Source organism: Sphingomonas parapaucimobilis NBRC 15100, assembly GCF_000787715.1.
Lineage (GTDB): Bacteria > Pseudomonadota > Alphaproteobacteria > Sphingomonadales > Sphingomonadaceae > Sphingomonas > Sphingomonas parapaucimobilis.
This window is the reverse complement of record NZ_BBPI01000073.1, coordinates 57,401-102,373: the sequence shown is the minus strand read 5'-3', so window position 1 is coordinate 102,373 and position 44,973 is coordinate 57,401. Positions and strand designations below refer to the sequence as shown.

General features: G+C 67.0%; 38 protein-coding genes and 2 tRNA genes (1 of these 40 running past the window's edge). 20 read left to right on the top strand and 20 right to left on the bottom strand.

What is annotated here, in order from left to right; all coding sequences use genetic code 11:
* Positions 1-111: 111 nt before the first annotated feature.
* Together SP5_RS14120 and leuA are read right to left on the bottom strand one after the other, a co-directional pair.
* Positions 112-912: a hypothetical protein gene (locus SP5_RS14120; protein ID WP_157013746.1), complete on the bottom strand. Its 801-nt coding sequence runs from the start codon at positions 910-912 to the stop codon at positions 112-114.
* A 123-nt stretch (positions 913-1,035) separates the two neighbouring features.
* The gene (gene leuA, locus SP5_RS14115) at positions 1,036-2,694 is read right to left on the bottom strand and encodes a 2-isopropylmalate synthase (RefSeq protein ID WP_042489901.1); all 1,659 of its coding nucleotides are present in this window, start codon (positions 2,692-2,694) and stop codon (positions 1,036-1,038) included.
* A 292-nt stretch (positions 2,695-2,986) separates the two neighbouring features.
* Between leuA and SP5_RS14110 the strand changes: the two genes are divergently transcribed.
* Positions 2,987-3,388 carry a BLUF domain-containing protein gene (locus SP5_RS14110; protein ID WP_042489899.1) on the top strand — a complete coding sequence of 134 codons (402 nt, stop codon included), beginning with the start codon at positions 2,987-2,989 and terminating at the stop codon, positions 3,386-3,388.
* Between the two features lie 52 nt (positions 3,389-3,440).
* Here SP5_RS14110 and SP5_RS14105 read toward each other — a convergent pair whose 3' ends face one another.
* The 5 genes from SP5_RS14105 to miaA all read right to left on the bottom strand — a co-directional run bounded on the left by SP5_RS14105 (position 3,441) and on the right by miaA (position 8,857).
* Positions 3,441-4,043: a YceI family protein gene (locus tag SP5_RS14105; RefSeq protein ID WP_042489897.1), complete on the bottom strand. Its 603-nt coding sequence runs from the start codon at positions 4,041-4,043 to the stop codon at positions 3,441-3,443.
* 314 nt (positions 4,044-4,357) lie between these two features.
* Complete coding sequence (gene ilvC, locus SP5_RS14100) at positions 4,358-5,377, bottom strand: ketol-acid reductoisomerase (RefSeq protein WP_042489895.1); 1,020 nt, start codon at positions 5,375-5,377, stop codon at positions 4,358-4,360.
* 62 nt (positions 5,378-5,439) lie between these two features.
* Entirely contained in the window at positions 5,440-5,955 is a 516-nt protein-coding gene (ilvN, locus tag SP5_RS14095) for an acetolactate synthase small subunit (protein WP_042489893.1), read from the bottom strand.
* 138 nt (positions 5,956-6,093) lie between these two features.
* Positions 6,094-7,839, bottom strand: coding sequence for an acetolactate synthase 3 large subunit (locus SP5_RS14090; RefSeq protein WP_042489891.1), 1,746 nt, complete (start codon positions 7,837-7,839; stop codon positions 6,094-6,096).
* 85 nt (positions 7,840-7,924) lie between these two features.
* Entirely contained in the window at positions 7,925-8,857 is a 933-nt protein-coding gene (gene miaA / locus SP5_RS14085; protein ID WP_042489889.1) for a tRNA (adenosine(37)-N6)-dimethylallyltransferase MiaA, read from the bottom strand.
* Between miaA and serB the strand changes: the two genes are divergently transcribed.
* Positions 8,856-9,740, top strand: a complete 885-nt coding sequence (gene serB / locus SP5_RS14080; protein WP_042489888.1) for a phosphoserine phosphatase SerB — start codon at positions 8,856-8,858, stop codon at positions 9,738-9,740. The two genes, miaA and serB, sit on opposite strands and share 2 nt — an antisense overlap.
* Before the next feature lie 140 nt (positions 9,741-9,880).
* Here the strand turns inward: serB and SP5_RS14075 are convergent, their stop codons facing one another.
* Positions 9,881-11,005: an SPOR domain-containing protein gene (locus SP5_RS14075; RefSeq protein WP_245613503.1), complete on the bottom strand. Its 1,125-nt coding sequence runs from the start codon at positions 11,003-11,005 to the stop codon at positions 9,881-9,883.
* A 175-nt stretch (positions 11,006-11,180) separates the two neighbouring features.
* On the opposite strand from SP5_RS14075, the gene SP5_RS14070 reads away from it, so the two are divergent.
* Positions 11,181-12,512: a tetratricopeptide repeat protein gene (locus SP5_RS14070; protein WP_052811561.1), complete on the top strand. Its 1,332-nt coding sequence runs from the start codon at positions 11,181-11,183 to the stop codon at positions 12,510-12,512.
* A 2-nt stretch (positions 12,513-12,514) separates the two neighbouring features.
* Here SP5_RS14070 and SP5_RS14065 read toward each other — a convergent pair whose 3' ends face one another.
* Positions 12,515-13,702, bottom strand: a complete 1,188-nt coding sequence (locus SP5_RS14065) for a BaiN/RdsA family NAD(P)/FAD-dependent oxidoreductase (RefSeq protein WP_042489887.1) — start codon at positions 13,700-13,702, stop codon at positions 12,515-12,517.
* 224 nt (positions 13,703-13,926) lie between these two features.
* Positions 13,927-14,382 carry a GreA/GreB family elongation factor gene (locus SP5_RS14060; protein WP_042489885.1) on the bottom strand — a complete coding sequence of 152 codons (456 nt, stop codon included), beginning with the start codon at positions 14,380-14,382 and terminating at the stop codon, positions 13,927-13,929.
* Positions 14,383-14,592: 210 nt separating this feature from the next.
* Here SP5_RS14060 and SP5_RS14055 point away from each other — a divergent pair, with 210 nt between their 5' ends.
* On the top strand, positions 14,593-16,335 hold the full coding sequence (locus SP5_RS14055; RefSeq protein ID WP_042489883.1) for a DEAD/DEAH box helicase: 1,743 nt from the start codon (positions 14,593-14,595) through the stop codon (positions 16,333-16,335).
* 201 nt (positions 16,336-16,536) lie between these two features.
* On the opposite strand, the gene SP5_RS14050 is transcribed toward SP5_RS14055, so the two are convergent.
* From SP5_RS14050 to SP5_RS14035, 4 genes are all read right to left on the bottom strand, one after another.
* Entirely contained in the window at positions 16,537-17,754 is a 1,218-nt protein-coding gene (locus SP5_RS14050) for a dihydroorotase (RefSeq protein ID WP_042489881.1), read from the bottom strand.
* Positions 17,751-18,734, bottom strand: coding sequence for an aspartate carbamoyltransferase catalytic subunit (locus tag SP5_RS14045; RefSeq protein ID WP_042489880.1), 984 nt, complete (start codon positions 18,732-18,734; stop codon positions 17,751-17,753). Before SP5_RS14045 ends, SP5_RS14050 begins: the two co-directional genes overlap by 4 nt.
* Before the next feature lie 75 nt (positions 18,735-18,809).
* Positions 18,810-19,274: a Holliday junction resolvase RuvX gene (gene ruvX, locus SP5_RS14040; RefSeq protein ID WP_167334721.1), complete on the bottom strand. Its 465-nt coding sequence runs from the start codon at positions 19,272-19,274 to the stop codon at positions 18,810-18,812.
* Positions 19,271-20,377: a DUF3089 domain-containing protein gene (locus SP5_RS14035; protein ID WP_042489878.1), complete on the bottom strand. Its 1,107-nt coding sequence runs from the start codon at positions 20,375-20,377 to the stop codon at positions 19,271-19,273. Before SP5_RS14035 ends, ruvX begins: the two co-directional genes overlap by 4 nt.
* Positions 20,378-20,515: 138 nt before the next feature.
* On the opposite strand from SP5_RS14035, the gene gatC reads away from it, so the two are divergent.
* The 4 genes from gatC to gatB are packed head-to-tail and all read left to right on the top strand — an operon-like array spanning position 20,516 to position 24,172.
* A complete protein-coding gene (gene gatC, locus SP5_RS14030) occupies positions 20,516-20,803 on the top strand; it encodes an Asp-tRNA(Asn)/Glu-tRNA(Gln) amidotransferase subunit GatC (protein WP_037568622.1) in 288 nt (95 codons plus the stop codon).
* On the top strand, positions 20,803-22,284 hold the full coding sequence (gene gatA, locus SP5_RS14025) for an Asp-tRNA(Asn)/Glu-tRNA(Gln) amidotransferase subunit GatA (protein WP_042489876.1): 1,482 nt from the start codon (positions 20,803-20,805) through the stop codon (positions 22,282-22,284). The genes gatC and gatA overlap by 1 nt, the downstream gene beginning before the upstream one ends.
* Positions 22,278-22,694 carry a hypothetical protein gene (locus SP5_RS14020; protein ID WP_174435549.1) on the top strand — a complete coding sequence of 139 codons (417 nt, stop codon included), beginning with the start codon at positions 22,278-22,280 and terminating at the stop codon, positions 22,692-22,694. The genes gatA and SP5_RS14020 overlap by 7 nt, the downstream gene beginning before the upstream one ends.
* The gene (gatB, locus tag SP5_RS14015; protein WP_042489874.1) at positions 22,691-24,172 is read left to right on the top strand and encodes an Asp-tRNA(Asn)/Glu-tRNA(Gln) amidotransferase subunit GatB; all 1,482 of its coding nucleotides are present in this window, start codon (positions 22,691-22,693) and stop codon (positions 24,170-24,172) included. Before SP5_RS14020 ends, gatB begins: the two co-directional genes overlap by 4 nt.
* A 312-nt stretch (positions 24,173-24,484) precedes the next feature.
* Here the strand turns inward: gatB and SP5_RS14010 are convergent, their stop codons facing one another.
* The gene (locus tag SP5_RS14010; RefSeq protein ID WP_042489873.1) at positions 24,485-24,727 is read right to left on the bottom strand and encodes a hypothetical protein; all 243 of its coding nucleotides are present in this window, start codon (positions 24,725-24,727) and stop codon (positions 24,485-24,487) included.
* Positions 24,728-24,739: 12 nt separating this feature from the next.
* Entirely contained in the window at positions 24,740-24,898 is a 159-nt protein-coding gene (locus SP5_RS19545) for a hypothetical protein (RefSeq protein WP_167334720.1), read from the bottom strand.
* Between the two features lie 124 nt (positions 24,899-25,022).
* Here SP5_RS19545 and SP5_RS14005 point away from each other — a divergent pair.
* Together SP5_RS14005 and tig are read left to right on the top strand one after the other, a co-directional pair.
* A tRNA-Leu gene (locus SP5_RS14005) sits at positions 25,023-25,107 on the top strand.
* Between the two features lie 59 nt (positions 25,108-25,166).
* A complete protein-coding gene (gene tig / locus SP5_RS14000) occupies positions 25,167-26,813 on the top strand; it encodes a trigger factor (protein ID WP_042489871.1) in 1,647 nt (548 codons plus the stop codon).
* Between the two features lie 221 nt (positions 26,814-27,034).
* Here tig and SP5_RS13995 read toward each other — a convergent pair whose 3' ends face one another.
* Positions 27,035-28,393 (bottom strand): hypothetical protein, encoded by a 1,359-nt coding sequence (locus SP5_RS13995; RefSeq protein WP_042489869.1) that lies wholly within the window; start codon positions 28,391-28,393, stop codon positions 27,035-27,037.
* Positions 28,394-28,561: 168 nt separating this feature from the next.
* Between SP5_RS13995 and SP5_RS13990 the strand changes: the two genes are divergently transcribed.
* The 6 genes from SP5_RS13990 (at position 28,562) to SP5_RS13965 (ending at position 34,543) form a co-directional block, all read left to right on the top strand.
* Positions 28,562-29,509 carry a glycosyltransferase family 2 protein gene (locus tag SP5_RS13990; RefSeq protein ID WP_439645620.1) on the top strand — a complete coding sequence of 316 codons (948 nt, stop codon included), beginning with the start codon at positions 28,562-28,564 and terminating at the stop codon, positions 29,507-29,509.
* Positions 29,510-29,632: 123 nt separating this feature from the next.
* Complete coding sequence (gene clpP / locus SP5_RS13985) at positions 29,633-30,322, top strand: ATP-dependent Clp endopeptidase proteolytic subunit ClpP (RefSeq protein WP_042489867.1); 690 nt, start codon at positions 29,633-29,635, stop codon at positions 30,320-30,322.
* A gap of 112 nt (positions 30,323-30,434) precedes the next feature.
* Positions 30,435-31,706: an ATP-dependent Clp protease ATP-binding subunit ClpX gene (clpX, locus tag SP5_RS13980; protein WP_042489865.1), complete on the top strand. Its 1,272-nt coding sequence runs from the start codon at positions 30,435-30,437 to the stop codon at positions 31,704-31,706.
* A 74-nt stretch (positions 31,707-31,780) separates the two neighbouring features.
* Positions 31,781-32,371, top strand: coding sequence for a GNAT family N-acetyltransferase (locus SP5_RS13975; RefSeq protein WP_042489918.1), 591 nt, complete (start codon positions 31,781-31,783; stop codon positions 32,369-32,371).
* Between the two features lie 177 nt (positions 32,372-32,548).
* Positions 32,549-33,247, top strand: coding sequence for a RibD family protein (locus SP5_RS13970; protein WP_042489862.1), 699 nt, complete (start codon positions 32,549-32,551; stop codon positions 33,245-33,247).
* 168 nt (positions 33,248-33,415) lie between these two features.
* Positions 33,416-34,543 carry a calcium:cation antiporter gene (locus tag SP5_RS13965; protein WP_042489860.1) on the top strand — a complete coding sequence of 376 codons (1,128 nt, stop codon included), beginning with the start codon at positions 33,416-33,418 and terminating at the stop codon, positions 34,541-34,543.
* 159 nt (positions 34,544-34,702) lie between these two features.
* Here SP5_RS13965 and SP5_RS13960 read toward each other — a convergent pair whose 3' ends face one another.
* Positions 34,703-36,457, bottom strand: coding sequence for a M1 family metallopeptidase (locus tag SP5_RS13960; protein ID WP_245613502.1), 1,755 nt, complete (start codon positions 36,455-36,457; stop codon positions 34,703-34,705).
* Between the two features lie 136 nt (positions 36,458-36,593).
* Between SP5_RS13960 and lon the strand changes: the two genes are divergently transcribed.
* The 3 genes from lon (at position 36,594) to SP5_RS13945 (ending at position 39,653) form a co-directional block, all read left to right on the top strand.
* Positions 36,594-39,020: an endopeptidase La gene (gene lon / locus SP5_RS13955; RefSeq protein ID WP_042489858.1), complete on the top strand. Its 2,427-nt coding sequence runs from the start codon at positions 36,594-36,596 to the stop codon at positions 39,018-39,020.
* Between the two features lie 225 nt (positions 39,021-39,245).
* Positions 39,246-39,518: an HU family DNA-binding protein gene (locus SP5_RS13950; RefSeq protein WP_042489856.1), complete on the top strand. Its 273-nt coding sequence runs from the start codon at positions 39,246-39,248 to the stop codon at positions 39,516-39,518.
* Positions 39,519-39,578: 60 nt separating this feature from the next.
* A tRNA-Val gene (locus SP5_RS13945) sits at positions 39,579-39,653 on the top strand.
* A 635-nt stretch (positions 39,654-40,288) separates the two neighbouring features.
* On the opposite strand, the gene SP5_RS13940 is transcribed toward SP5_RS13945, so the two are convergent.
* Complete coding sequence (locus SP5_RS13940) at positions 40,289-43,459, bottom strand: efflux RND transporter permease subunit (RefSeq protein WP_042489854.1); 3,171 nt, start codon at positions 43,457-43,459, stop codon at positions 40,289-40,291.
* Positions 43,456-44,712 (bottom strand): TolC family protein, encoded by a 1,257-nt coding sequence (locus tag SP5_RS13935; protein ID WP_042489852.1) that lies wholly within the window; start codon positions 44,710-44,712, stop codon positions 43,456-43,458. The genes SP5_RS13940 and SP5_RS13935 overlap by 4 nt, the downstream gene beginning before the upstream one ends.
* Positions 44,713-44,901: 189 nt before the next feature.
* On the opposite strand from SP5_RS13935, the gene SP5_RS13930 reads away from it, so the two are divergent.
* Positions 44,902-44,973 carry the 5' portion of a response regulator transcription factor gene (locus SP5_RS13930; protein ID WP_042489849.1) on the top strand. The gene runs 606 nt beyond the window's last position, so the window shows 72 of its 678 coding nt (coding positions 1-72); it begins with the start codon at positions 44,902-44,904; its stop codon lies beyond the right edge, outside the window.

Genomic DNA, 44,973 nt, shown 5'->3' with positions numbered 1-44,973 from the left:
AGAGGCCCCACCCCAACCCCTCCCCTGAAGGGGAGGGGCTTACGCTGATTCCATGTGACGTCATCCCGCTCTGGGGGAGGGGGCCGCAGGGATGTCGATCCACCCGACGCGTCAACCACCGCCCCTGGTGGTGAAGTCGATCCGTATACGGACCCATTCGCCGATCATCTCCTTGCCGTTGACGCGTGGTGCCCGGACGCGGAACTGCCAGGCGGCCTCGCGCATCGAGCGGGCCAGCCCGGAGCCGACGGGCGACTCGCCCAGGATCTGGCAATTCTCGACGCGGTAGCCGGGGATGGTGCGGCACGCGATCAACGCCCAGCCGCCATCGGGGGCGGGGCCGCGCAGATAGCCGTTCAACTCGGCATTGCTCGGGCGGCGCGGGAACCATTCCGCATTGTAAAGCCGCCGACCGCCCGGCCCCTCACCGGGGCCATAGGCCGATGCGCTGTCCTCGCCCCGGTCGTCGCCCTTGCTCGACCCGACACCCTTGCCTTCGCCCTTGGGCAGGGCGGCGATATCGCCTGCGTCGAACAAAGACTTGTCCCCCCATTGCCACGGCGTCGGCGCGGAGGTGTCGGCCTTCTTCTCGGGCTGCGGGACAGGGGTGTCGGCACGCTTCTCCGAGACCGGGGCCTTGGAACCGCCTGCCGCAGCGGGCTTGCGCGTCGCCGTGCGGGTCTTGGGCACCGGCGCGCCCGACTCCTTGTCATCCGGTGACACGGAGAAGGTGTTGAGGACCGAGGATTTCTCCGGGTCGATCGGCTTGGGCGCCAGATGGAACAGCAGCCATGCCAGCAACAGGTGCGCCAGCACGGTGAGCGTGATCGAGGCCCCCCGTTCGCGGAGTTTCTCACGGTAGCGCTCGGGGATGAACGACCAGCGCGAGGACGGAGGGACGACCGCGCTCATGATGGACATATCATCGGCCGGGACACCCCTCCGTCAGACCTTCGGTCTGCCACCTCCCCTTGCAGGGGAGGAAGGAACGACGCTCTCATGGCGCGTCGTCTTAGCCGAGAAGGACGGGGCGCATCAGGCCCGGTTGGCGGCGGAGAGCACCGCCCGGACGCTGGCGGTGGCGATGTCGGTGTCCAGCCCCACGCCGAACACGACCCGCCCATCCGGGGTCCGCGCCTCGACATAGGCGGCGGCCTGCGCGTCCGCGCCGTGACCGATGGCGTGTTCGTTATAGTCGATGACTTCCAGGTTCGGACCCGTGGTGTCGGCGAGTGCCGCGATCACGCTGGAGATCAGGCCGTTGCCGCGACCCGAGATCGACCGTTCCTCGCCATCCACCTGCACGCGGCCGATAAAGGTCCGCTGGCCGGTCGACCCGCTTTCCTCATAGTCGCGCAGCACGAAACGGTCGCCCTCGCGCGGCAGATAGGTCGCCTCGAACCCGCCCCAGATATCGGCGGCGTTCAGCTCGCGGCTGGTCGCGTCGGCCATCGCCTGGACATGGCGGCTGAAATCGGCCTGGAGCCGCTTAGGCAGCTTCAGCCCCTTGTCCTGCTCGATCACCCAGGCGACGCCACCCTTGCCCGACTGCGAGTTGACGCGGATGACCGCTTCGTAGCTGCGGCCCAGGTCGGCGGGATCGATGGGGAGGTAGGGGACTTCCCACAGATCGTCGTTGCGCTGGCCCTGGGCGGCGAAGCCCTTCTTGATCGCGTCCTGATGGCTGCCCGAAAAGGCGGTGAAGACCAGATCGCCCGCATAGGGGGTGCGAGGATGGACGGGCAGGTTGGTGCAGTAATTGACCGTGTTCACCACCTCGTCGATGTCCGACAGGTCGAGCTTGGGGTCGACGCCTTGGGTGTACATGTTGAGCGCGACGGTCACGAGATCGCAATTGCCGGTCCGCTCGCCATTGCCGAGCAGACAGCCCTCGACCCGGTCGGCGCCCGCCATCACGCCCAGCTCCGCCGCCGCGACGCCGGTGCCGCGATCATTATGCGTGTGGAGCGAGATGACCACCGAATCGCGATTGGGGATGTTGCGTCCGAACCATTCGATCTGGTCGGCATAGACGTTGGGCGTCGCGCACTCGACGGTCGCGGGCAGGTTCAGGATCAGCGGATGGTCGGGCGTCGGCTTCAGCACGTCCATCACGGCGGCGCAGACCTCGACCGAGAAATCCAGTTCGGCGGTCGAGAAGGTTTCCGGGCTATATTCGAAGAACCAGTCGGTGTTCGGGCGCTTGGCGGCTTCGTCGCGCAGGATCTTGGCACCCTCGACGGCGATATTGCGGACCTCGTCACGGGTCATGCCGAAGACGATCTTGCGCCAGGCCGGGCTGACCGCATTGTAGAGATGGACGATTGCGGTGCGCGCGCCCTCCAGGCTCTCGAAGCTGCGTTCGATCAGGTCGCGGCGCGACTGGGTGAGGACCTGGATCGTCACGTCGTCGGGGATGCGGTCGTTCTGGATCAGGCCGGAGATGAAGTCGAACTCGGTCGCGCCCGCGCTAGGAAAGCCGACCTCGATCTCCTTCAGCCCGACCTTCACGAGCAGGTCGAACATCCGCGTCTTCTTTTCCGCGTCCATCGGGTCGATCAGCGCCTGGTTGCCGTCGCGCAGATCGGTCGACAGCCAGCGCGGCGCCTTCGTGATCGTGCGGTTCGGCCATTGCCGGTCGGGCAGGGCGATGGTGGGGAAGGGGCGGTATTTGGTCGAAGGGTCGCGCAACATGATCGGGTCTTCCAACATTCTCGGCCGCGTCAGGCCAGGGGCGCGGCGGGTACGGAACTATCGGTTCATTCAGCCCTTAGGGAAGTCGCGCATGGCCACGCCGATCCTCCCCTAAGGGCGGATAAGTCGAAGCGAACGGAGCAGCAGCGCGGCGATCATGATGGAGCGGTTCATGCCGCGTCGGGGCGGGCTTGTCCATATCCCGCCGCACCGTGTGAACGCTTTGTTAAAGCGCCACCCGCCATCGACGGCGGCGAAGACCGGCAGGTGTGCCGGGCAGCGGGATACACCGATGTTGCGTCAACTCGTCTATATCAGCAGCGTGAAGGGGCTGGCGGTGGCCATCGACCCCGAGACGATCCTGATCGCATCGCGCCGCAACAATGCGCAGGCGGGCATTACGGGGCTGCTCTATTTCGACGGGCGGCGCTTCCTCCAGGCGCTGGAGGGTGAGGCCGAGGCGGTCGAGCGCCTGTATCGCCATATCGCGGCGGACCCGCGGCATCACGCGCTGGTCGTCCTGTCGGATCGCCATGTCGAGGCGCGCGAGTTCGGTGACTGGGCGATGGGCTATGCGATCAAGGGCGAGGACAAGGCCGCATTGATCGAGCGGATCGCCAGGCTGGCGGCGTTGGCCGCGCCGGAGGTTCGTGCGACGTTCGAGAGTTTCGCCGGGTTGAAGCGACTGTTCTGATCCGACCCCGGCCGCCCCTGGAATCGGGCGGCCGGGGTCGGGCAATGACCGCTTACTGCGCGGTGAAGGCGGCGTTGATCGTCAGGTCGACTTCGTCACCGACGACCGGGACATAGGCACCAACGCCGAAGTCCGAACGCTTGATCTTGGACGTGGCACGGAAGCCGATGTTCAGCTTCTTCGACATCGGATTGGTGCCCGCGCCGAAGAAGGTCGCGTTCAGCGTGACCGGCTTGGTCTGGTCCTTGATGGTCAGGTTGCCGGTGATGACCGCCTTGGTCCCCATCACCTTCACGCCCGTCGAGACGAAGCGCGCGGTCGGATAGGTCGCGGCATCGAAGAAGTCCTTCGACTTCAGGTGGTTCGCGAACGGCGCGGCGGTGACCGACAGGTCGTTGATCTTGAAGGTGACGTCGACCTTGGCGGCCTGTGGGCGGGCCGGGTCGATGGTCAGCGTGCCTTCCGACGCGCCGAACTGTCCCTCCAGCATCGAGAAGCCCATATGGTTCAGCGACCAGGTGACCTGGGTATGGGCGGGGTCGACGGCGTAGGTGCCCGCGACGACGCGCGAGGCGACCGGAGCACCCGGCTGGGTCTGGGCGATGGCGGGGGCGGCGAGGACGAGCGCCAGAGCGGCGGGGATGGCGAAACGCATGGGTAAACTCCCTGTTGGACGTTGGCCTTTGTGGGCCGTGCGGTGAACGCACGTCAAAGGCCAAGGTCGCAACGATGCGTTTCCGGGTTGGAGTGGGGTGGTGGGCTCTGCGAGGCTCCGTTGCCCTCCCTCATCCCCTCCCGCTTGCGGGAGGGGAGCGGTACGGGGCTGCCGTTACGCGCCACCGAAACCTATCAGCGGATGGAAAGGTCGGTCTGGGAACATGCCGTAGCTTCTAGGCACGCCCCTCCCGCAAGCGGGAGGGGATGGGGGAGGGTCACGGTGTCTCACCGAGCCCACCCCCCAGACGAAGATCAGTTCTTCGCCTTGTCCACCAGCTTGTTCGCGCCGATCCACGGCATCATCGCGCGCAGTTCGCTGCCGACCTGTTCGATCGGGTGGCGCTTGGCGGCGATACGGCTGGCCTTCAGCTCGGGCTGGCCGGCGCGGTTGTCGAGCACGAAGTCCTTCACAAAGCGGCCCGACTGGATGTCGGCGAGGACGCGCTTCATTTCCTTCTTCGTCTCTTCGGTGATGATGCGCGGGCCGGTCTTGATGTCGCCGTACTCGGCGGTGTTCGAGATCGAGTAGCGCATGTTGGCGATGCCGCCCTCATACATCAGGTCGACGATCAGCTTCAGCTCGTGAAGGCACTCGAAATAGGCCATTTCGGGGGCATAGCCCGCCTCGACCAGCGTTTCGAAGCCCGCCTGGACCAGCGCGGTCGCGCCGCCGCACAGCACGGCCTGCTCGCCGAACAGATCGGTCTCGCACTCTTCGCGGAAGTTGGTCTCGATGATGCCCGAGCGACCGCCGCCGACGCCGCTGGCATAGGCCAGCGCCACGTCATGTGCGTTGCCGCTGGCGTCCTGATGGATCGCGATCAGGCAGGGCACGCCGCCGCCGCGCACATATTCGCTGCGCACGGTGTGACCGGGGCCCTTGGGGGCGATCATGATGACGTCGATGTCCGCGGGCGGCTCGATCAGGCCGAAATGCACGTTCAGGCCGTGGGCGAAGGCGAGCGCGGCGCCGGGCTTCATATTGCCCTTCAGGTCGGCGTCATAGATCGCGGCCTGATGCTCGTCGGGGGCCAGGATCATCAGGATGTCGGCCCAGGCGGCCGCTTCCTTGTTCGACAGGACCTTGAAGCCCGCCGCTTCCGCCTTGGCGGCCGAGGCCGAGCCGGGACGCAGCGCAATCGCGACATTCTTGACGCCCGAATCGCGCAGGTTCTGCGCATGGGCATGACCCTGCGAGCCGTAACCCAGGATGGCGATGTTCTTTTCGGAGATCAGGTTCAGATCGGCGTCGCGATCGTAATACACACGCATTGGACTTCCCTTTCAAAATGGTTGGGCCGCTCAGGGCCTCGGATCGTTGAAAATGGGGTGGCTCAGGCCGCTTCTGCGCCGCGCGAGATGGCGGCGATGCCGGTGCGGGCGACCTCGACCAGGCCGACTTCGCCCATCAGTTCGACGAACTTGTCGATCTTGGCGATGCCGCCCGTGACCTCGAACACGAAGCTGCCGATCGTCGCATCGACCACGCGGGCACGGTAGACCTCGGCCAGACGCAGCGCCTCGATCCGGCGGTCGCCGGTGCCCGATACCTTCACCAGCGCCAGTTCGCGCTCGACATGGTCGCCCAGCACGGTCAGGTCGGTGACCTTGTGCACGGGGACCAGCCGATCGAGCTGGGCGATGATCTGCTCCATCACCGGCGGCGAGGCGCTAGTGACGATGGTGATGCGGCTGACGGCCTTGTCGGCGGTGATCTCCGACACGGTCAGGCTTTCGATATTATAGCCGCGCGCGGTGAACAGCCCCGCGATCCGCGCGAGAATGCCCGGTTCGTTGTCGACGATCACCGCCAGCGTGTGGCGTTCCACCTGTTCGGTCTTGATGTGCATCGGTCTTCTTTCTGCGCACCCGTGATGACGGGCCATATATCCTCTCCCCTCCCGCAAGCGGGAGGGGCCGGGGGAGGGAAGGCGAGGGAGGGAAAAGCCCTCCCCTAACCCCTCCCGCCTGCGGGAGGGGAATGGTCGTCAAACCAGCGCCTTGGCCTCGTCGTCCATGGTGCCCGATACCTCATTGGCCTGCAGGATCATGTCGGTGTGCGCCGCGCCCGACGGGATCATCGGGAAGCAGTTGGCGAGCTTGGCCACGCGGCAGTCGACGATCACCGGTCCGTCATGGTCGAGCATCGCGGCGATGCCGTCCTCCAGCTGATCGCGATGCTCGATCAATATGCCCTTCCAGCCATAGGCCTCACCCAGCTTCACGAAGTCGGGCAGCGAGTCCGAATAGCTTTCGGCATAGCGGCTTTCATAGGTCAGTTCCTGCCACTGGCGGACCATGCCCATATATTCGTTGTTCAGGATGAAGATCTTGACCGGCAGGCGATATTGCGTCGCCGTCGCCAGCTCCTGGATGTTCATCTGGATCGAGGCTTCACCGGCAATGTCGATCACCAGCGCGCCCGGATTGCCCAGCTGCGCCCCAATCGCGGCGGGCAAGCCGTAACCCATGGTGCCGAGGCCACCGCTCGTCAGCCACTTGTTGGGCTTCTCGAAACCGAAATGCTGCGCGGCCCACATCTGGTGCTGGCCGACCTCGGTGGTGATGATCGGCTGGCGCGCCTTGGTCGCGTCGTACAGCGCGCGGATCGCGCGTTGCGGCATGATCGCGTCGCCCGCCTCGGGGAAGGACAGGCAGCCCACCGCACGCCAGCCCGCGATGCGGCGCTGCCACTCGGTCGTGTCGGGCTTGGGATGCTGGCGCGACTTCCAGATGCGCACCGCATCCTCCAGCGCGTGGCCGACATCGGCGATGATGGCCAGGTCGACGCGGACATTCTTGTTCACGCTCGACCGGTCGATATCGACATGGACCTTGCGGCTGTTCGGGCTGAACGCATCCAGGCGGCCGGTCACGCGGTCGTCGAAGCGGCTACCCAGCGCGACCACGAGGTCGGCCTGGTTCATCGCCATATTGGCTTCATAGGTGCCGTGCATCCCCAGCATCCCCAGCCATTGCGGATCGCTGGCCGGGAAGGCGCCCAGGCCCATCAGGGTCGAGGTGACGGGCGCGCCGGTGATGCGGGCCAGTTCGCGCAGCAGCTGCGACGCGGCCGGACCCGAATTGATGATGCCGCCGCCGGTATAGAGAATCGGACGCTCGGCGGCCGCCAGCATGTCGACCAGCTGCTCGATCTGGCTCTGGTCGGCCTTCACCTGCGGGCGATAGGTCTTGTGACGGATCGGACCCGGCTTCTGATAGCGGGCGGTGGCGACCTGCACGTCCTTGGGGATGTCGATCACGACCGGACCGGGGCGGCCCTGGGTCGCGATGTGGAACGCCTCATGCACCACCTCGCCCAGACGCGCGGGGTCCTTCACCAGATAATTGTGCTTGGAACAGTGGCGCGTGATGCCGACGGTGTCGGCTTCCTGGAACGCGTCGGTGCCGATCAGCGCGGTCGGCACCTGGCCGGTGATGACCACCATCGGGATCGAATCGAGCAGCGCGTCGGTGATGCCGGTGACCGCATTGGTCGCGCCGGGGCCGGAGGTAACGAGCACCACGCCGGGCTTGCCGGTCGAGCGGGCATAGCCCTCCGCCGCATGGGTCGCCGCCTGTTCGTGGCGGACGAGAATGTGGCGGATGCGCTTCGATCGGAACATGGCGTCGTAGATCGGCAGCACCGCACCACCCGGATAGCCGAAGACGACCTCCACGCCGAGATCGCACAGCGCCTCGACCAGGATATCGGCTCCGCTTTTCTCGGTCATCGTCTTCGTCCTTCTGCGTCCGTGCCCGCTGACGGGGCGTGTCGGGAAAGGCGCGGCTACAAGTTTAAAAAGTGCGCGTCAACCGTCAATTGCGCAATAAAGTTTCTATTATGCTGCGACGCACATCGGGAGCTGTGTCGGAAATCATGGTCCAGTCGGGGCCGGGCTGGTGACGGAACCAGGTAAATTGCCTTTTGGCGTAACGCCTTGTCGCGAGCGCGCCCGCCGCCTCCGCCGCGGCGCGGGTCATGCGGCCGTCGAGCAGCGCGGCGGCCTCGGGCACGCCGATCGCGCGACGGATGGGGGCGTCTGCAGGCAGGTCTGGGCGGGCGAGGAGCGCGGCGGCTTCGTCCAGTCCTTCGTCCAGCATCTCGCCGAAACGCCGGTCGATCCGCGCGTTCAGCCAGTCGCGATCGGGCAGCAGGATGACGGCGGACAGAGCGATCCGGTCGCCGATGCCGCCCTCTTTATGCGCCTGCCAGTCATGCAGCGGGCGGCCGGTGGAGCGCACCACCTCCAGCGCGCGGGCGACGCGGGTGGTGTCGGCGGGATTGAGCCGCGTGGCGGCGGCGGGATCCTCGCGCGACAGGGCGGCATGGGCTTCGGCCACGGGGAGCGCGCGGACTTCCGCGCGAATATCGGGGTCGATCTCGGGCACCGGCGCGATGCCGTCGAGCAGGGTTCGCATATAAAGGCCGGTGCCGCCGACCAGGATCGGCAGCGATCCCGCCGTAACGCTGTCGTCGATCGCCTTGCGCGCCTCCGCCGCCCAGCGCGCCGCCGAATAGCCGGTGTCTGCCCCGTCGACATGGCCGAACAGCCGGTGCGGGGCCTGGGCTTCTTCGGCAGGAGAGGGCCGGGCGGTCAGGATCGACAGGTCCCGGTACACCTGCGCCGAATCGGCATTGATGATCGTGCCGCCGGTCGCCTTCGCCAGATCGAGCGCCAATGCGGACTTGCCGCTGGCGGTCGGCCCTGCGATGAGCGCGACCCTGGATCGGTCAGAGGAGTTCGCCATGTTCATCGCCACGCTGATAGCAGCCAAGGGCCGGCTGGCCGATGCCGATTTGTCGGCCGCGCAGGAGAAACTGGCGGCGGCGGGCTGTACCTCCTCGGCAACACGCTGGATCGACGCGGGCGTGGCGGCGGACATCGACTTTACCGGCGATCCGCTGGCCGCGCGCGAGGCGTTGGAAGGCCGGTTCGACACGACCGATGTGGTCGTGCAACCTGCCGCCAACCGTCACAAGCGCTTGCTGGTCGCCGACATGGATTCGACCATGATCACCGTAGAGTGCATCGACGAACTGGCCGATTATGCCGGGATCAAGGAGCAGGTCGCCGACGTCACCGAACGTGCGATGCGGGGCGAACTCGACTTCGCCGCCGCGCTCGACGCGCGGGTCGCGCTGTTGGAAGGGTTGGACGAGAGCGTCATCGAACAATGCCTGGCGGAACGTGTCACGCTGATGGCGGGCGCCCGCGCGCTGGTCCGCACGATGAAGGCGCGCGGTGGTCATGCGATCCTGGTGTCCGGCGGCTTCACCCGCTTCGCCGAGCCGGTCGCGGCCGAGATCGGCTTCGACCACGCCATCGCCAATTACCTCGAGATCGCGCATGGCAAGCTGACCGGCACGGTGCGCAAGCCCATCGTCGGGTCGGACACCAAGGAAAAGACGCTGCTCGCCGCGCTCGACGAACTGGGCATCGGTGCAGGTGAAAGCATGGCGGTGGGCGACGGGGCCAATGACCTGGCGATGATCCGCCGGGCCGGTCTGGGCGTCGCCTATCGCGCCAAGCCGATCGTCGCGGGCGCGGCGGCGGCGCGTATCGACCATGGCGACCTGACCGCGCTGCTCTATGCGCAGGGCATCCCGAGTGCGGAGTGGGTGGTCGGTTAAAAGGCCGTCCAACTATTCCTCCCCTTGCAGGGGAGGTGGCGCGCGCAGCGCGTCGGAGGGGTGTCCCCCTCTCGATAGCGCGACACCCCTCCGTCAGGCCTTCGGCCTGCCACCTCCCCTGCAAAGGGAGGAACGGAAATTTACGGCGCGACGACCACGCAGGGCTGGCCGGATCGGCGGCACGCGGCTTGCGCCGCGCCGCGATTGGCATAGCCGCCCGCCTGAAGCCGGGTGACGCCGCCCGCCGTCACGAAATAGGGCTGCGCACCGCCAAGGCGTCCGCGCACCTCCCGCCACAGGGCATCCGCATTGCCGCGATCGCGGAAGGCTCCCAGCTGGATGCGCCATGGCCCGCTGGTCGTGCGAGCCGGTGTCGGCCTGGCGGGGCGCGGCGCAGTGGTCCGCGCGGGCGTCGGTGCAACGGGCTTGCGCCGGTCGATCAGGTCGGACGCTTCCTCGCGGACCGGCGGCGTCTGGCTGGCAGACGCGCCGGGTGCCGGATAGCTGGCGCCATAGCCGGGCGTCGCCGGGCGTGACGGTGTGATCGGCACCGGCTGCACCGCCGGGCGCGTCTGCACGGCGGTACGGGCCGGGGTGTCGGCTACTTTGACCGGGGTCGGTTCGCTACCCACCGTCACCCGCTTCGCCCCGCTGGCCACAGGGGCGGGCAGGGCGGTCAGGCGGGCGCGATATTGCTGGGCCAGTTCGACGCCGTGCTGGCGGTCGGGCGGGGTGATATACTGGTCCATCTGCGCCAGCGTCTGAGAGGCGGCCTGCAACCCTGCCTGCGACGCCAGCGTCATCAGCGCATAGGCGCGCGGATAGTCGCGGGGCACGCCGTCACCGTTGAACAACATCGTGCCGAGCACCAGTTGCGCCCGCGGTTCGCCATGGGCGACCGACTTTTCCAGCCAGGGCGCGGCCTCGGTCTTCCTGCCCGCCTGGAACAGCGCGAGGCCGTAATTGTCGGCGGCCTGGACATGCCCCTGGACGGCGGCCTTGCGGAACCAGCTTTCGGCAAGCGCAGGGTCGAGCGGTACGCCGCGACCCAGCTTATATGCCTGGGCGAGATTGAACTGCGCATCGGCATCGCCCGCCACGGCGGGGCCGCGCCATTCCTCGACCGCCTTGCGATAATCGCCCTGCGCCCAGGCATCGACCCCGGCCTTCACGTCTGGCACGGCCAGCGCAGGCGTCGTGCTCAGGAAAACGGCCAGAAGAGCGGCGGGCGCGACCATGCCGCCGATCGCGAATCTGCGCATCATCCTTCGTCCTTCCGCCCTTGTTGCAGGCCATCCATGCCCCGCTGCCGGGCACGGGTAAAGCGCTCAATGAAGGGGTTAACCGTTCCTTATAGGCTGGGGGCCTAGCGTGGGGGCCGATCGGGGAAGCGGGTCATGCGCGGGGCGTATCGACCGCCTTCCCCCTGGGCCGAACCGGATGACCAAGATGACCACGTTCCGCACTCTCCTGTCCTGCAGCGTCGGCGTGTTGATCCTGGGGGGCTGCACTGCCGCCAGCCCGCGCACGGCGCGACTGAACGCGGAGGCCGGCCCGGCGCGGGCGAATGCCGCGCTCGCCGACCAGACCCGCCGGGTGCTGGCGCAGCGTGACGGCGACGCCGCGGTGGCGCTGGCCGAACGGCTGGTCGCGGCCGAACCCAGGGATGCGGGCTATCGTTCGCTCCTGGGGCAAAGCTATCTCCAGGCGGGGCGCTTCGCCTCGGCGCGGCAGGCCTTTACCGATGCCTTGCAGCTCGATCCCGCCGATGGGCGGGCCGCGCTGAACCTGGCGCTGGCGATGATCGCGGGCGGCAATGGGGCGGGTGCGCAGACGCTGCTCGACCGGCACGCCGCCGCCATTCCGACCGCCGACCTGGGGCTGGCGCTGGCGCTGGCCGGGGCGCCGGGCGAGGGCGTCCGCCTGCTGACCGCCGCCACGCGGGAGCCGGGGGCGAGCGTCAAGGCGCGCCAGAATCTGGCGCTGGCGCTGGCGCTGTCGGGGCAGTGGGACATGGCCCGGATGGCGGCGTCCGCCGACATGGCCCCGGCGGATGTCGAGGGGCGGATGCGCGAATGGGCGGACTTCGCCCATGCCAGCCCGGCCGACATGGTGTCGTCCCTGCTGGGTGTGCAGCCGTCGGTCGACACCGGCCAGCCGATCATGCTGGCGCTGAACGCGGCCCCCTCGGCGGCGGTGGTGCAGGACATGGTCCAGGCGCTGCCCCAGCCGGTCGTCGCGGCATCCGCACCCGCTGAACCGGCGGCGGCGCGCATCGTCTTCGCCGCGCAGCAGGAAATCGTCCAGCCGCTGCCCATGACCGCCCAGCGGACTGCGCGAACTGCGCCGTCGAGCCTGTTGCTGGCCCGGCGTGATGACGAACCGCAGCCCAGCGTTCGGCGCATCGCGGCAGGCCCCGTCACGGCACCCGCCCTGCTCCGCCAAGCCGAGGAACGGCGCGTTGTCACGCGGCGTCGCGGCGACTGGAATGTCCAGATCGGCGCCTTCGGCAAGGCGGACGGCGCGCAAAAGGCGTGGGACCAACTGACCCGCCGTTTCGACGGCCTGTCGGGCTATGTCCCGCAGAGCGGCACCGTGCGCCTGTCGGGCGAGCGGCTCTACCGCCTGTCGGTCGGCGGGCTCAGCCGTGTCGAGGCCGACTCACTCTGTCATCGTTATCGTGCGGCGGGGGGTGCTTGTTTCGTCCGGCGTCAGGGCGATGACCATATGGCGCAATGGGCGCGGCCGGGGATCGGCATCGCCTCGCTCTGACATCAGACGGCTTCGCCTGCCGCGCGGCCGCTCGCCCAGGCCCATTGGAAGTTATAGCCGCCCAGCCAGCCGGTGACGTCCACCGCCTCGCCAACGAAGTGCAGCCCCGGCACCGCCTTGGCCTCCATGGTGCGCGAGGACAGCCCGGCGGTGGAGACACCGCCGACCGTCACCTCGGCCTTGGCATAGCCTTCGCTGCCATTGGGGTGGAAGGTCCAGTCGGCCAACCGTCCCTGCGCCGCCGCCAGCAGCTTGTCGGTCGCCGCGCCCAGTTCGGCGGGGAGCGCCAGCCGTTCCGCCAGCGTCTCCGCCAGCCGGTCGGGCAGGTGTTGGCCAAGCGCCCGGCGTGGACTGGTGCGCGGGGCGCTGCGCTTCAGGGCGACCAGCCAGTCGGGCGCGCAATCGGGCAGGAAGTCGATACCGATCGCCTCGCCATGCCGCCAATAGGACGACACCTGCAGGATCGCCGGGCCGGACAGGCCGCGATGGGTGAACAGCGCCGCCTCGCGAAAGCGCGTCTTGCCCGCGCGCGCAACGACTTCGGATGCCACGCCCGACAGCGAGCGGAACAGCGTCTCCTCACCGCCCAGCGTCAGGGGGACGAGGGCAGGGCGCGGCTCGACCACCTTCAGCCCGAACTGGCGGGCGAGGTCATAGGCATAGCCGGTCGCACCCATTTTGGGGATGCTCGGCCCGCCGGTCGCGACGATCAGGCGGGGGGCGGTGAAGGCCCGGCCGCCGCGCGTCACCCGGAATTGCGTGCCGTCATGCGCGACCGCCTCGACCGGCTGGCCGAGCGCGATATCGACCACGCCGCCGGACCGCGCGGCCCGGTCGCCTTCATCGAGCAGCATCGCCACGATCTGCCGCGCCGAGCCGTCGCAGAACAGCTGACCCAGCGTCTTTTCGTGCCAGGCGATGCCATGCGCCTCGACCAGTTCCAGAAAGTCGGCTGGCGTATAGCGGCCCAGCGCCGATTTGGCGAAGTGCGGGTTCGCCGACAGGAAGCGGTCGGGCACGGTGCCAATATTGGTGAAATTGCACCGTCCGCCGCCCGAGATCAGGATCTTCTTGCCCGGCGCATCGGCATGGTCGACGACCAGCACCCGCCGCCCCCGCTGTCCGGCGGTGGCAGCAGCCATAAGCCCCGCCGCGCCCGCGCCGAGGATGATCGCGTCATAGTGTTGCATGGTGGGGGTTTAGGGGGATTTGGTGGACGGGGATAGGGTGGGCAATTGGGCTTGCCGTAGATACTTGGCACGCCCCTCCCGCAGGCGGGAGGGGATGGGGGAGGGCTTCGCCGCGAGCGACGGTCTCTGCGAGGCGCCTTTCCCTCCCCCGGCCCCTCCCGCCAGCGGGAGGGGAGGAAGAAGGGTGCTCTCCTGCCTCGAGAGAAGGAGGAAGAAGGAAGGCTTTACTCGACCTCCATCACCTCCACCGCATCGGCTTTCCCCCCGAACGCCACCGTCTCCCCCGCCATCGCGCCCATCAGGGCGCGGGCCAGCGGGGCGGCATAGGCGATACGGTCGTGCGTGGGATCGGCTTCGTCATGGCCGACGATGGTCAGCGTCTTCGTTTGCCCGTTGAGGCGGATGGTCACCGTGCTGCCGATCCCGACCTCATCCTCGGCGGGGGCAGGGGCCAGCTCCGCCGTGGCGGCTCGGGTGTTCCAGTAACGCAGTTCGCGCTGGAGCCGGGTCCGTTCCTCGTCATCGGTCGCGGCGGCGACGGCGGCTTCGACCTCCGCTACCTTCGCACGGGTCAGCTCCAACCCACGCGGCGTGACCATATTGGGGCCGGGCGGGATCGGCAGCTCGAACTTGGGTTCGAGATGTTCCTCATCGGATTCGCGGCGAAAGGCGACACTCATCGGGGATCAACGCGCAAGGTCATGGCACGGCTCCATGGCGGGCCGTTCGCTTCACCGCAAGCACGGCTTGAGTTTCTCGCCAATTGGTGTAAAGGGCCACGCTTTCACGGAACGCAAACAATCACCCGTGCCGCATGGGTGTATCCGCCAACCGAGAGGGATGGGTCCCTTGGTTCGGCGGTACGCGCTCCTTTTTCTGTTGGAGTCCCCATGCCTTTTTCTGCTTTGCCGCCGGTATTGTCGGCTGCCCTTTCCGCGCGTGGCTATACCGCGCCGACCCCCGTCCAGGCTGCCGTTATCGAGGATGACGCCCAGGGCCGCGACCTGATCGTGTCCGCCCAGACCGGTTCGGGCAAGACCGTCGCCTTCGGCCTCGCCATGGCGAGCGAGCTGCTGAACGGTGGCGATCACCTGCCCCAGCCGGGCGCGCCGATGGCGCTGGTCATCGCACCGACGCGCGAACTGGCGCTACAGGTCAGCCGCGAGCTGGAATGGCTCTATGCCGGGGCGCGTGCCCGTATCGCCACCTGCGTCGGCGGCATGGACGCCTCGCGCGAGCGTCGCGCGCTCAGCCACGGCACCCACATCGTCGTCGGTACGCCGGGCCGTCTGCGCGACCATCTGGAGCGCGGTGCGCTCGACCTGTCGTCGCTGAAGTTCGTCGTCCTCGACGAGGCGGACGAGATGCTCGACATGGGTTTCCGCGAGGACCTGGAGCAGATCCTCGACGGCACGCCGTCCGAGCGTCGCACGCTCCTGTTCTCGGCGACCATGCCGCGCCCGATCGTGCAGCTCGCCAAGCGTTACCAGACCAACGCCAAGCGGATCGAGACGATCAGCGAGGACAAGGGTCATGCCGACATCGCCTATCAGGCGGTGACGGTTGCCCCCGCCGATATCGAGGCGGCGGTGGTCAACCTGCTGCGCCTGCACGAGGCCGAGGTCGCGATCCTGTTCTGCGCCACCCGCGACAATGTCCGCCATCTGCATTCCAGCCTGGTCGAGCGTGGTTTCTCCGCCGTCGCGCTGTCGGGTGAGCATTCGCAGAACGAGCGCAACCATGCGCTTCAGGCGCTGCGTGACGGCCGCGCCCGCGTCTGCGTGGCGACCGACGTGGCGGCGCGCGGTATCGATCTTCCGGGCCTGACGCTGGTCATCCACGTCGAAATCCCCCGCGATGCCGAAGCGTTGCAGCACCGTTCGGGCCGTACCGGCCGCGCGGGCCGCAAGGGCACCGCGATCCTGATCGTGCCCTATCCGCGCCGCCGCCGGGTCGAGGGTATGCTGCGCGGTGCGCGTATCGATGCCGAATGGCGTCGCGCGCCGACGCTGGAGGAAATCCGCGCGCAGGACCGCGAGCGCCTGCTGACCGCGCTGCTGGCGCCGGTCGAGGTGGACGAGGGCGATCGTGAACTGGCCACCCGCCTGCTCGCCGAGAAGTCGCCCGAGGATATCGCCGCCGCCTTGGTCCGCGCGCACCGCGCCGCGCTGCCCCAGGCCGAGGAACTGGTCGAGGGCGATGCTCCGGCCCCGCGCGAGCGTCGCGAAGGGTTTGACGACACCGCCTGGTTCCGCATGAGCGTGGGCCGCAGCCAGAATGCCGATCCGCGCTGGCTGCTGCCGCTGATCTGCCGTCGCGGGCACATCACCCGCAACGAGATCGGCGCGATCCGCATCCAGCCGAACGAGACGCTGTTCGAAATCCCGTCCGCGCTGGCGTCGCGCTTCATCGCCGCGCTGAAGCGGACCGAGGCGGACCATGCCGAGGACGATATCGCGATCGAGCAGGCCGATGGCCCGCCCGCCGGTGGTTCGGGCCATGGCGGTCCGCGTCGTGGTCCGGGCGGTGGCAATCGTCCGATGGGCGGTCGTCCGGCCGGTGGCCCCGGCGGCCCGCGCCGCTACTCGCCGCGCCCCACCCAGGGCGGCCCGCGCGGTCCGCGTCGCGGCTAACCCTTAGCGGTTCAGCAAAAAGCCCTCCCCGAGACATCTAGCGGAGGGCTTTTTTTATTCCTCCCCAAGCTGTGCTTGGGGAGGAGGACCGCCGGGCGCAGCCCGGTGGTGGAGGGGCGTGGTCCCTCACTGGCGTTGCTGGCCCCACCACCACTCGCTGACGCGAGCGGTCCCCCTCCCCATCGGGGATGGGGAGGATTTTTACGCGATCTCCCGTCCCGCCTTCCACAACCGCAACGCGCGGCCCTGGACCGGGAAGCCGTCGAACGGCGTATTCCCCGCCGAGGCGAAGGCGTCGCCCGACACCATCCATGGCGTGTCGGGGTCGAACAGCATCAGGTCGGCGGGCTTGCCCGGCTCCAGCGTGCCGGTGTCGAGCCCCAGCACCCTGGCGGGATGGCTTGCCAGCAGCGCGAACAGCCGGGGCAGGGTGATCCGCTCGTCACGCACCAGCATCAGCGCCAGCGGGAGCAGCGTCTCCGCCCCCGCCATGCCAGGCTCGGCATCGACGAAGGGCAAGCGCTTGGATTCGGGGCCGTGCGGATCATGGCCCGATCCGATGACGTCGACCGTACCGTCCGCGACCGCCGCGAGCGCCGCCTGCCGGTCGCTCTCGTCGCGCAGGGGCGGCGAGAGCCGGGCATAGGTGCGGAAATCGGTGACGGCGATATCGGACAGGTGAAGGTGCGCGGGCGTGATCCCGCACGTCACCTTCACCCCGCGCCGCTTGGCCGCGCGGATCAGGTCGAAGCCCGCCGCCGTCGTCACCTGGCGGATGTGGAGCTTCGCACCCGTCTCCTCGGCCAGCATCAGGTCGCGCGCGATGGCGAGCGACTCGGCGATGGCGGGGGCCGACGGCAGGCCCAGGCGGCTCGCCGTCTCGCCCTCGGTCGCCACCGCCTCGGCGGTCAGGCCGCCATCCTCGGCATGGGTGATGACGGTGAGGCCCAGATCGGCGGCATAGGCCAGCACCCGGTGCATCACGCCCGAATCGGCGACCCAGCCGCGCCCGGTGCCGACCGCGCGCGCGCCAGCCGAGACACAGACCGCCATCTCGGCCAGGTCCGTCCCCGCCAGCGCGCGCGTCGCCGCCGCGATGGGGTAAATCCACAGGTCGGGCCGTCCGATCAGCGCGGCCCGCTGCACCACGCCCGGATCGTCCAGCACCGGCGACTGGTCGGGCATCAGGCCGATGCGAACGATCCCGCCCGCGCGTGCCGCCGCATTGTCGACCTTGAAGACGCCCAGATCGATGATGCCGGGGGCCAGCATCCTGCCGCCGCAGTCGATGACTGTCGCGCCCTCGGGTGCGTCTCCGATGCCGGTGATAACGCCGTCCTCGACCAGCAGGGTCGACCCACGAATCTCGCCGCCGACCGGGCAGATCAGCGTGGCGTTTGCAAAGGCGGTGATGCTCATGCCCAGCCCTCCAGCTTGCGGGCTCGGCGGGTCAGCACGTCCAGACAGGCCATGCGCACCGCGACGCCCATCGCGACCTGCTCGGTGATTGCGGATTGCGGGCCGTCGGCCACGTCCGAGTCGATTTCGACCCCCCGGTTCATCGGGCCGGGATGCATGACCAGCGCATCGGGCTTGGCGCGCTTCAGCCGCTCGGCGGTCAGGCCGTAGCGCATCCGGTACTCGCGGGTGGAGGGGATATAGCCGCCCGCCATCCGCTCGTTCTGGACGCGCAGCATCATGACGACATCGGCGTCCTCGATCGCTTCGTCGAAATCGGTGAAGGGGGTGACGAACATCCGCTCAATCCCCTTGGGCATCAGGGTCGAGGGCGCGCAGACCCGCACCTCGGCCGCCAGAGCGGTCAGGGCGAGAATGTCCGAGCGCGCGACCCTGCTGTGCAGGATATCGCCGCAGATGACGACCTTCTGGCCCGCCACGCCGCCCCGGCGGCGGCGGATGGTCAGCATGTCGAGCAGCGCTTGCGTCGGATGCTCGTGCCGCCCGTCGCCCGCGTTCAGGACCGGGCAGTCCACCTTGTCGGCGATCAGGCGCACCGCGCCGCTGGCCATGTGGCGGATCACGATGACGTCGGCGCGCATCGCGTTCAGCGTCATCGCCGTGTCGATCAGCGTCTCGCCCTTCTTCACGCTCGACTGCGCGGCGTGCATGTTGACGACGTCCGCGCCCAGGCGTTTTCCGGCGATCTCGAAGGACAGAAGGGTCCGGGTCGAGTTCTCGAAAAAGGCGTTGATCTGGGTCAGGCCCGCCAGTCTTGTGTCGGGCGTATCGGTCGCGCCGCGATCGAGCCAGTGTTCCGCCTCGTCGAGCAGGAACATGATCTCATGCGGTTGAAGGCCGTCGATTCCGGTCAGATGCCGGTGCGGGAAAACGGCGCCACCCTGAATGAGCGTGCCGGGGCGATGATCCGAGGTCTGCATTAAAGCCGCCGGGTAGCGAGCGGCGGCGCGATGGGCAACCCAATTCCTCCCCAAGCGAGGCTTGGAGGAATGCTTCTACGCCATCACCAGCGCGTCGATCGCGGCTTGCAGGATATGCGCGGCGGCGAGGTTGTCGATCCGCTCGGCGCGCTTGGCGCGGCTCATATCCTGTTCGATCATCGTGCGTTCGACCGCGACCGTCGACCAGCGCTCGTCCCACAGCAATATGGGGCCGAGATCGGCGCAGTTGCGCGCGAAGCTGCGCGTCGATTGCGAGCGTGGGCTTTCGCTGCCGTCCAGGTTCAGCGGCAGGCCGATGACCAAGCCCTGCACGCCCTGCTGCGCGATCATCGCGATCAGCTGTTCCTTGTCCTTGGTGAACTTGGTCCGGCGGATGAGGGTGGCGGGGCTGGCGAAGCTCCACCCGGCATCGCACAGCGCGGTGCCGACCGTCTTGGTGCCGACGTCCAGCCCGATCAGCCGCCCGCCGGAGGGCAGGGCGTTACGAAATTCGGTACGGTCGGTGGTGATCAGGCTCATCGAAAGGCTTTCAAACGGCGATCCGCATCGGCGCGGACATTCGCCCAGAACAGGCTATAGTCATAGACGTGATAATTGTTGCCCGGCAGCACATAGGGGCCGACGCTCGGCCCCTCGCCGATGGTCAGGATGCCGCGCCCCTCGCATCTGGCGGGGACCTTGCCCGCCGCGATGGCGGCGGTCTTCAGGTCGGCGGACGGATAGAGCGTGCCCAGATTGGCGGTCGCGGGCGCAGCGACGCCGGGCGTACCCGTCAAGGGGTTGGTGCAGAGCATCGCGGTGTCCTTGCGAGGCGCGCCGGTGTAACCGTTGGTCTGGTCGAACACGTCGAGGATCAATGACGGGTCGGCGGGTTCGCCGAAGCTCTGCCAGCTGAGGATGCAGCCGGTCTGGTCGGGTGCCGCACAGGCGGGCAAACCCATGGCGGGCAGGTCGGCGGTCATCGAGATCGGCCAGCCGACGACATAGGCCGCGACGATCCGCCGCTTGAGCGCCGGGTCCTTGGCTACCCGGTCGGTCAGCAGCCGCGACAGGTGCAGCGCGCCCTGGCTGTGCCCCGCCAGGATCAGCGGGCGGTTGGGATCGACCTGTTCCAGAAAGGCGGTAAATGCCGCGTCCACGTCGCGATAGGCGAGGTCGAGCGCGCGCTCGGCATCCGCCACGCTGGTCAGGAACGCGCCGAAGGTCGCCTGGCGATAGCGCGGTGCCCAGATGTCGCCCGACCCGTTGAAGGCGCTTGCCTGTCCGCGCAGGAACAGCTCGGCCCGGCCATTGGTCTCGGGATCGTCTAGCGGTGCGTTCCAGTGCGCCTTGCTGACATAGGACGTCGGATGGATGAAGAAGACCGCCGCCCCTCGGCCGGGCTGGCCGGGCGTATAGCCGGTCGGCGTCCAGAGCGCCGGGTTGCCCGGCAGGTCGGGGCGCGCCAGCCACATCTTGCGATCGCGATATGCCTCGGCCCGTGTCGTCGCCTGGGTCTGGAACGACTCGGAGGGGACGGTCGACCAGCGAAGCAGCTGGTTGCCGAACAGGCGATAGGCGAAGGCCGCCGCGATCGTCAGCACGATGAGCGCCGCCACGACATAGAGGAATTTGCGCGCCAAATCATCACTCCGTTGTGCGGTGCAGCAAAACAGGACGGCCCGCAATTGCTATCCATGATGCCCCACTTGCCCCCATTGCAATCGCCAAGGCGGCAAAAGCGTTGCGCGAAGCCGCGCGGCGATGCTAGCCGCAAATCCATGTCCGTAGATACCGCAACCGTGAAGAAGATCGCGAGCCTCGCCCGCATCGCGATCACCGAGGAGGACGCGACGCGCCTCGCCCCCGAGCTTGGGAATATCCTGGGCTGGATCGAGCAACTGGGCGAGGTCGACACCCAAGGGGTCGAGCCGATGACCGCGGTGATCCCGAACCAGCTTCGCCTGCGCGACGACGTCGTCAATGACGGCGGCATCCGCGACCTCCTCATGCAGAATGCGCCGCAGGCCGAACATGGCTTCTTCACGGTGCCCAAGGTGATCGAATAATGACTGATCTCACCACACTCGGCATCGCCGCCATCCGCGACGGCGTGCGCGATGGCCAGTTCAAGGCCCGCGAAGTCGCCGAGGCCTTCAACGCCAAGGTCGCGAGCGCGAAGGCGCTCAACGCTTTCCTGGTCGAGACACCGGAACACGCCCTCGCCGCCGCCGATGCGGCCGATGCGGCGCGCGCCGCTGGCGAAACCCTGAAGCCGCTGGCCGGTGTGCCGATCGGCATGAAGGATTTGTTCGCGACCAAGGGCGTCGCAACCACCGCCGCCAGCAAGATCCTGGAAGGCTTCGTGCCGCCCTACGAATCGACGGTTTCGCAGAATCTGTGGAATGCGGGCGCGGGGATGCTCGGCAAGCTGAACCTCGACCAGTTCGCCATGGGTTCGTCCAACGAGACCAGCGCGTTCGGTAACGTGATTTCGCCCTGGCGGCGCCCGAACGACACCGCTCCGCTCGCCCCCGGCGGGTCGTCGGGCGGGTCGTCGACGGCGGTGTCGGCGGGGTTGGCTCCCGGCGCGACCGGCACCGACACCGGTGGTTCGATCCGCCAGCCCGCCGCCTTCACCGGCATTTCGGGCATCAAGCCGACCTATGGCCGCTGTTCGCGCTGGGGCACGATCGCCTTCGCCTCCTCGCTCGACCAGGCGGGGCCGATGGCGCGCGATGTGCGCGACTGCGCGATCATGCTGGAGGCGATGGCGGGTTTCGACGCCAAGGACGCGACCTCGCTGAAGCTCGACGTGCCCAACTGGGAAGCCGCGCTGTCGGCGGACCTGAAGGGCAAGCGTGTCGGCGTGCCCAAGGAATACCGCGTCGACGGTATGCCCGCCGAGATCGAGGCGCTGTGGCAGCAGGGCATCGCCTGGATGCGCGATGCGGGCGCGGAGATCGTCGAGGTCTCGCTGCCGCACACCAAATACGCGCTGCCCGCTTATTACATCATCGCGCCTGCCGAGGCGTCGTCCAACCTCGCCCGTTATGACGGCGTGCGGTACGGCCTGCGCGACCTGCCCGAAGGGGCGGGGTTGCAGGACATGTACGCCGCGACCCGCGCCGCCGGGTTCGGCGACGAGGTGAAGCGCCGCATCCTGATCGGCACCTATGTCCTGTCGGCGGGCTTCTACGACGCCTATTACACCCAGGCGCAGAAGGTCCGCACGCTGATCGCCCGCGATTTCGAGCGCGCGTTCGAGCAGTGCGATGTGCTCCTCACCCCGACCGCGCCCTCGGCGGCGTTCGCGCTGGGCGAGAAGCAGGCCGATCCGCTGGCCATGTACCTCAACGACGTGTTCACGGTGCCCGCCTCGCTGGCCGGGCTGCCCGCCATGTCGGTGCCGGGCGGGCTGGACAAGGACGGGCTGCCGCTCGGCCTTCAGATCATCGGCAAGCCGCTGGACGAGCAGGGCGTGCTGAACGCCGGGCTCGCCATCGAGCAGCGCGCGGGCTTCACTGCCCGTCCGCAGGCCTGGTGGTAAGCGACCGCGCCTTTTCGGCCCGCAACATCGCCGTGTTGCGGGAGGCACAGGGCGCCCTGAACGTCGCGTTCGGGGCGATCCTGAGCGCCTATGTCGGCGTGTCGCTGAACCATATGGAAAGCCAGCCCTTCGACCATCACACGCTGGCGCGCTTCTTTCTGGGCGTGGCGGGCTTCATCCTGTGCCTGTGCGTCGGCAACAGCGTGATCCTGCGCGGTGAGGTGCGGCTGGGCGTCCTGTTCCTGCTGCTGGGCGCAGGCGCGGCCTATATCGGGTTGCGCGAGGCGCGGCATCTCGGCTTCGAGACGTCCGTCCTGCGCATCCTGTCGACCTGCTGGATCGTCGCCCTGCTGGGCAGCAACGCCGTCCTGACGGCGATCAACTATCTTCATCATCGAGATCGAACATGAGCGAATATCGCATCCAGGGCGCGACGGGGGAATGGGAGGTCGTGATCGGCCTGGAAGTCCATGCCCAGGTCACTTCCAACGCCAAGCTGTTCTCCGGCGCGGCGACCGCGTTCGGTGCGGAGCCGAACACCCAGGTCTCGCTGGTCGACGCGGCGATGCCCGGCATGCTGCCCGTGCCCAACATGGAGTGTATCCGCCAGGCGGTGCGCACCGGCATGGCCATCGATGCGCAGATCAACAAATGGTCGCGCTTCGACCGGAAGAACTACTTCTACGCCGACCTTCCACAGGGTTATCAGATCAGCCAGCTCTACCACCCGCTGGTGGGTGAGGGCGCGATCGAGATCAGCCTGGACGAGAAGAATCCCGACGGCCCGACCAAGTCGATCGGCGTCGAGCGTATCCATGTCGAGCAGGATGCGGGCAAGCTGATGCACGACCAGCATCCGACACGCTCGTACGTCGACCTCAACCGCTCGGGCGTCGCGCTGATGGAGATCGTCAGCCGCCCCGACATGCGTTCTCCGGCAGAAGCAGGGGCTTATCTCCGCAAGCTGCGCGCGATCCTGCGGTACGTGGGGTCGTGCGACGGCAATATGGAAGAGGGCTCGATGCGCGCCGACGTGAACGTGTCGGTCCGCAAGCCCGGCGACGAATTCGGCACCCGGACCGAGACGAAGAACGTCAACTCGGTCCGCTTCGTCATGGCAGCCATCGAATATGAGGCCAAGCGCCAGGTCGCGGTGCTGGAGGACGGCGGCAAGATCGTCCAGGAAACCCGCCTGTTCAACGTCGAGAGCGGCACCACCCGCTCGATGCGGTCGAAGGAGGATGCGCATGATTACCGCTACTTCCCCGATCCCGATCTGCTGCCGCTGGAGCTGACTGACGCGTTCCTTGAGGAATGCCGCGCCAGCCTGCCCGAGCTGCCCGATGCCAAGCGTCGCCGGTACGAGGCGCTGGGCCTGACCGCCTATAACGCGGGCGTGCTGACCGCCGAGGTCGAAACCGCGCGCTGGTTCGATACGCTGCTGGGTGCGCTGGAAGGCTCGCAGGCCAAGCCCGCACAGGCGGCGAACTGGGTCGCGGCCGAGCTGTTCGGCGCGCTGAACCGGCTGGGGAAGGACATCACCGAGAGTCCGGTGTCGCCTGCCCAGGCCGCCGAATTGCTGGCGCTGGTCGCCGACGGCACGCTGTCGGGGAGTCTCTCCAAGCAGGTGTTCGAGATCATGCTGGAGACGGGCGATGGTCCGTCGAAGATCGTCGAGGAGCGCGGCCTCAAGCAGACCAGCGACACGGGCGCGATCGAGGCGGTGATCGCCGAGGTTCTGGAGAAGAACCCCAACCAGTTGGGCCAGTACCGCGCGGGCAAGGACGCGCTGTTCGGGTTCTTCGTCGGGCAGACGATGAAGGCGATGGGCGGCAAGGCCAATCCGGCGGTGGTGAACGACCTGTTGAAAAAGGCGCTGGCCGGGTGATTTAGCGCCGCTCCCCCTCCCGCACGCGGGAGGGGGCTGGGGGGGAGGGCAGGGAGCCTCGCAGAGAGGGCATGTCCTGTAGCTTTCCCTCCCCCATCCCCTCCCGCCTGCGGGAGGGGCGTGCTTCTGGGCGGGCCGTTTACGCTATCGTGAGCTTTGGATTCAGCAAACGGTCTGCGGCAATCCTCACACCTCACCCCGCGCATCTCCCCTCCCGCAAGCGGGAGGGGTCGGGACCCTGCGCATCTCCCCTCCCGCAAGCGGGAGGGGTCGGGGGAGGGCAACGGTGTCTCACCGAGACCACCCCCTCAATTACTGCGCATCCAGATCCTGGTTCCGCACCACGCCGCCGGTCCCACCGACGCCGTCATGCTCGCCGGTATCGGTAAACGTTACCGGCTCCTCACCACCCTCACCGCGCTTCACCGCATCGGAACGCGCCTCGACAGCCTGTTCGATATCGCTGCGCGGGTCTTCGCGCGGCGGGCTGTCCGGGTTGTTCTCCGGCGCTTCGCCGGGCGGGCTGTCGGGATGGTTTTCGGGGTTGGTCGCCATGATCGGCTCCTTTCAGATCTGGGGCGGCTGGGCGGTGCCGGGATCGCCCGGACCCACGCCGGGGGCGGGCTGATCGATATCCGGGCCGGGCGGCACGATTTCGGGTGGCGGCGTGTCGGGTTGCGCCGGTTGGGTCGGCTGCGGGCTTTCGGGCGGGGGCTGAGTGGCCATGATCGCTCTCCGTTTCTGGGGCTGGGGAGGGCATAAACGCACTGCGCGCACCGATGTTGCCTGTTGTCCCTTGCCGAAGCCGCCCATGGTGATATAGACGCGCGCCCATCGGCGGTGTCCTCGTGCGGGCGTGGCGGAACTGGTAGACGCGCTGGATTTAGGTTCCAGTATCGTAAGATGTGGGGGTTCGAGTCCCTTCGCCCGCACCAGTCCCCGGTCACAACGGGGCGACAGCCACACGGAATTTCTCCAGATTGAAGGCCTTTAGATGCAGACTGTCGAGACGCTGAACGAGGGGCTGAAGCGCGCCTACACGCTCACCATCACTGCCAAGGACATCGAGGGTAAGGTCGATGCCGAGCTGAAGCGGATCGCTCCGCAGATGAAGATGCCCGGCTTCCGCCCCGGCAAGGTGCCCGCGAACCTGGTCCGCAAGATGCACGGCCCGGCGCTCCTTCAGGACGCGCTGAACACCGCGCTGCAGGAAGGCGTGCAGTCGCTGATCGCCGAGCAGAATCTGCGCCCGGCGATGCAGCCGCAGGTCGAGCTGGTCGGTGAGTATGAAGAGGGCAAGGACGCCACGCTGAATGTCACGCTCGAGGTTCTGCCGACCGTCCCGACCCCGGCGATCGACGCGCTGAAGCTCGAGCGCCTGACCGTGCCGGTCGCCGATGAGGCGGTGGACGAGCAGCTCCAGAAGTTCGCCGATCAGCAGAAGCGTTGGGACGATGCGGGCGACAAGGCCGCGGCGGAAGGCGATCAGGTCACCGTCGACTTCGTCGGCAAGACCGCCGATGGCGTCGCCTTCGAGGGCGGCTCGGGCGAGGACATGGCCGTCGAGATCGGCGGCGGTCGCCTGATCCCCGGTTTCGAGGACCAGCTGGTCGGCGTGAAGGCCGGTGAAGAGAAGCAGATTTCGGTCACCTTCCCCGAGGACTATCCCGCCAAGGACCTGGCCGGTCAGCCCGCGACCTTCGACCTGACGATCAAGTCGGTGAAGACCGCTGGCGAAGCCAAGGTCGACGACGAGATGGCGAAGAATCTGGGCCTGGAAAGCCTGGAGCAGCTGCGCGGCCTGCTGAAGGGGCAGATCGAGCAGGAGCATAACGGCCTGACCCGCACCTATATGAAGCGCAAGCTGCTCGACCAGCTGGCCGATGGTCATGACTTCGAGGTTCCGCCGTCGATGGTCGAGGCCGAATTCTCGCAGATCTGGGCGCAGCTCGAGCATGAAGCCACGCACGAGGAAGACCCCGAGGCCGCCAAGGCCGAGATGGAAAAGGAGCGCGACGATTATAAGAAGATCGCCGAGCGCCGCGTCCGTCTGGGCCTGCTCCTCTCAGAGATCGGCCAGGCCAACGGCGTCGAAGTGACCGCGCAGGAAATGAACCGTCTGATCGCGCAGGCCGCACAGCAGTACGGCCCGGAAGATCGCCAGCGCTTCATCCAGTATGTCCAGCAGGAGCCGATGGCCGCCGCCCAGCTGCGCGCCCCGCTCTATGAGGACAAGGTCGTCGACTTCCTGTTCGGCAAGGCCGAGATCACCGATCGCGAGACCACCCGCGAGGAGCTGGAAGCCGCGATCGAGAGCGAGGACGGTTTCGCGACCGGCACGCACGTCCACAACCATGATCATGACCACGACCATGGCAAGAAGAAGCCCGCCAAGACGAAGGCCAAGAAGGCCGATGCCGACGTGACCGAGGACGCGGCCGCCGACGACGCCGAGGCCGAGAAGAAGCCGGCCCGCGCCAAGAAAGCGGCTCCGGCCGAGGACGAAGTGGAAGCGGCCGAGGAAGCCCCCGCGAAGAAGCCGCGCGCCAAGAAGGCCGCTGCTCCGGCGGAAGGCGAAGCGGACGCCGCCGAGGCGCCCGCAAAGAAGCCGCGTGCCAAGAAGGCTGCGCCGACCGAATAAGGACGGCCTGCGCGGGCTTCGGCCCACCGATGGATAAAGAGGGCGGCCGCGCAAGCGGTCGCCCTTTTGTCGTTCAGGTCCGCCGTGCTTTTAAAATAAGATGATATGATATGGGCTTACCCCTCCCCTTCAGGGGGGGGCGGGGGTGGGGCGCCTCCACGAATTCCGCGCTTGTGGCGAGGCCCCACCCCAACCCCTCCCCTTCAGGGGAGGGGCTCGCGTTAGTTCAAGGCAATATCATCACGGTCAAGAACCGGGCGTCGAGCAGCGGCGATGACGAAACAGGCGGCGAGCAGCGGCAGCAGCCACAGCACCCGGCTCTGGTAACGATCATCGGGGCCGGACAGATCGCCGGTGATGGCCGCGTTGAGCAGGAGCGTCGCAACGACCAGCCCCGCCAGACCCAGCAGCCGCCACCGCCGATGGCGTATCGCCCAGACGAGCATCAGGGGCAGCAGCAGGACGACGGCCATCGCCACCGCGACGTCGGGCGCGAATTTCAGCGGATCGAGCGCCCCGCGCTGTTGCCGCGACACCGCAAACGCCCGGTAGGCATCCGGCAGTCGGGCTTTCAGGATGTGGGCAATCTGCATGTCGGCGGCATAGGGCGGCAGCACGCCCTTGCGAACGGTCGTCAGTTGCTCGGCAAAGCCCCGCCACGTCAATGCCGCGACGCCGCCGGGATCGTCGTGCAGGACCGTTCGGATGATCGTCCGTTGCTCGGCGACCGCGCCTGCCCGGTCGCGATGGAGCATCGCGCCAATCGGTGAGCGCTGGTCCCAGAGATAGCCCTGACCCGGCTTGGCGATCGACGGATCGTCGACCAGCGGCCGCACCGCGCAATGGGCGAGCGCCCGTTCGCGACAGAGCCGCGCCAGCGTCGGTTGCGCCACATGTCCGTCAAAGAGGCGTGCGAGCAGGAAGGTGTCGGACGACAAAGCGGGCCTGAACTCATACCCCGCCACCCGGTTCAGGCCGCTCAGACCCATCAGCGTCAGCGCGATGGCCAGCGCGGCGGGCAGGGATCGCCGGATCGTCTCGCGCCACCCCGTGCCGCTTATCGGGATGGCGACCGCCGCCAGCCCCAGAAGCCCCGCCGCCAACAGCATATGGCTGAGATGCACCGCGATCAGCAGCGCCAGCACGGCGGCCAGTCCGACGCGCTGCCATAGCGGCGTATCGGAAGGGCGGGCGAGCAGCGCGAACAGGACCAGCGGCACGAAGCCGGTGGCGATGTCGGGCATGATCTGGCCGACGAACCAGGGCAGGCTGCTCCCCAGGGCCAGAAGGGCGCAGGTCACGACCAGATTCTGCGCGTTCAGGCGGCCGCCACCGATGGCCAGCGTCATCGCGATGATCAGCACGCTGCCGATCGCCTGAACCGCGACGATCCCCCAGACCCCCGTGAGCCACAAAGGCAATCCGATCGCGAGGCCGTAAACGGGCGGCCGATCGGTCGGGTAGAAGAGGTCGAGCGGTATCCGCAAATAGGTGCCCGAATCGGCGAAGACCAACGGGAAGCCGTTGGCGACCGCGACCCAGGACAGGATCGCCGCCCCCAGCACGACCGCAGGCGTCATCCGCCATGATATTCCGGGGCGCGGTCGATCCGGCTTTGACTCGTTCATGGCGCAGCTTAGGGATATGGCCGATCCGGGGGCAAGCCTGACGGCCGCCGTCTCGCTTTAGGTCGCGATCCGCCATAAGGGGCATCGCTTCGGCTGACCATACGGCCGCACGAGGGAAGAATGATGGACTATCAGGGGGCCGCGCCAAGCATTGCGGTGCTGTTGCCATGCTATAACGAGGAAGCGGCGATCGCCCAGACGATCGCGGGCTTCCGCGAGGCGCTGCCGACTGCGACCATCTATGTCTATGACAATAACAGCAAGGACCGCACGGTCGAGGTCGCCCGCGCGGCGGGTGCCGTGGTCCGGTCGGAGCGTATCCAGGGCAAGGGCGCGGTCGTGCGTCGCATGTTCGCCGATATCGATGCCGACATCTATGTGATGGCGGATGGCGATGCGACCTATGACGCCGCCTCGGCGCCCGATCTGGTCGCGCGCATGGTCGAGGAGCAACTCGACATGGTGGTCGGCCAGCGGGTGAGCGAGGCCGAACTTGCCTATCGTCGCGGGCATCGCTTCGGCAATGCCATGCTGACGGGGATGCTCGCCAAGCTGTTCGGGCGGAGTTTCACCGATATCCTATCGGGTTATCGCGTCTTCTCGCGCCGCTTCGTCAAGAGCTTCCCGGTCCTGTCGGTGGGCTTCGAGATCGAGACCGAGATCAGCGTCCATGCGCTGGAACTGAAAATGCCCTGCGCAGAGATCGCCACGCCCTATTATGCGCGGCCTGAAGGCTCGGCGTCGAAGCTGAGCACCTATTCGGACGGCTGGCGCATCCTGCGCACCATCCTGAAGCTGTACCGGATCGAGCGGCCGATGTGGTTCTTCGGCGCGGTTGCTGGCCTGTTCGCGGCGCTTGCCATCCTGCTGGCCGTGCCGATCGTGCTGACCTATCTCCACACGCATCAGGTCCCGCGCTTCCCGACCGCGATCCTGTCTACCGGGCTGATGCTGCTCGCTGCGCTGAACATCTTCACCGGCCTGATCCTCGATACCGTGGTGCGTGGGCGGCAGGAGGTGCGGCGGCTGGCCTATCTGGCGCTGCCCGCGCCCGGCAACCTGCGCTAATCCGATTTTCACGCCTGAAAGCCATAAACGCTGCACGGCAGCATCCTTGGGAGGCTGCCGGGGCTTGAATATGCGCGGGCATCACGCGACATAGGGGCTCTTCTGGGCATAAGAGAGATTTCCATGCACAATCCGTTCGAGACCGGCGATTTCGCGAGCCCGCTGGCTATGGCTGGCGTCGGGCTGCGGCAGACGCAGGCCGGGCTGGTTCCGATCGTCATCGAACAGTCGAACCGCGGCGAACGGTCGTTCGATATCTTCAGCCGCCTGCTGCGCGAGCGCATCATCTTCGTCACCGGTGGTGTCGAGGACGGCATGGCCTCGCTGATCTGCGCACAGCTGCTGTTCCTTGAGTCGGAAAATCCGAAGAAAGACATCTACATGTACATCAACTCGCCGGGCGGTGTCGTCACGGCGGGCATGGCGATCCATGACACGATGCAGTATATCCGGCCGCGCGTCGGCACGCTGTGCATCGGCCAGGCCGCCTCGATGGGCAGCTTCCTGCTGTCGGCGGGTGAGCCGGGCATGCGCGTCGCAACCACGAACAGCCGCATCATGATCCACCAGCCCTCGGGCGGGGCGCAGGGCATGGCGGCCGATATCGAGATCCAGGCGCGCGAAATCCTGCGCATGCGGCACTTCCTGAACACGCTGTACGCCAAGTACACCGGCAAGCCGCTGGAAGAGATCGAGCGCGCGATGGACCGCGACAAGTTCATGAGCGCCGAGGAAGCCAAGGAATTCGGCCTGATCGACCAGGTGTTCGACAAGCGTCCGACCCCGGCCGACGACGCAACGACCGCCGCATAAGGCGGATCGTTCACCGTGAACGGTTTATTTCGATTGTGACTTTATAGGGGTGCGGTACGATGCGCACCCCGGCAACGGTAGCGCACCGCTTCAATGGTGCGAGAGGTGATTGATGGACAAGGTGAGCGGTGGCAACTCGAAAAGCACCCTCTATTGCTCGTTCTGCGGCAAGTCGCAGCACGAGGTGCGCAAGCTGATCGCGGGGCCGACCGTCTTCATTTGCGACGAGTGCGTGGAGCTGTGCAACGACATCATCCGTGAGGAGACCAAGTCCGCTTTGGTGTCCAAGAAGGATGGTGGCGTGCCGACGCCGCAGGAAATCTGCAACGTGCTCGACGACTATGTCATCGGGCAGAAGCAGGCCAAGCGTGTCCTGTCGGTCGCGGTGCATAACCATTACAAGCGTCTGAACCACGGCGCGAAGGGTGCCGACGTCGAACTCGCCAAGTCGAACATCCTGCTCGTCGGCCCTACGGGGTGCGGCAAGACGCTGCTGGCGCAGACGCTGGCGCGCATCCTCGACGTGCCCTTCACCATGGCGGACGCGACGACGCTGACCGAGGCCGGTTATGTCGGTGAGGACGTCGAGAACATCATCCTGAAGCTGCTTCAGGCGTCGGATTACAATGTCGAGCGCGCGCAGCGCGGCATCGTCTATATCGACGAGATCGACAAGATCAGCCGCAAGGCCGAGAATCCCTCGATCACCCGCGACGTGTCGGGCGAGGGCGTTCAGCAGGCGCTCCTGAAGCTGATGGAGGGCACGACCGCCAGCGTTCCGCCCCAGGGCGGCCGCAAGCATCCGCAGCAGGAATTCCTGCAGGTCGACACGACGAACATCCTGTTCATCTGCGGCGGCGCGTTTGCGGGTCTGGAAAAGATCATCGGCGACCGTCTGCAGGGCAAGTCGATCGGCTTCGGTGCCTATGTCGCGGCACCGGAGGAAAAGCGCACAGGTGAATATCTGCGCCAGACCGAGCCGGAGGATCTGCTCAAGTTCGGCCTGATCCCCGAATTCGTCGGCCGTCTGCCGGTCATCGCGACGCTGGAAGACCTCGACATCGCGGCGCTGGTCAAGATCCTGTCCGAGCCGAAGAATGCGCTGGTCAAACAGTATCAGAAGCTGTTCGAGATGGAGAATGTCGAACTCGACTTTACCGACGATGCGCTGACCACGGTCGCCAAGAAGGCGATCGAGCGCAAGACCGGAGCGCGCGGGCTTCGCTCGATCCTGGAGGGCATATTGCTCGACACCATGTTCGACCTGCCTGGCATGGACGGCGTCGACGAGGTGATGGTCGACAAGGACGTGGTCGAGGGCCGCAAGGAACCGATCCGCGTCTATGCCGAAAAGGCCAAGAAGACGGACGGCGCGGCGGCCTGATCGGCTTCGCGACGTTGTGAATGGATGGCGGGCGCTTCCCCTTGGGAGGCGCCCGTTTCTACATGAGGAATGCGATGGTGACGATCCGTGAGGCGGGGGCGGGTGACCGTGCGGCGGTGGCGACGATGCTGGGCCGCGCCTTTGCCGACGATCCGGCCATGTCCTACATCTTCCCCGATGCCGCCGACCGGGCGAAACGGCTGCCGCGCCTGTTCGCGCTGCTGTTCGACAGCGATGCGGTAGGAATGCGGCTGGTCAGCCAGGATGCCGATGCCGGGACCTTCTGGCGGCCGCCGGGACAGGCGCATGTGCCTATGGCCGCTTATATCCGGCGGCTGATCCCGGTATTGCATGCCTTGGGGGCGTCGCTGCCGCGCGCCATGCGACTGGGCGATGCGATCGAGGCGCAGTTTCCGAACAAACCCTTCTGGTATCTGCACATCGCCGGTGTCGATCCAGCGCGGCAGGGGCGCGGGCTGGGCGGCGCGTCGATCCGGGCGGGGCTGGCCCGGTGCGATGCGGACGCTATGCCCGCCTATCTGGAGACGGCGACCGAGGGCAATGTCGGGCTTTATGCGCGGCTGGGGTTCGAACTGACCGGCGAATGGTCGGTGCCCGGCGGCGGCCCGCGCTTCTGGTCGATGATCCGGCCGGTCGGCGGCTGATCCTCCCCGGCACGGGGAGGGGGAGCATCGCATAGCGATGGTGGAGGGGGCGTGCGGCTAGGAATGTCCTATGAGGCAAGCCCCCCTCCTTCAGCGCTGAAGCGCTGCCACCTCCCCGTGCCGGGGAGGATATTGGCTTCATCCCACGCGTTGCCGCTCCGAACAGGAGACGCAGCGATGAAACCCCATATGATCTGCCACATGATTTGCAGCCTGGACGGGCGTATCCTGCAAAGCCGTTGGCGGCCCGAGAGCTATAAGCCCGGCGATCTGTTCGAGGATCTGCACGACCGGATCGGCGGGGACGCCTGGATCGTCGGGCGTGTGACCGGGCAGGGATTCGCCAAGGGCGATCGCTATCCCGAAACGGAAGAAACCTTCCCGCGCGAAAACTGGTTCGCGCGTCGTGAGGCCGACGCATTCGGCGTGGTGCTGGACGAGCAGGGCAAGATCGTCTGGGGCCGGGGCGATATCGGCGGCGATCCGATCGTCGTCGTCCTGGCCGAGGCGGTGTCGGACTCGCATCTTGCCGGTCTTCGGAGCGATGGCGTGTCCTATATCTTTGCCGGACCGGACGCGATCGACCTGCGCGTCGTACCCGAAATCCTGAATCGCGAGCTGGGCGTCGAGACGCTACTGGTCGAAGGCGGCGGCACGGCCAATGGCGAATTGCTGCGCGCCGGATTGATCGATGAGATCAGCATGGCGCTCTGCCCCGCTATCGACGGTGCAGCGGGCGCGCCCAGCCTGTTTCATTCGGGCGAGGAGAATGCGGATAGGGCTGCGCCCCTGACCGGGCTGACCCTGACGCATCACGAGGTGCTGGCGGGTGGCGAGCTTTGGCTCCGGTATCGGGTGGAGAACGAGGCGGGCTAAGCCACCTTTGTCCTCACCCCTCCCGCCATCGCCAGCGGGGGAGGGGGACGGATGGTTATTCCCCGATCGCAACGAATTTGGGCGCTTCGGGAGCCAACAGGGCGTTTGGCGCATTGGCATGACAGGGATGTCATCATTCCATGTCATGACAAGGAAGCCAGACCAGCCATGAGCGACACCGACGCCATCGTGACCGCCGGACAGAAGCGCGCACTGCTTCAGCGCCTGTTGATGCCGTGGTGGACCCTGGTGTTCCCGATCCTGGGGCTGCTCGCCATCGCGGTATCGCTCTACGGGATGGGCACGGCCGGAGTCGTGGCGGCGGCGATCATCCTGTTCGGCTGCGTATTGTCGGCGGTGCATCAGGCGGAGGTCGTCGCCCACCGGGTCGGCGAACCCTTCGGCACATTGGTCCTGGCGGTTGCGGTCACGGTGATCGAGGTGTCGCTGATCGTCAGCCTGATGCTGTCCGACGCGGGCGACGCCTCGAGTCTCGCGCGCGACACGGTGTTCGCGGCGATCATGATCATCCTGAACGGTATCGTCGGGCTGTGCCTGCTGGCCGGGGGATTCCAGCATGGCGAACAGCGCTTTTCACTGCGGGGTGCGAGTTCGTCGCTCAATGTGCTGACCGCGATGGTGGTGCTGTCGCTGGTACTGCCCAATTACGTCTCGTCCGCACCGGGGCCGACCTATGCGACGTCGCAGCTGATCTTCGTCGCGATCGTCAGCGTCATCCTCTACGGCACGTTCGTCATGGTGCAGACGGTGCGCCACCGCGACTATTTCCTGCCCGCCGACGAGGATATGCCCGCCGACGCCCATGCCGAGCCGCCGAGCAATGCGGCGGCCTGGGCGGCGCTGGGGATGCTGCTGGTCGCGCTGGTCGGCGTCGTGCTGCTGGCCAAGGGGCTTTCGGGGATCGTCGAGGCGGCGATCCTGGGGGCGGGGTTGCCGCTCGCGATCGTTGGCGTGGTGATCGCCGCGCTGGTCCTCGCGCCGGAGAGCCTGGCGGCGTACCGCGCGGCCAAGCGTAACCGGCTCCAGACCAGCCTCAACCTCGCACTCGGCTCGGCGCTGGCGACCATCGGGCTGACCATTCCGGCGGTGGCGATCGTGTCGCTGATGCTCGGCCTGCCGCTGGCGCTGGGGATCGGGGCCAAGCAGATGATCCTGCTGGTCCTGTCGCTGTTCACCATCACGCTGACGCTGGGCAATGGCCGGACGACGGTGCTGGGCGGCGCGGTCCATCTGGTGATCTTCGCCGCGTACCTGTTCGTGACGGTGGTGCCGTAAGACCTCGCTCCGTTCGGCAGATACCGGTTACCCGAACCCCACCCTCCGTTCAGCCTGAGGGAAGTCGAAGGCCACGAGATGAACGCCGCCAAGACCAGTGGTCTGGGCATGCACTTCGACTTCGCTCAGTGCGAACGGAGGTAGGGAATGGGATGACCGTTAATTGGGCTTCTTCTTCGCCATCTGATCCGCCTTCCACGCCCGGAACTGCTCGATCGCCACCGAGCGCTTCAGCACCTTCGCCCAGGGGTCGATGACCACATGCGCATCGGCCGGAACGGTCAGCGTGCCGGTGCCGTCCGTCATCGGCAGCGTCTCCACCTTGTCGCCGACCTGCACCTCGACCGGCAGCGGGAAGGGGCCGCCGCCCGGCACCTTCCATGTCAGGGTCAGCTGGTCGCCGACCCGCGTCTCGACGATCTCGGGCAGCGCCGCCTGGCGCAGATAGACGTTGAAGAACCAGCCATAATCCTTGCCCGTGACCTGTCGGACGAACCCCTCATATTCTTTCGTCGAGCCATAACGGGGCGCGAAATTGCCCGGCTTCGGATCGGTACGGCCATAGACCGCCAGCCGCGTCACGTCCCAGAACGCCTTGTCTCCGATCAGATTGCGCAGGGTGTGGAGCATCCACGAGCCCTTCATATAGATGTCCAGACCGGGGCCGCCCTTGGCCTCTTCATAGACATCCTGCTCGGTCATGCTGCGGTCGTGGACGATGGGGGCCTTGTTGGCGATCTGCCCGCGTTGCGCGTCCATCATCACCGCGTAGCGGGCCTCGCCCTCGCGCCAGCGGCCGTAAGAGGGCTGCATGTAGCTGCCATAGCCTTCGTGCAGCCAGAAATCGTCCCAGTCGACATTGGTCAGCTGGTTGCCGAACCATTCATGGCTGAACTCATGCTGGAACAGCCAGTCGAACCCTTCCGGTGCCTTGGCGTACTCATTGCCGTACGCGTTGATCGTCTGGTGCTCCATGCCCTTGTGCGGGGTTTCGACCACGCCCAGCTTCTCGTCGCCGAAGGGGAAGGGACCGACCGTCGATTCGAAGAAGTCCAGCGTCGGCGCGAACTCGGCGAACAGGCCTTCCGCCTTTTCCTTTTCGCCGGGCAGATACCAGTAGAACATCGGGATCGTGTTGCCGAAGCGGCTCTTATACTTGCCCTCGACCACCTCATAGGGGCCGACGTTCAGCGCGATGGCATAGGTGTTGGGATGCTTGGTCCGCCAGTTCCAGCGGGTGCGCCCGTCAGGCAGTGTATCGACACCCAGCAGCACGCCGTTGGACGGCGCCTTCAACCCCTTGGGGACCGTGATGTGCAGCGTCACCACCCCCGGCTCGCCCATCGGATAGTCGAGGCACGGCCAGAACAGGTCGCAGCCATAGCCTTGCGTCGTGGTCGCGAACCAGGGACGGCCGTCCGGCGTCCTGGCCCAGACGACGCCGGTATCCCAGGGCGCACGCACCGCGACATGCGGCGTGCCGCCATAGGTGATCTTCGCGCTCACCTTTTGCCCGGCCTTGAGCGGGCGGGGCAGGGTGACGACCAGCTGCCCTTGCGGATTGCTCCACCGTGCGGGCGACAGCGGCTTGCCGTCGATCGCGATCGCCTTGACCGGCAGGTTCTTGTCGAGATCGATCACCAGCCGTGCCAGCGGCGCCGTTGCGGTAAAGTCCAGCACCGCGATGCCGTTCAACTCCCGTGTATCGGGCAGCACCTCGAACGACAGGTCGGCGCGGTCGAAGCGGACGGCGCGCTGTTCGGGCGGACGCACACCGCCGGAGATCATGGTCTGCGCCGTCAGCGGCGGCTCACCCTTGCCCGGAAGCGCCTTGGCCGTTTGGGCAATGGCCGGGGCGGCGCAGAGAAACGAAGAGGCGAGCAGCGCGAGTGCGGCGTTCCGTATACGATCCATGGCCCATGGTTTCGCCCAAGCGCTGCGGCTTGGCAAGCCGTGCCGCAGCGTCTTGTCGCAGCGGGAATTGATGGATCGGCAACCCTCCCCATATATAGAGGCGAAGAGGCCCCGGTCGGGGCCGACCGGAGTTTGCATGAACCAGACCTATCCCGTCCTCCCGCTGCGTGACATCGTCGTCTTCCCGCACATGATCGTGCCCCTGTTCGTCGGCCGCGACAAATCGGTCGCGGCACTGGAAGCGGCGATGGCGGCGGACAAGGAAATCTTCCTGGTCGCCCAGCTCGATCCCGCCGAGGACGATCCCTCGCGCGAGGACCTGTACGAGATCGGCGTGACCGCCAGCGTCCTGCAACTGCTCAAGCTGCCCGACGGCACCGTCCGCGTGCTGGTCGAGGGCAAGACGCGCGGCCGCCTGGTCGAACTGGACGAGTCAGGTCCCCACCTGACATCCACCATCGACACGACCGTGGTCGAGGCGGACGAAACCGCGCTCGAAGAGCAGGAGCATGACGTCAAGGCGCAGGTCGCGGCGCTGATGCGCTCGGTGGTCGACCAGTTCGAGAATTACGCGAAGCTCAACCGCAAGCTGCCCGCCGAGACCGCGGTGCAGCTGGCCGAGATCGAGGACGCCTCGCAGCTGGCCGATGCGGTTGCCGCCAACATCTCGGTCAAGGTGGCAGACAAGCAGGCGCTTTTGGTGGAAACCGATCCGGCCAAGCGGCTGGAGATGGCCTATGCCCTGATGGAAGGCGAACTCGGCGTCCTGCAGGTCGAGAAGAAGATCAAGAGCCGCGTCAAGCGCCAGATGGAGAAGACGCAGCGCGAATATTATCTCAACGAGCAGCTCAAGGCGATCCAGCGCGAGCTGGGCAATGAGAGCGAGGACGGCGACGGCGACGAGATCGCCGAGCTGACCCAGAAGATCGCGACGCTCAAGCTGTCCAAGGAAGCGCGCACCAAGGCGACCGCCGAGCTGAAGAAGCTGAAGACCATGGCGCCGATGAGCGCCGAGGCGACGGTCGTGCGCAACTATCTCGACGTGCTGCTGGGCCTGCCCTGGGGCAAGAAGTCCAAGGTCAAGAAGGACATCGCCGCCGCTCAGGCGATCCTGGATCAGGATCATTATGCGCTGGAAAAGGTGAAGGACCGGATCGTCGAGTATCTGGGCGTTCAGGCGCGCACCAACAAGCTGAAGGGGCCGATCCTGTGCCTCGTCGGCCCGCCGGGCGTCGGCAAGACCTCGCTGGGCCAGTCGATCGCCAAGGCGTGCGGGCGCGAGTTCATTCGCCAGTCGCTGGGCGGCGTGCGCGACGAGGCCGAGATTCGTGGCCATCGTCGTACCTATATCGGCTCGCTGCCGGGCAAGATCGTGACCAACCTGAAAAAGGCCGGCACGTCCAATCCGCTGTTCCTGCTCGATGAGATCGACAAGCTGGGTCAGGATTTCCGGGGTGACCCTGCCTCGGCGCTGCTGGAGGTGCTCGACCCCGAGCAGAACGCCAAGTTCAACGATCACTATCTGGAGATCGATATCGACCTCTCGGACGTGATGTTCGTGTGTACCGCAAACACGCTGAACCTGCCGCAGCCGCTGCTCGACCGCATGGAGATCATCCGTCTGGAGGGTTATACCGAGGACGAGAAAGTCGAGATCGCCGAGCGTCATCTGGTCGCCAAGCAGGTCGAGACGCATGGCCTGAAGGACGGCGAGTTCACGCTGACCCAGGAAGGCCTGCGCGCCCTGATCCAGCGCTACACCCGCGAGGCGGGCGTCCGCACGCTGGAGCGTGAGATCGCCCGTCTGGCGCGCAAGGCGCTGCGCCAGATCCTGGAGGGCAAGGCGACGTCGGTGACGATCACGCCGGAAAACCTGCACGAGTTTGCGGGCGTCCAGAAATATCGCCACGGCCTGTCCGAGCAGGAGGATCAGATCGGCGCGGTCACGGGTCTGGCATGGACCGAAGTGGGCGGCGAACTGCTGACCATCGAATCCGTGACGGTGCCGGGCAAGGGGCAGGTGAAGACCACCGGCAAGCTGGGCGATGTGATGAAGGAATCGGTGCAGGCTGCCTTCAGCTTCGTTCAGGCGCGCAGCCCGAGCTTCGGAATCAAGCCGTCGCTGTTCCACCGCAAGGATATCCATATCCACCTGCCCGAGGGCGCGGTGCCCAAGGATGGTCCGTCGGCGGGCATCGGCCTCGTCACCTCGATCGTGTCGACGCTGACCGGCATCGCGGTGCGCAAGGATGTGGCGATGACCGGCGAGGTCACGCTGCGCGGCCGCGTGCTGCCGATCGGCGGCCTGAAGGAAAAGCTGCTGGCGGCGCTGCGTGGCGGCATCACCACCGTGCTCATCCCGCAGGAGAATGAGAAGGATCTGGCGGACATCCCCGCCAACATCCTGAACGGGCTGAAGATCGTGCCGGTCGCGCATGTCGATGAGGTGCTTCGCCTGGCGCTGGTCGAGCCGCTGGAGGCGATCGACTGGACCGATGCGGACGAGCTGGCGGCGCTGCCGCCCGCTGCGATCCCGGCGGTGGGCGGCGAACGCCACCACTGATCGTCGCAAGGGCAGGGCCGCCGGTCGAAGGATCGGCGGCCTTTTTCAAACGATGTCATGATGATGACATGTGCTTCTGTTTGCGCCATGCTTCGCTTTGGGTAAGGATGGGGGATAAGGGCGGGGTTTGACAGCACCGCCTGCCGCGTCATTATCGTTGCTTTAATATTTGGGCGGCACCGAGTCCCGTGTCGTTTTCTCGATGAAATCATAGGGGGTTATGGAATGAACAAGCAGGAGCTGATCGCTACCGTCGCCGACTCCTCGGGCCTGGCCCGCGGCGATGCGGTCAAGGCGGTCGATGCCGTGTTTGAGTCGATCACCGCGGCCCTGAAGAAGGGCGATGAAGTCCGCCTCGTCGGCTTCGGGACTTTCTCGGTTTCCAAGCGCAAGGCCTCGACCGGCCGCAACCCGCGCACCGGCGAGCCGATGACCATCAAGGCCTCGTCGCAGCCCAAGTTCAAGCCGGGCAAGCTGTTGAAGGACTCGGTCAACTAATCCGAAATTTTGGGCTGGACAGGCGGCGGATCGCCGCCTAAAGGCCCGTCTCCCGGTTACGGGCGCGTAGCTCAGCGGTAGAGCACACCCTTCACACGGGTGGGGTCACAGGTTCAATCCCTGTCGCGCCCACCATTCTTTCCTGGGACCCGAACGTCCGGAAGGAATGGTGATCAGCCTGATCGGCCAGCCCTGTTCCTCCTTCTGGCGGCCATTGGGCAATATGATGCCGAATGCCTGACAATCCGACCTTTCCTTGGCAGCCTTGCCCTATGCTTGCGGCCAAGGGAAGTTGCTGGCCGACGCGATAGGCCATAACGGGCGCGGCCCAGTGGTTGATGCCTGGTAATTGCTGCCCAGGGCCGTGGTGCCCTCACCCGTTTGTGCGACAGGTCCGGCAGGTGGAGCGTCATGCCGAACAGGAAGCGCAACGCCGACGCGCTCCATCGCCGCAAACATCTCGCGCGAACCGACGTCCATGTCGCGCAGAATGGCAGGGCTTGCGCGCAGCGAGATCGGATCGGTCATCTCTTTTGGTGCGCCGTCCACCAGGCTTGCGACGCCGCCTGGACGGACGCTCGAAACGGAGCGCGGCATGGTGCCTTTGCCCCCGACACGGCCTGCATGGGCAGCGACGGCCCCATGACCGGGGCGTGGTTCGCAGCCCGTATCGCTCCGACGCTCAAACCCGGCGAAGTCGTGATCCTCGACAACCTGCCCGCCTACAGGAGCGCCGCCGCCCGCCAGGCGGTCGAGGCCAGTGCGCCGGCTCAGGCGGGAACCGCTTCACGCCATACAGGGCGGCGGCGACGTTCGACCCACGCATAGAGGCTGGGCAGCAGCACCAGCGTCAGGATCGTCGAGGTGATGATTCCGCCGATCACCACGGTGGCCAGCGGCCGTTGCACCTCCGCACCCTGGCCGGTGGCGATCGCCATGGGGATAAAGCCGACCGACGCCACCAGCGCAGTCGAAAGGACGGGGCGCAGCCGGTCGTGCGCGCCGCGCCGCACGGCGTCCTCGGCTGGCAGGGGGTCGCCCTCGCGCCCGTCGCGAAGCGCGTTGATATGGTCGATCAGTACCAGCCCGTTGAGCATCGCGATGCCCGACAGCGCGATGAAGCCGATCGCCGCGGTGATCGAAAAGGGCATGCCGCGCAACCATAGCGCCAGCACGCCGCCGGTCATCGCGAACGGGATGCCGGTATAGACGATCGCGGCCTCCCGCACGCTGCCCAGCGCGGCATAGACGAGTGCGAAGATCAGGATCAGCGCGGCGGGCACGACGATCGACAGGCGTTTCTGCGCGGCCTCCAGCTGGTGATATTGCCCGCCGAATGCGATGCGATAGCCCGGCGGCAGCTTGACCTGTCCATCGATCGCGGCCTGGGCGCGCTGGACATAGCCCGCCAGGTCGCTGGTCGACAGATTGACCATCAGCGCGGCGCGGCGATTGGTGTCGTCGTGCAGGATCGGCTCGACGATGCGCGTTTCCTTCAGCCGGGCGACGCGGGACAGCGGCACCATGCCGTATTCGCCGACGCGCAAGGGCAGGGCCAGGATCGCCGCCGGATCGGCGCGCAGCGAATCGGGCATACGGATCACGATGGCGTGGCGTGCGGGGCCGTGCGGGATGAAGCCGACCTCTGCCCCGGCCAGCGCATCCCGGATCGCGTCGTTGACAGCCTGTGCGCCGAGGTTGAGGCGGATCAGCGCGGCGCGGTCCAGCTCGACCACGATGCTCTTGGGCCGCCCCGCCGTCTCGAACTCGACACCCTCGGTGCCGGGCAGCTTTTCGAGGATCGCCTTGGCCTGTCCGGCGGCACGTTCCAGCACGTCGTAATCGTCGCCGTAGATCTTGACCGAGACGTCGGCGCGCACGCCCTCCAGCATCTCGTTGAAGCGCATTTCGATGGGCTGGGCGAACGCGAAATTCTGGCCCTTATAGACCTGATGCGCGACCTTCTCGATCCCGGCGATCAGTTCCTGTTTGGTGCGTGGGCGCCCTTCGCCGGTCGGCCAGTCCTTGATCGGCTTGTAGAAGATATAGAGGTCATTCTCGTTGGGCGGCATCGGGTCGGTCGCAACCTCGCTGGTGCCGATGCGCGAGAAGGTATGGCTGACCTGGGGATAGGCGCGGCGGATGGCGCGCTCGGTCGCCTGCTCGATCGCGAGGCTTTGTTCCAGCGACATGCCGACCGGGCGATAGACCATGGCGGTGATCGCCCCCTCGTCCAGCTGCGGCGTGAATTGCGAGCCCAGCGTCTTGAAGGCGAGGAATGCCGCCACCAGCAGCATCAGCGCCCCGATGACGAGGAGCGCCGGGTGACGCAGCGAGCGTTCCAGCACCGGGGTATAGACCCGCGCGGCCACCGCGACGAAGCCCTTGGGTGCATCCTCGCCATGCGGGCGGCCGGGTGTGCGCAACGCCCAGGCCGAGAGCATCGGTACGATGGTGAAGGTCCAGAGCAGCCCCGCGACGATCGCCAGAATCACCGCCTGCGCCATGGGCTGGAACAGCTTGCCCTCGACCCCGCCCAGGCTGAGCACGGGGACATAGACCAGGGCGATGATCGCGATCCCGAAAAAGGTCGGCCGCGCGACCATGCGGGCGGCATGGGCCACCGTGTCGCGTCGCTCGTCCGGGGTCAGCTCCTCGCCCTTTTCGGCGCGGCGCAGGGCCAGCAGGCGCAGGCTGTTCTCGACCACCACGATCGCGCCATCGACGATCAACCCGAAGTCGAGTGCGCCCAGGCTCATCAGATTGCCCGACAGCCCGATGGCGTGCATCCCGCTGACCGTCACGAGGAATGCGAGTGGGATGACCAGCGCCACGATCAGCGCGGCGCGCCAGTTGCCCATCACGAACAGCAGGACGATCGCGACCAGCAGCGCGCCTTCGCCCAGATTGCGCTCGACCGTGTGGATCGTCTGATCGACCAGATCGGCGCGCCTATATTGCCGGTCGATCACCATGCCCTTGGGCAGCGCGGCCGAGATGTCGGGCAGCGCACCCTGTACGCGCAGTGCGGTCTCGCGGCTGTTCTGCCCCACCAGCATCATGACCGTGCCCAGCACCGTCTCGCGGCCATTCTGGGTCGCGGCACCCTGACGCGGGGCGGCACCCGTGACGACCTTGGCGAGATCGCGCACCTGCAGCGGCAGGACGCCGCCGGCGAACTTGACCGGGATGGCGGCGATCTGCTCAGCGGTCATCACGCGGGCATCGGTGCGCACGGTGAAGCGTTCCGCCCCGCGCCGGATGATGCCGCCGCCCGCATTCTCGACATTCCGGGCGACCGCCGCGGCCAGCTCGCCCGCGGTGACGCCGTGCAACGTCAGCCGGACCGGATCGGGCTCGACGACATATTGCTCCTCCAGCCCGCCATTGGAATTGACGTCGGCGACCCCCGCCACGGCGCGTAGCATCGGCCGCACGGTATATTCCTGCGCCTCGTACAGCGCCATCAGCTGGGCTTGCGGGTTCAGCCCCGGCGGCGGCTTTTGCCATTCTAGCGTATAGTAGAAGATCTCGCCCAGCCCGGTGGTGATCGGCGCCAGCTGCGGCGTGCTGCCCGCGGGCAACTGGTCACGCACCGCCGCCAGCCGCTCGGTGACGAGCTGGCGCGCCTTCAGCTGGTCGGTGCCGTCCTTGTAGAGAAGCGTCACCTGGCTCAGCCCGGTCTTGGTCAGTGAGCGCGTCTGGTCCAGCCCCGGCTGGCCGCCCATGGCGCGTTCGATGGGCAGGGTCACCAGCCGCTCGATCTCCTCGGGCGCCAGCGCCGGGACCGTGGTGTTGATCTGCACCTGAACCCCGGTGATGTCGGGGATGGCGTCGATCTGGAGACTGGCGAAGGACCACAGCCCGATCGCCGCGATCAGTGCGGCGACCAGCGCGACGCCCAGCCGGTGGCGGGTGACGAGATCGAGCCAGCGCTTCATCGGGCGAGCGCCGCCCCGCCGTTGAGCGCGCGCAGCTGGAGCAGCGCCTCCAGCGCCTCGCGCCGCGTGTCGAGCACGGCGTTCACCGCCTCGACATAGGATTGCTGGATCTGGGTATAGGTGGTCAGCGGGATCGCGCCGAGGCGATAGTTGCGGTCGGCATCGGCGGCGGCCTGCGCGAAACGCTGCGGCGAGTTGGCATCCCATTTGGCCAGCACCTCGCGCTTGGCCTCATATTGCGCGGCCTGGTCGAACACGTCGCGCGCGATCCGGCGCTCGGCGTTGATCAGGGTCGCATTGGCCTGGGCCTGCTTGCCCTGCTCGACCGCGACATCGCCCGCCTGGCGGTTCCACAGCGGGATGGAGGTGGACATGCGGACGCCGTAATTCGTCTCGCGAATGTCCGAGCGGGCGCGGTCATAATAGGGGCCGACGCTGACCGTCGGGATACGCGCCTTGCGGGCGAGGTCGACGCGAAGCCCCTGCTGGGCGAATTGCGCGCGAAGCGCCTTCAGCTCGAAATTATTTTCGCCCGCCCGGTCGGCCAGCAGCTGGCCCGAGGGGAGGGCGGGCAGCGCCATGTCGGGCCGCACGATGCGGATGCGCGCGGCAAAGGGCGCGCCGCGCAGCTGGTTGAGTTCGTAGAGGATCGAATTGGCCTCGGCATCGGCCGTCGCCGCCGTCCGCTCGGCGCTGATCGCGCTGGCCTGGAGCGAGGCGGCTTCCAGCTGCGGCGAGGGTCCGGCCGGATCGCGTGCCACGATCACACGGGCCAGCGTCCGCATCCGCCCGGCGACCTCGCGCGCGGCGGCCGCCTTCTCGTCCGCCGCGAACAGGCCGTAGCCGAGCGAACGGGCGCGCGCGGCCAGCGTTGCGTCGAATTGCTGCAACCCGATCCGCGCCAGCCCGACCTGCCCGTCGGCGATCGCGCGGCGCAGCGCGATGCGCCCGCCGAACTCGATCGGCTGCACGACCGACACGGCATAGGTCAGCCCCTCGCCGGTGACCGCGCCGCTGGTCCGGTCCTGCGCGCGCCGCTGGCCGAACTCGACCACCGCTTCGGGGTCGGCCCAGCGGCCCGCCGCCTCGCGCTCGACGCCCGCCGTCTCGATCTGGCGCTGGTAGAATTGGCGCTCGGGATTGCCCGCGATGACGTTCTGGACCAGCGCGTCCAGCGTCATCGCCTGCTGCTGCGCCGTTGCGGGCGCGGCCACAACCATCGCCGCCAGTCCTGCCAAAGCCGTGATCCGCATGTCATCCTCTGCGCGGTATTCGATGATGCAGCGCTAGACGCGTTTCCCGCAAGCCGTCGACTAAATAGCGATTTAGACATGAGCGATACCGGTGCTCCCGATCATCGATGGCTCTTTGCTTGTAATGACTATCAATACTAAATCGTAATTTCATTGACGCCGCCGCGCCTCTGTTGCGATCACGCCGCCATGACGCGAATATTGGTGATCGAGGATGATGCAGGAACTGCGGCGGAGATCCGGCTGGAGCTGGTCGCCGCC

Excerpts from the sequence above, each read along its gene's own strand:
- tig (WP_042489871.1), top strand. The coding sequence starts at position 25,167 with ATGCAGACTGTCGAGACGCTGAACGAGGGGCTGAAGCGCGCCTACACG.
- ilvC (WP_042489895.1), bottom strand. The coding sequence starts at position 5,377 with ATGCGTGTGTATTACGATCGCGACGCCGATCTGAACCTGATCTCCGAA.
- serB (WP_042489888.1), top strand. The coding sequence starts at position 8,856 with ATGTTCATCGCCACGCTGATAGCAGCCAAGGGCCGGCTGGCCGATGCC.
- clpP (WP_042489867.1), top strand. The coding sequence starts at position 29,633 with ATGCACAATCCGTTCGAGACCGGCGATTTCGCGAGCCCGCTGGCTATG.
- clpX (WP_042489865.1), top strand. The coding sequence starts at position 30,435 with ATGGACAAGGTGAGCGGTGGCAACTCGAAAAGCACCCTCTATTGCTCG.
- ruvX (WP_167334721.1), bottom strand. The coding sequence starts at position 19,274 with ATGAGCCTGATCACCACCGACCGTACCGAATTTCGTAACGCCCTGCCC.
- SP5_RS19545 (WP_167334720.1), bottom strand. The coding sequence starts at position 24,898 with ATGGCCACTCAGCCCCCGCCCGAAAGCCCGCAGCCGACCCAACCGGCG.
- leuA (WP_042489901.1), bottom strand. The coding sequence starts at position 2,694 with ATGTTGCGCGACCCTTCGACCAAATACCGCCCCTTCCCCACCATCGCC.
- gatB (WP_042489874.1), top strand. The coding sequence starts at position 22,691 with ATGAGCGAATATCGCATCCAGGGCGCGACGGGGGAATGGGAGGTCGTG.
- lon (WP_042489858.1), top strand. The coding sequence starts at position 36,594 with ATGAACCAGACCTATCCCGTCCTCCCGCTGCGTGACATCGTCGTCTTC.
- SP5_RS14045 (WP_042489880.1), bottom strand. The coding sequence starts at position 18,734 with ATGCAGACCTCGGATCATCGCCCCGGCACGCTCATTCAGGGTGGCGCC.
- SP5_RS14105 (WP_042489897.1), bottom strand. The coding sequence starts at position 4,043 with ATGCGTTTCGCCATCCCCGCCGCTCTGGCGCTCGTCCTCGCCGCCCCC.
- SP5_RS13940 (WP_042489854.1), bottom strand. The coding sequence starts at position 43,459 with ATGAAGCGCTGGCTCGATCTCGTCACCCGCCACCGGCTGGGCGTCGCG.
- SP5_RS13975 (WP_042489918.1), top strand. The coding sequence starts at position 31,781 with ATGGTGACGATCCGTGAGGCGGGGGCGGGTGACCGTGCGGCGGTGGCG.
- SP5_RS14090 (WP_042489891.1), bottom strand. The coding sequence starts at position 7,839 with ATGACCGAGAAAAGCGGAGCCGATATCCTGGTCGAGGCGCTGTGCGAT.
- SP5_RS14065 (WP_042489887.1), bottom strand. The coding sequence starts at position 13,702 with ATGCAACACTATGACGCGATCATCCTCGGCGCGGGCGCGGCGGGGCTT.
- SP5_RS14120 (WP_157013746.1), bottom strand. The coding sequence starts at position 912 with ATGAGCGCGGTCGTCCCTCCGTCCTCGCGCTGGTCGTTCATCCCCGAG.
- gatC (WP_037568622.1), top strand. The coding sequence starts at position 20,516 with ATGTCCGTAGATACCGCAACCGTGAAGAAGATCGCGAGCCTCGCCCGC.
- gatA (WP_042489876.1), top strand. The coding sequence starts at position 20,803 with ATGACTGATCTCACCACACTCGGCATCGCCGCCATCCGCGACGGCGTG.
- ilvN (WP_042489893.1), bottom strand. The coding sequence starts at position 5,955 with ATGCACATCAAGACCGAACAGGTGGAACGCCACACGCTGGCGGTGATC.
- SP5_RS14075 (WP_245613503.1), bottom strand. The coding sequence starts at position 11,005 with ATGATGCGCAGATTCGCGATCGGCGGCATGGTCGCGCCCGCCGCTCTT.
- SP5_RS14060 (WP_042489885.1), bottom strand. The coding sequence starts at position 14,382 with ATGAGTGTCGCCTTTCGCCGCGAATCCGATGAGGAACATCTCGAACCC.
- SP5_RS14050 (WP_042489881.1), bottom strand. The coding sequence starts at position 17,754 with ATGAGCATCACCGCCTTTGCAAACGCCACGCTGATCTGCCCGGTCGGC.
- SP5_RS14110 (WP_042489899.1), top strand. The coding sequence starts at position 2,987 with ATGTTGCGTCAACTCGTCTATATCAGCAGCGTGAAGGGGCTGGCGGTG.
- SP5_RS13965 (WP_042489860.1), top strand. The coding sequence starts at position 33,416 with ATGAGCGACACCGACGCCATCGTGACCGCCGGACAGAAGCGCGCACTG.
- SP5_RS13995 (WP_042489869.1), bottom strand. The coding sequence starts at position 28,393 with ATGACGCCTGCGGTCGTGCTGGGGGCGGCGATCCTGTCCTGGGTCGCG.
- SP5_RS14055 (WP_042489883.1), top strand. The coding sequence starts at position 14,593 with ATGCCTTTTTCTGCTTTGCCGCCGGTATTGTCGGCTGCCCTTTCCGCG.
- SP5_RS13970 (WP_042489862.1), top strand. The coding sequence starts at position 32,549 with ATGAAACCCCATATGATCTGCCACATGATTTGCAGCCTGGACGGGCGT.
- SP5_RS14070 (WP_052811561.1), top strand. The coding sequence starts at position 11,181 with ATGACCAAGATGACCACGTTCCGCACTCTCCTGTCCTGCAGCGTCGGC.
- miaA (WP_042489889.1), bottom strand. The coding sequence starts at position 8,857 with ATGGCGAACTCCTCTGACCGATCCAGGGTCGCGCTCATCGCAGGGCCG.
- SP5_RS13950 (WP_042489856.1), top strand. The coding sequence starts at position 39,246 with ATGAACAAGCAGGAGCTGATCGCTACCGTCGCCGACTCCTCGGGCCTG.
- SP5_RS14010 (WP_042489873.1), bottom strand. The coding sequence starts at position 24,727 with ATGGCGACCAACCCCGAAAACCATCCCGACAGCCCGCCCGGCGAAGCG.
- SP5_RS13935 (WP_042489852.1), bottom strand. The coding sequence starts at position 44,712 with ATGCGGATCACGGCTTTGGCAGGACTGGCGGCGATGGTTGTGGCCGCG.
- SP5_RS13990 (WP_439645620.1), top strand. The coding sequence starts at position 28,562 with ATGATGGACTATCAGGGGGCCGCGCCAAGCATTGCGGTGCTGTTGCCA.
- SP5_RS13960 (WP_245613502.1), bottom strand. The coding sequence starts at position 36,457 with ATGGATCGTATACGGAACGCCGCACTCGCGCTGCTCGCCTCTTCGTTT.